63 protein-coding genes and 1 pseudogene (1 of these 64 running past the window's edge) are annotated in these 57,671 nt (G+C 26.7%); 6 read left to right on the forward strand and 58 right to left on the reverse strand.

The features are described from left to right. Positions 1 to 59: 59 nt before the first annotated feature. The 8 genes and pseudogenes from J2Z71_RS02440 to J2Z71_RS02480 form a co-directional block, all read right to left on the reverse strand. A pseudogene (locus J2Z71_RS02440) lies at positions 60 to 596 on the reverse strand (dihydrofolate reductase family protein). Positions 597 to 613: 17 nt separating this feature from the next. Next, positions 614 to 1,642, reverse strand: coding sequence for a pirin family protein (locus J2Z71_RS02450; protein WP_210060271.1), 1,029 nt, complete (start codon positions 1,640 to 1,642; stop codon positions 614 to 616). A 97-nt stretch (positions 1,643 to 1,739) separates the two neighbouring features. Continuing rightward, a complete protein-coding gene (locus J2Z71_RS02455; RefSeq protein ID WP_210060272.1) occupies positions 1,740 to 1,976 on the reverse strand; it encodes a DUF1653 domain-containing protein in 237 nt (78 codons plus the stop codon). Between the two features lie 49 nt (positions 1,977 to 2,025). Continuing rightward, positions 2,026 to 2,979 (reverse strand): ABC transporter ATP-binding protein, encoded by a 954-nt coding sequence (locus J2Z71_RS02460; protein ID WP_210060273.1) that lies wholly within the window; start codon positions 2,977 to 2,979, stop codon positions 2,026 to 2,028. Beyond that, a complete protein-coding gene (locus tag J2Z71_RS02465) occupies positions 2,972 to 3,943 on the reverse strand; it encodes an ABC transporter ATP-binding protein (protein WP_210060274.1) in 972 nt (323 codons plus the stop codon). Before J2Z71_RS02465 ends, J2Z71_RS02460 begins: the two co-directional genes overlap by 8 nt. Continuing rightward, positions 3,943 to 4,770: an ABC transporter permease gene (locus tag J2Z71_RS02470; protein ID WP_210060275.1), complete on the reverse strand. Its 828-nt coding sequence runs from the start codon at positions 4,768 to 4,770 to the stop codon at positions 3,943 to 3,945. The genes J2Z71_RS02465 and J2Z71_RS02470 overlap by 1 nt, the downstream gene beginning before the upstream one ends. Continuing rightward, on the reverse strand, positions 4,767 to 5,720 hold the full coding sequence (locus J2Z71_RS02475; protein WP_210060276.1) for an ABC transporter permease: 954 nt from the start codon (positions 5,718 to 5,720) through the stop codon (positions 4,767 to 4,769). Before J2Z71_RS02475 ends, J2Z71_RS02470 begins: the two co-directional genes overlap by 4 nt. Before the next feature lie 5 nt (positions 5,721 to 5,725). After that, positions 5,726 to 7,276, reverse strand: coding sequence for an ABC transporter substrate-binding protein (locus J2Z71_RS02480; protein ID WP_210060277.1), 1,551 nt, complete (start codon positions 7,274 to 7,276; stop codon positions 5,726 to 5,728). A gap of 326 nt (positions 7,277 to 7,602) precedes the next feature. On the opposite strand from J2Z71_RS02480, the gene J2Z71_RS02485 reads away from it, so the two are divergent. Continuing rightward, the gene (locus J2Z71_RS02485) at positions 7,603 to 7,965 is read left to right on the forward strand and encodes a winged helix-turn-helix transcriptional regulator (protein ID WP_210060278.1); all 363 of its coding nucleotides are present in this window, start codon (positions 7,603 to 7,605) and stop codon (positions 7,963 to 7,965) included. Positions 7,966 to 8,000: 35 nt separating this feature from the next. Here J2Z71_RS02485 and J2Z71_RS02490 read toward each other — a convergent pair whose 3' ends face one another. The 36 genes from J2Z71_RS02490 to J2Z71_RS02665 all read right to left on the reverse strand — a co-directional run bounded on the left by J2Z71_RS02490 (position 8,001) and on the right by J2Z71_RS02665 (position 38,916). After that, a complete protein-coding gene (locus J2Z71_RS02490; RefSeq protein ID WP_210060279.1) occupies positions 8,001 to 8,309 on the reverse strand; it encodes a cytochrome C biosynthesis protein in 309 nt (102 codons plus the stop codon). Between the two features lie 10 nt (positions 8,310 to 8,319). Beyond that, positions 8,320 to 9,768 (reverse strand): hypothetical protein, encoded by a 1,449-nt coding sequence (locus J2Z71_RS02495; RefSeq protein ID WP_210060280.1) that lies wholly within the window; start codon positions 9,766 to 9,768, stop codon positions 8,320 to 8,322. Further along, positions 9,765 to 11,174, reverse strand: coding sequence for a sensor histidine kinase (locus J2Z71_RS02500; RefSeq protein WP_210060281.1), 1,410 nt, complete (start codon positions 11,172 to 11,174; stop codon positions 9,765 to 9,767). The genes J2Z71_RS02495 and J2Z71_RS02500 overlap by 4 nt, the downstream gene beginning before the upstream one ends. 3 nt (positions 11,175 to 11,177) lie before the next feature. Then, on the reverse strand, positions 11,178 to 11,870 hold the full coding sequence (locus tag J2Z71_RS02505; protein WP_210060282.1) for a response regulator transcription factor: 693 nt from the start codon (positions 11,868 to 11,870) through the stop codon (positions 11,178 to 11,180). Positions 11,871 to 12,005: 135 nt separating this feature from the next. Next, positions 12,006 to 13,457: an IMP dehydrogenase gene (gene guaB, locus J2Z71_RS02510; protein ID WP_210060283.1), complete on the reverse strand. Its 1,452-nt coding sequence runs from the start codon at positions 13,455 to 13,457 to the stop codon at positions 12,006 to 12,008. A gap of 183 nt (positions 13,458 to 13,640) precedes the next feature. Beyond that, the gene (locus J2Z71_RS02515) at positions 13,641 to 14,879 is read right to left on the reverse strand and encodes a CdaR family protein (protein WP_210060284.1); all 1,239 of its coding nucleotides are present in this window, start codon (positions 14,877 to 14,879) and stop codon (positions 13,641 to 13,643) included. After that, on the reverse strand, positions 14,845 to 15,690 hold the full coding sequence (gene cdaA / locus J2Z71_RS02520; RefSeq protein WP_210060285.1) for a diadenylate cyclase CdaA: 846 nt from the start codon (positions 15,688 to 15,690) through the stop codon (positions 14,845 to 14,847). The genes J2Z71_RS02515 and cdaA overlap by 35 nt, the downstream gene beginning before the upstream one ends. Beyond that, a complete protein-coding gene (locus tag J2Z71_RS02525) occupies positions 15,687 to 16,250 on the reverse strand; it encodes a DUF5317 domain-containing protein (protein WP_210060286.1) in 564 nt (187 codons plus the stop codon). Before J2Z71_RS02525 ends, cdaA begins: the two co-directional genes overlap by 4 nt. Before the next feature lie 145 nt (positions 16,251 to 16,395). Further along, positions 16,396 to 18,435 carry a bifunctional 4-hydroxy-3-methylbut-2-enyl diphosphate reductase/30S ribosomal protein S1 gene (locus J2Z71_RS02530; RefSeq protein WP_210060405.1) on the reverse strand — a complete coding sequence of 680 codons (2,040 nt, stop codon included), beginning with the start codon at positions 18,433 to 18,435 and terminating at the stop codon, positions 16,396 to 16,398. A 1-nt stretch (position 18,436) separates the two neighbouring features. Continuing rightward, positions 18,437 to 19,009, reverse strand: coding sequence for a lysophospholipid acyltransferase family protein (locus J2Z71_RS02535; RefSeq protein ID WP_210060287.1), 573 nt, complete (start codon positions 19,007 to 19,009; stop codon positions 18,437 to 18,439). Beyond that, the gene (gene cmk / locus J2Z71_RS02540) at positions 19,009 to 19,650 is read right to left on the reverse strand and encodes a (d)CMP kinase (protein ID WP_210060288.1); all 642 of its coding nucleotides are present in this window, start codon (positions 19,648 to 19,650) and stop codon (positions 19,009 to 19,011) included. The genes J2Z71_RS02535 and cmk overlap by 1 nt, the downstream gene beginning before the upstream one ends. A gap of 145 nt (positions 19,651 to 19,795) precedes the next feature. Continuing rightward, positions 19,796 to 21,013, reverse strand: a complete 1,218-nt coding sequence (locus J2Z71_RS02545) for a BaiN/RdsA family NAD(P)/FAD-dependent oxidoreductase (RefSeq protein ID WP_210060289.1) — start codon at positions 21,011 to 21,013, stop codon at positions 19,796 to 19,798. Position 21,014: 1 nt separating this feature from the next. After that, on the reverse strand, positions 21,015 to 21,581 hold the full coding sequence (gene mnmM / locus J2Z71_RS02550) for a tRNA 5-(aminomethyl)-2-thiouridylate-methyltransferase MnmM (RefSeq protein WP_210060290.1): 567 nt from the start codon (positions 21,579 to 21,581) through the stop codon (positions 21,015 to 21,017). After that, entirely contained in the window at positions 21,578 to 22,285 is a 708-nt protein-coding gene (locus tag J2Z71_RS02555; protein ID WP_210060291.1) for a pseudouridine synthase, read from the reverse strand. Before J2Z71_RS02555 ends, mnmM begins: the two co-directional genes overlap by 4 nt. Further along, positions 22,282 to 22,827: an SMC-Scp complex subunit ScpB gene (scpB, locus tag J2Z71_RS02560; protein WP_210060292.1), complete on the reverse strand. Its 546-nt coding sequence runs from the start codon at positions 22,825 to 22,827 to the stop codon at positions 22,282 to 22,284. The genes J2Z71_RS02555 and scpB overlap by 4 nt, the downstream gene beginning before the upstream one ends. Then, a complete protein-coding gene (locus tag J2Z71_RS02565; RefSeq protein WP_210060293.1) occupies positions 22,820 to 23,551 on the reverse strand; it encodes a segregation and condensation protein A in 732 nt (243 codons plus the stop codon). The genes scpB and J2Z71_RS02565 overlap by 8 nt, the downstream gene beginning before the upstream one ends. Further along, positions 23,536 to 24,165 carry a site-2 protease family protein gene (locus J2Z71_RS02570; RefSeq protein WP_210060294.1) on the reverse strand — a complete coding sequence of 210 codons (630 nt, stop codon included), beginning with the start codon at positions 24,163 to 24,165 and terminating at the stop codon, positions 23,536 to 23,538. Before J2Z71_RS02570 ends, J2Z71_RS02565 begins: the two co-directional genes overlap by 16 nt. Further along, positions 24,165 to 25,469: a pyrimidine-nucleoside phosphorylase gene (locus J2Z71_RS02575; protein WP_210060295.1), complete on the reverse strand. Its 1,305-nt coding sequence runs from the start codon at positions 25,467 to 25,469 to the stop codon at positions 24,165 to 24,167. The genes J2Z71_RS02570 and J2Z71_RS02575 overlap by 1 nt, the downstream gene beginning before the upstream one ends. Next, entirely contained in the window at positions 25,469 to 26,275 is an 807-nt protein-coding gene (locus J2Z71_RS02580; RefSeq protein ID WP_210060296.1) for a purine-nucleoside phosphorylase, read from the reverse strand. Before J2Z71_RS02580 ends, J2Z71_RS02575 begins: the two co-directional genes overlap by 1 nt. 2 nt (positions 26,276 to 26,277) lie before the next feature. Then, positions 26,278 to 26,817 (reverse strand): NUDIX hydrolase, encoded by a 540-nt coding sequence (locus J2Z71_RS02585; RefSeq protein WP_210060297.1) that lies wholly within the window; start codon positions 26,815 to 26,817, stop codon positions 26,278 to 26,280. Positions 26,818 to 26,827: 10 nt separating this feature from the next. Beyond that, positions 26,828 to 28,489, reverse strand: a complete 1,662-nt coding sequence (recN, locus tag J2Z71_RS02590; protein WP_210060298.1) for a DNA repair protein RecN — start codon at positions 28,487 to 28,489, stop codon at positions 26,828 to 26,830. Between the two features lie 4 nt (positions 28,490 to 28,493). Continuing rightward, on the reverse strand, positions 28,494 to 29,294 hold the full coding sequence (locus tag J2Z71_RS02595; RefSeq protein ID WP_210060299.1) for a TlyA family RNA methyltransferase: 801 nt from the start codon (positions 29,292 to 29,294) through the stop codon (positions 28,494 to 28,496). A gap of 1 nt (position 29,295) precedes the next feature. Beyond that, positions 29,296 to 30,156 carry a polyprenyl synthetase family protein gene (locus tag J2Z71_RS02600; protein ID WP_210060300.1) on the reverse strand — a complete coding sequence of 287 codons (861 nt, stop codon included), beginning with the start codon at positions 30,154 to 30,156 and terminating at the stop codon, positions 29,296 to 29,298. Continuing rightward, positions 30,149 to 30,379 (reverse strand): exodeoxyribonuclease VII small subunit, encoded by a 231-nt coding sequence (gene xseB / locus J2Z71_RS02605; protein WP_210060301.1) that lies wholly within the window; start codon positions 30,377 to 30,379, stop codon positions 30,149 to 30,151. Before xseB ends, J2Z71_RS02600 begins: the two co-directional genes overlap by 8 nt. Then, a complete protein-coding gene (xseA, locus tag J2Z71_RS02610) occupies positions 30,372 to 31,826 on the reverse strand; it encodes an exodeoxyribonuclease VII large subunit (RefSeq protein ID WP_210060302.1) in 1,455 nt (484 codons plus the stop codon). Before xseA ends, xseB begins: the two co-directional genes overlap by 8 nt. 61 nt (positions 31,827 to 31,887) lie before the next feature. After that, positions 31,888 to 32,361 carry a transcription antitermination factor NusB gene (gene nusB / locus J2Z71_RS02615; RefSeq protein WP_210060303.1) on the reverse strand — a complete coding sequence of 158 codons (474 nt, stop codon included), beginning with the start codon at positions 32,359 to 32,361 and terminating at the stop codon, positions 31,888 to 31,890. A gap of 5 nt (positions 32,362 to 32,366) precedes the next feature. Further along, on the reverse strand, positions 32,367 to 32,753 hold the full coding sequence (locus J2Z71_RS02620) for an Asp23/Gls24 family envelope stress response protein (protein ID WP_210060304.1): 387 nt from the start codon (positions 32,751 to 32,753) through the stop codon (positions 32,367 to 32,369). A gap of 94 nt (positions 32,754 to 32,847) precedes the next feature. Beyond that, positions 32,848 to 33,195: a CD1247 N-terminal domain-containing protein gene (locus tag J2Z71_RS02625; protein ID WP_210060305.1), complete on the reverse strand. Its 348-nt coding sequence runs from the start codon at positions 33,193 to 33,195 to the stop codon at positions 32,848 to 32,850. 21 nt (positions 33,196 to 33,216) lie between these two features. Further along, the gene (efp, locus tag J2Z71_RS02630; protein ID WP_210060306.1) at positions 33,217 to 33,774 is read right to left on the reverse strand and encodes an elongation factor P; all 558 of its coding nucleotides are present in this window, start codon (positions 33,772 to 33,774) and stop codon (positions 33,217 to 33,219) included. Between the two features lie 70 nt (positions 33,775 to 33,844). After that, positions 33,845 to 34,798, reverse strand: coding sequence for a hypothetical protein (locus J2Z71_RS02635; protein WP_210060307.1), 954 nt, complete (start codon positions 34,796 to 34,798; stop codon positions 33,845 to 33,847). Continuing rightward, positions 34,795 to 35,310: a hypothetical protein gene (locus J2Z71_RS02640; protein ID WP_210060308.1), complete on the reverse strand. Its 516-nt coding sequence runs from the start codon at positions 35,308 to 35,310 to the stop codon at positions 34,795 to 34,797. The genes J2Z71_RS02635 and J2Z71_RS02640 overlap by 4 nt, the downstream gene beginning before the upstream one ends. Beyond that, entirely contained in the window at positions 35,261 to 35,614 is a 354-nt protein-coding gene (locus J2Z71_RS02645) for a type II secretion system GspH family protein (protein WP_210060309.1), read from the reverse strand. The genes J2Z71_RS02640 and J2Z71_RS02645 overlap by 50 nt, the downstream gene beginning before the upstream one ends. Continuing rightward, positions 35,589 to 36,029 carry a prepilin-type N-terminal cleavage/methylation domain-containing protein gene (locus J2Z71_RS02650; protein WP_210060310.1) on the reverse strand — a complete coding sequence of 147 codons (441 nt, stop codon included), beginning with the start codon at positions 36,027 to 36,029 and terminating at the stop codon, positions 35,589 to 35,591. The genes J2Z71_RS02645 and J2Z71_RS02650 overlap by 26 nt, the downstream gene beginning before the upstream one ends. Beyond that, positions 36,026 to 37,084 (reverse strand): hypothetical protein, encoded by a 1,059-nt coding sequence (locus tag J2Z71_RS02655; RefSeq protein ID WP_210060311.1) that lies wholly within the window; start codon positions 37,082 to 37,084, stop codon positions 36,026 to 36,028. The genes J2Z71_RS02650 and J2Z71_RS02655 overlap by 4 nt, the downstream gene beginning before the upstream one ends. Continuing rightward, a complete protein-coding gene (locus J2Z71_RS02660; protein WP_210060312.1) occupies positions 37,071 to 37,652 on the reverse strand; it encodes an SGNH/GDSL hydrolase family protein in 582 nt (193 codons plus the stop codon). The genes J2Z71_RS02655 and J2Z71_RS02660 overlap by 14 nt, the downstream gene beginning before the upstream one ends. Positions 37,653 to 37,761: 109 nt before the next feature. Next, the gene (locus J2Z71_RS02665; RefSeq protein ID WP_210060313.1) at positions 37,762 to 38,916 is read right to left on the reverse strand and encodes a baeRF3 domain-containing protein; all 1,155 of its coding nucleotides are present in this window, start codon (positions 38,914 to 38,916) and stop codon (positions 37,762 to 37,764) included. A gap of 281 nt (positions 38,917 to 39,197) precedes the next feature. Here J2Z71_RS02665 and J2Z71_RS02670 point away from each other — a divergent pair, with 281 nt between their 5' ends. Genes J2Z71_RS02670 through J2Z71_RS02680 form a run of 3 tightly spaced genes read left to right on the forward strand, consistent with a single transcriptional unit; the run spans position 39,198 to position 41,153 of the window. Continuing rightward, complete coding sequence (locus J2Z71_RS02670) at positions 39,198 to 39,878, forward strand: YjjG family noncanonical pyrimidine nucleotidase (protein WP_210060314.1); 681 nt, start codon at positions 39,198 to 39,200, stop codon at positions 39,876 to 39,878. After that, entirely contained in the window at positions 39,878 to 40,504 is a 627-nt protein-coding gene (locus tag J2Z71_RS02675) for a DUF6198 family protein (RefSeq protein ID WP_210060315.1), read from the forward strand. Before J2Z71_RS02670 ends, J2Z71_RS02675 begins: the two co-directional genes overlap by 1 nt. Before the next feature lie 13 nt (positions 40,505 to 40,517). Beyond that, positions 40,518 to 41,153 (forward strand): DUF6198 family protein, encoded by a 636-nt coding sequence (locus J2Z71_RS02680; RefSeq protein WP_210060316.1) that lies wholly within the window; start codon positions 40,518 to 40,520, stop codon positions 41,151 to 41,153. Positions 41,154 to 41,173: 20 nt separating this feature from the next. On the opposite strand, the gene ppsA is transcribed toward J2Z71_RS02680, so the two are convergent. The 12 genes from ppsA to J2Z71_RS02740 form a co-directional block, all read right to left on the reverse strand. Next, positions 41,174 to 43,516, reverse strand: coding sequence for a phosphoenolpyruvate synthase (gene ppsA / locus J2Z71_RS02685; protein WP_210060317.1), 2,343 nt, complete (start codon positions 43,514 to 43,516; stop codon positions 41,174 to 41,176). Between the two features lie 54 nt (positions 43,517 to 43,570). After that, a complete protein-coding gene (locus J2Z71_RS02690; protein WP_210060318.1) occupies positions 43,571 to 44,113 on the reverse strand; it encodes a class IV adenylate cyclase in 543 nt (180 codons plus the stop codon). Continuing rightward, entirely contained in the window at positions 44,098 to 44,799 is a 702-nt protein-coding gene (locus J2Z71_RS02695; protein WP_210060319.1) for a metallophosphoesterase, read from the reverse strand. Before J2Z71_RS02695 ends, J2Z71_RS02690 begins: the two co-directional genes overlap by 16 nt. Further along, positions 44,796 to 47,099: an ATP-binding protein gene (locus J2Z71_RS02700; protein ID WP_210060320.1), complete on the reverse strand. Its 2,304-nt coding sequence runs from the start codon at positions 47,097 to 47,099 to the stop codon at positions 44,796 to 44,798. Before J2Z71_RS02700 ends, J2Z71_RS02695 begins: the two co-directional genes overlap by 4 nt. Then, a complete protein-coding gene (locus J2Z71_RS02705; RefSeq protein WP_210060321.1) occupies positions 47,089 to 48,120 on the reverse strand; it encodes a metallophosphoesterase family protein in 1,032 nt (343 codons plus the stop codon). The genes J2Z71_RS02700 and J2Z71_RS02705 overlap by 11 nt, the downstream gene beginning before the upstream one ends. Before the next feature lie 81 nt (positions 48,121 to 48,201). Further along, positions 48,202 to 48,753, reverse strand: a complete 552-nt coding sequence (locus tag J2Z71_RS02710; RefSeq protein WP_210060322.1) for an isochorismatase family protein — start codon at positions 48,751 to 48,753, stop codon at positions 48,202 to 48,204. A 9-nt stretch (positions 48,754 to 48,762) separates the two neighbouring features. Next, entirely contained in the window at positions 48,763 to 49,674 is a 912-nt protein-coding gene (locus J2Z71_RS02715) for a PfkB family carbohydrate kinase (protein WP_210060323.1), read from the reverse strand. Between the two features lie 10 nt (positions 49,675 to 49,684). After that, positions 49,685 to 51,370: a phospho-sugar mutase gene (locus J2Z71_RS02720; protein ID WP_210060324.1), complete on the reverse strand. Its 1,686-nt coding sequence runs from the start codon at positions 51,368 to 51,370 to the stop codon at positions 49,685 to 49,687. Positions 51,371 to 51,374: 4 nt separating this feature from the next. Beyond that, a complete protein-coding gene (ybaK, locus tag J2Z71_RS02725) occupies positions 51,375 to 51,845 on the reverse strand; it encodes a Cys-tRNA(Pro) deacylase (protein WP_210060325.1) in 471 nt (156 codons plus the stop codon). Positions 51,846 to 51,919: 74 nt separating this feature from the next. Then, positions 51,920 to 52,726, reverse strand: coding sequence for a metal ABC transporter permease (locus J2Z71_RS02730; protein ID WP_210060326.1), 807 nt, complete (start codon positions 52,724 to 52,726; stop codon positions 51,920 to 51,922). Next, on the reverse strand, positions 52,726 to 53,388 hold the full coding sequence (locus J2Z71_RS02735; protein WP_210060327.1) for a metal ABC transporter ATP-binding protein: 663 nt from the start codon (positions 53,386 to 53,388) through the stop codon (positions 52,726 to 52,728). The genes J2Z71_RS02730 and J2Z71_RS02735 overlap by 1 nt, the downstream gene beginning before the upstream one ends. Then, the gene (locus J2Z71_RS02740; RefSeq protein ID WP_210060328.1) at positions 53,388 to 54,323 is read right to left on the reverse strand and encodes a metal ABC transporter solute-binding protein, Zn/Mn family; all 936 of its coding nucleotides are present in this window, start codon (positions 54,321 to 54,323) and stop codon (positions 53,388 to 53,390) included. The genes J2Z71_RS02735 and J2Z71_RS02740 overlap by 1 nt, the downstream gene beginning before the upstream one ends. A gap of 150 nt (positions 54,324 to 54,473) precedes the next feature. On the opposite strand from J2Z71_RS02740, the gene J2Z71_RS02745 reads away from it, so the two are divergent. Both J2Z71_RS02745 and J2Z71_RS02750 read left to right on the forward strand, forming a co-directional pair. Next, positions 54,474 to 54,887, forward strand: coding sequence for a Fur family transcriptional regulator (locus tag J2Z71_RS02745; RefSeq protein WP_210060329.1), 414 nt, complete (start codon positions 54,474 to 54,476; stop codon positions 54,885 to 54,887). A 2-nt stretch (positions 54,888 to 54,889) separates the two neighbouring features. Beyond that, positions 54,890 to 55,462: a helix-turn-helix domain-containing protein gene (locus J2Z71_RS02750; protein ID WP_210060330.1), complete on the forward strand. Its 573-nt coding sequence runs from the start codon at positions 54,890 to 54,892 to the stop codon at positions 55,460 to 55,462. Positions 55,463 to 55,488: 26 nt separating this feature from the next. Here the strand turns inward: J2Z71_RS02750 and J2Z71_RS02755 are convergent, their stop codons facing one another. Next, positions 55,489 to 56,787 carry a YjiH family protein gene (locus J2Z71_RS02755; protein WP_210060331.1) on the reverse strand — a complete coding sequence of 433 codons (1,299 nt, stop codon included), beginning with the start codon at positions 56,785 to 56,787 and terminating at the stop codon, positions 55,489 to 55,491. Between the two features lie 120 nt (positions 56,788 to 56,907). Beyond that, positions 56,908 to 57,671: the final stretch of an ATP-dependent zinc metalloprotease FtsH gene (gene ftsH, locus J2Z71_RS02760; RefSeq protein WP_245311154.1), read on the reverse strand. The gene runs 1,111 nt beyond the window's last position; only the last 764 of its 1,875 coding nucleotides appear in the window; the start codon falls outside the window, past its right edge; the stop codon is at positions 56,908 to 56,910.

Below are 57,671 nucleotides of genomic sequence, written 5' to 3' on the forward strand. Positions count from 1 at the left end.
TCAAAAAGCCTTAGGATACTTATCTCCCTTAGAATACAAATTAAAATATCTATAATATTTTATTTGATGTGTACTTGACAGGGCATAGTATCTATAGCTCTTTTTTTGTATCTTAATATTGTAATTCCATCTTCTATATTTACATCTGTTAATTGCAAATCTATTTTTTTATTCATTTCATAAAAAAGTTTTCTTCCTTTTCCAAGTATTACTGGAACTATTCCTATTTCATATTCATCTATTAAATCTTCTTCAATAAATGGTTTTATTGTAATTCCTCCACCAAATAAAAATATATTTTCATTTGTATTTTTAGAATAGTTTAATACTTCTTCTGGAGATAAATATATTATATCATCATGATTTTCAATTTCTTTTCTTGTTACAACCACTATTTTTTTATTTTTAAATTGCTCATTCATTTTTTCTTCATAGCAAATATATCACATTATAATAGTATCTATATCTTCAATCATTTTATCAAAATTATTTTTTCTTCCAATAGTTGTATTTATATTACTTCCATCTCCACTAATCCAATTGTATTTTCCATTTGCATCAGTAATATATCCATCTAAACTTATTGCAAGACTCATTATTATATTTGCCAAAATTACTCCTTATTTTCAAGTCCTGGATAAAAGACATTTCCCTCTTCATGTTTTTCAAATCTTTTTTCATTTTTATCATGATAGATTTCTCTTTTGTCAAAAGGCCATCCTCCAAATTGAGTATCCCTAAAATCTTCATAAGCTTTTTCTATTTCTTCCATTGAATTCATTACATAATTTCCATAAGCTACTATTGGTCCATCTATTGGTTCAGCTTCAAGAAGTAATATTTGAGTTTTTTCTTCTCCAATATTTTCTAAACTTATTTCATCTCCTGTTAAAAAAGCATACTCATTATTATATAAAGTTTCACCTTCTACTAAAAGTTTATCTCCCTTTAAAAAATAAATAGATCTATTTAATGTATCACTTACATAGGGTGTTTTATATTTTGCCTTAGGCTCCATTTCTATTATTTGTATTGAAAGTTTACTCTCTTCTTTTGATGCATAGGAGTTTTTAGCAGGTTTTGGAGGTTTTTCCCCCTTTAATTTTCCTGCAATTAATCTAATATTTGTCAATTTATTATTTTCATCTTTTATGTTTAATATTGGAATATCTTCATTCCAAAGCATTTTATAATCAGGATCTACCATTCTATCCATATAATCTAAACTAAGCCATATTTGGAAAAGTTCTAATGTATTTTCTTTATCTTCATAGATAAGTGGAAACATCTCTGCATGTTGAAGACCTGATCCTGCCGTCATCCATTGAACATCACCATTTCCATATCTTCCAGATGATCCAAGTCCATCTGTATGATCTACAAATCCTTTTAATACAATTGTTATAGTTTCAAATCCTCTATGTGGATGTGCTGGAAATCCAGGGACTTTTTTGCCATAATACATTTTCCATCTATCATTAAAATTAAAATCCCCACCATAATTATCTCTTTTAATTTGTTTCATCTCAATTGGTCCAAGCTCTGCATTTCCTTTTGGATAATAATCTATATGATGCATAGTAACTACAAAAGGATTTTGACACTTAAGTTGAAAGCTATTTTTTCCCTTTTCAATAATCATAAAACTCTCCTTTATTATATAAATATATTTTTATACTTATACCCTATTTATTTTTTTAATATTTGAATATAGATAAAGTAAAATTTTATATTAAATTCTAGCCTTTATATAACTCAAATCTATATTTTTGTTTTGTTATATTATCTTCTCTATTAGGATCTATTTCTTCTAAAAACATTTCAAGACTTCTTGCAAACATTCCATAAGGTTCATAAAGGCATTGGTAAGATACTATTTTCTCTCTAGTTTCTGAATCTATTAAAATATCATGTACATAATAAAGTTTCCCTTTAAAATGTCTATACGGTCTTTTTATTTCTATTTCTCTATTCATATTTTCTCCTTAAAAAAAGACTATCTATATTTAGATAGCCCATTTAAATTTATTTACTTTCATATAAAAAACATCTAACTTTAGAACCATCTTTAGTTTCATATTCTTTTGGCTCTTCAATTTTACATCTATTAGTCTTATAAGGACAGTTTGGAGCATATTCACATCCACCATGTCCACAAGTAAACTTCTCTATTAAATTTGTTTTAAAATCTGTCATCTTTGAATGTATTGTAAGTATTGATTGAAATAATTCCTGAGTATAGGGATGCTTTGGATTTTCGTATATTGTATTTGCATCTCCTATTTCAACAATTCTTCCTGAATACATTACAGCTATTCTATCAGACATATAATGACATACACTTAAATCATGTGTAATAAAAATCATCGTTAAATTCATTTCTTCTTTTAAACATTGTAAAAAATTAAGTATTTGAGCTTGAATTGAAACATCAAGAGCACTTACCGCCTCATCTGCTATTACAAAGCTTGGATTATTTATAAGAGCGCAGAGTATTGCTATTCTTTGAGCTTGGCCTCCTGAAAGACCATAGGGATGTCTGTCTATATAGTCATGAGAAAGCCCAACTAAATCTAGCATTTCTTTAACTCTTTTAAGTCTTTGTTTTTTATTGAGTTTTGTGTGAACTTTTAATGGTTCTTCTAAAAGCCAACCTACTTTTTTTCTATAATTTAGTGCAGCTTTTGGATCTTGAAAAACATATTGCATATCTTTTTTAAGTTTTCTCTTCTCTTCTGATTTCATTCCTACAATATTTTTTCCCTTGTAGATAATTTCTCCTGAATCAGGCTCTATAAGCTGCATTATAGTTTTTGCAAGTGTAGATTTTCCACATCCACTTTCTCCAACAAGACCTAATATTTCATCTTCATATACTTCTAAATTTATATCTTTTAAAGCTTTTAAATTTTTCTTTTTATTTTTTTTAGCAAATTCTTTATTTAAATTTGTGCATTTTAATATAATATCTTTACTCATTAAATTCACCTGCAAATAGACAATATGCCCAATGGTTTTCTCCAACTGATACTGCCTTTAAAGGTTCTTTCAAACAGATATCTTTTCCATATTTACATCTTGGATAAAATGGACAATTAGCTTTTTTCTCTTTAATAGAAGGTACTCTGCCCTTTATTGCATGAATTTCTTCTCCCTTTATTGCATTTTCAGGAAGTGATGACAATAATTCCTTAGTATAAGGGTGAGATGGACTTTCTATAATATCATCAATAAGACCATCTTCTACAATTCTTCCAGAATACATTACTATTACTTCTCTACTCATATATTTTATTAATCCCAAATTATGTGAAATTACAATTAAAGTAGTTCCATATTTTGAGCAAAGAGATTTTAAAAGTCTAAGTATTTTATACTGTACTGTTACATCAAGAGCTGTTGTAGCTTCATCTGCTATTAAAAGTTTTGGATGATTTATTATAGCCATAGCTATTAAAATTCTTTGTCTTTGTCCTCCTGAAAATTCATGAGGATATTTATACATATCTTTTTCAGGATTTGGAAGCTGTACTTCCTCTAAAGAATTTATAACTCTTTTTTCCACTTCTTTTTTAGAAAGTTTTTTATTATGAATTAAAAGCATTTCAGCCATTTGTTCATAAATTGTAAGAAGTGGATTTAGTGCATTTAAAGGATTTTGAAATATCATTGCTATTTCACAGCCTAGCATCTTTCTTCTAGTTATACTATCTAATTTTAATAAGTCTCTTTCATTTATTAAAATTTCACCTTTTTTAATACTAAATCTTTCATTTAATAGCCCCATTATTGTAAGAGCTGTAATAGATTTTCCTGATCCTGATTCACCTACGAAACCAAGTACAGTACCCTCTTCTATACTAAAGGAGACATCTGTAATAACTGGATATTTTTTTCCACTTAATTCTATATCTACTGATAGATCTTTTACATCTAATAACATTATGACGCCTCCCTTACCTTTAATGCTTTTCTAAGACCATCTGATAATAGGTTAAACCCTATTACAAATAAAGTTATCATTAGCCCTGGAATTACTGCAGTAAAAGGACTTGATATTATTGATGACTGTGCACGAGTTAACATATTTCCCCAACTAGGTTCTGGTGGTTGAATTCCAAGTCCTAAATAGCTAAGACCAGCTTCAGCCATTACTGAGGATGAAAATTTCATAGCACTTACAACTAAAAGTGTTGGCACTAAATCAGGTAAAATATGTCTAAATATTATTCTAGTTTCTTTTACTCCAACAGCTTTTGCCCACAATATATGTTCTTGCTTTTTTAAGTACAAAACTTGAGACCTTGTCATTTTTGCAAAGGTTGTAAAATTCATTATAGAAATTGCAATTACAGTTTGTTTTGTTCCTCTTCCAAAGATTGTAACAAATAATAATAATAAAACCGTTCCAGGAATTGTCATAAAAACATCTACTATTCTCATTAAAATATTATCTATTATTCCGCCTACATAACCAGAAACAAGTCCTATTAAAGTCCCTAGACTTCCAGCTACAAGTAGTGTTGTAATTCCTATAAAAAAGGCTTTTTGTGAAGCTATCATTATTCTTGATAATATATCTCTACCTAGGTGATCTGTTCCAAATAAATGTGCTTTTGATGGACCTTGTAATTGATCTAATATATTTGATGATGTCTCATAGGGATCATAGGGTGTCCAGAAAAATGAGACAATACAAATTAAAAGTAATATAGTTATAATAGATAGTCCTATTTGTAAGTCTTTATTTTTCTTTAATATTCTTTTCATTTTCTCCTCCTAAGATCAATTCTTGGATCAATTATCATATATAAAATATCTACTAATAAATTTATAAATACGACAAGTATTGAATAAAATAAAATAATCCCTTGAGAAACTGGATAATCACTTTCTTTTATTGCAACTATTAAAAGAGAACCTAATCCTTGAATATTAAATACATTTTCAATTATTATACTTCCCATAGCAAGATTAATTAAAACCATTGAAAGTATTGTTATAAGTGGTATCAAAGCATTTTTAAATATATGTTTTGACAGTACTTTATCATCAAGCAAACCCTTTGCCTTAGCAAGTAATACATAGTCCTTATTTTTTTCTTCATTTACAGCATTTACTAAATATCTTATTACTATACTTATATTTCCTATGCTTAATACTAATACTGGCATAAAAATTGATTTTAATGTTCTTATTGGATCATTTAAAGATATATAACTTCTAGTTGGAAATAAATTTAACTTTAAAGAAAAAATCCACATAAATAAAATAGCTAACCAGAAACTAGGAATAGCAAGTCCTAGTTGTGACAAAATATTATATGCTATTCCCATTCCTGATTCTTCTTTTTTAGATATATAAAGCCCCAAAGGTATTGATATAATAATTGTTAAAATCATAGATAAAAAAGTTATTGTAAGAGTAGGACCTAGTCTTTTATTAATTAATTCACTAACTGGTTTTTTATATTTAAAACTATTTCCCAAATCTCCTTTTACTGCACCATTTATCCAATTTACATATCTTTTATGAACTGGTTCATCTAAATTAAATTCTTCCCTAAATTTAGCGGCAAGTTTTGGATTATTATCAATCTCTTCTGCTCCAAGTTGAGATAATACAGGATCTCCTGGTATTATTTGGAACATAAAAAACACTACAACTGAAATTACAAATACAGTTAATACTCCACTAAATATCCTTTTTATTATTGACATTGGTTTTATTTCCTCTCAATTAAAGAAATATCAACAAAAGCAAATGGATAACTTTCATATCCTGTGTATTTTTTTGATGTTGCAGTAGAAATTCCTGGATCTATTGTAAATACACCTACTGCTTCTTCTGTTAATATCTTTTGTAATTCTTTATATTTTAAAGCAGCTTCATTTTGATCTACCGTTTCTTGAGCTTCTTTTAAAATTCTATCAAACTCTTCACTTTTTAATCCTGGCATATTACCCTTAGCAGTTGATTCATATCTAGATAATACTCTAGATGGATCAGGATATCCCACTACATTTAATATAGCCATATCATAATTAAAACCTTTATAAACTTCTTCATAATAAGTATTCCATGGAATAGGATCATTTTTAGCATTTATTCCAACTTTAGCTAAATCTTCAATCATAAGTGCTACCATATCTTGTTCCATTTCATTTTCTGCAACAGTTTTTATTACTACATCAAGTCCATTTTCATATCCAGCTTTAGCTAAATATTCCTTTGATTTTTCTATATCATATGTGAAGAAATCTTTTAAATCTCCATTATAATAATCTTTTAAAACTGGTGTTAAATGAGAATATAAAATAGCTCCTCTGCCATTAGAAATAGAATTTAACATTTTTTCTTTATCAATTGCATAATTAACAGCATATCTTAAATCCTTATTGCTAAATAATTCTCCTTCTCTTTGATTCATATATAATACACGAACATCATTAGAAAGTCCTTCTGAAATTTCATATCCCTCTTCTTTTATTCTGTCATAATTTTCATTATTTAAAGAAATAGAATCAATTTCGCCATTTTCAAAAGCTATTGGAAGAGTTGATGCATCTGCATATTTTCTAAACTCCATATTTTTTACATTTGGAACATTGCCATAATAATCTTCAAAAGCCTGCATTGTAATATGATCACCTTCATCATATTCAATAAATTCATAAGGACCTACACCTACTGGATGAGTAGATTGCTCATCTTCACTATAATCAGATGGAACTAAGAGCCCATCAGCTAAAGTGTGCATTGTAGTTAAAACACCATAACTATTGTCACAGTATACCTTTAGATGAGTATCGTCTATTATTTCAATTTTGCCCTTGTTAAAGCCCTCATCTTCACCATTTAAAATTTGATGAAAATATCCAGATCCTGCTACCATTTCTGGTGTAATACCATCAATCATTCCTGCAAGTCTTTCATAAGAATATTTAACATCTTCACTTGTTAAATCTTTACCATTGTGAAATTTAACGTTATCCTTTAATACAATATCAAAAACTATAAAAGGATCTTCTGAAGTAATGTCAATTTTTTCTGCAACGCCAGGCTCTAAGGAACCATCAGTTTTATACTTATAAATACCTTCATGCATATTTCTAAGTACCATCTTCGTATTAGCAGATACATCTGCAAGTGGTGCGATGCTAATAAAATCTGCTGGATAAGTTCCTACAAATGCTTCTTGCTCATCCTTTGCACCATTTCCACATCCAACAAGTAGTAATGCTAGCATTAGAACGAGACTAATTTTTCTTTTCATTTTGTCCTCCATAATTAATAATTATTTTACAATAAAAAAAGGGTTATTTATCCAAAGGACAAAAAACCCTAAAATGTAAGTTTACTTCTCGGCTTTACCTCTTAGATTAAAGCATGTAAATTCCATTGTAAAAATACTATGTAATAGTTTGCCTCCATTAGCAAACCATTAGAACAATTGTAACACATAAATAAGCATTGTCAACAATTTAATTATAAATGTAAACTTATATTTTTTTGTAACTTTAATACTTGATGAAGGCCGATATATAATTTATACTAAGTATATAATTTAATGTATATATTTTAATAGCTAGGAGATATAAAATGATTGAAAAAATGACTTTTGAAGAATACATAGAAATACTTAAAAATTCAGCTAAGTATGAAAAAGACTGTCCTGTTCGTAAAACCTTAAAACTATTTCATGGAAAATGGAATACTCGTGTTTTATTTGAACTTTCAAAAAAAGAAAGATGTAGATTTTGTGATTTGAAAAAATTAATTCCAGAAATTACAAGTACAATGCTTACATCTACATTAAGAGAACTTGTTTCCTTTGGAGTTGTTGATAGAATACAGTTTAATGAAATTCCACCAAGAGTAGAATACTCTTTAACAGATAGTGGACGAGAACTTATGCCTGTATTTTTTGAAATGGCTAAGTGGGGAGAAAAATACTTACTATAAAAAAAGCTTAAAGGTTTAAACCTTTAAGCTTTTTTTCATCCTAAATCATTACTTAATATTCCTATAATAAGTGCAAACAATAAGGAAATTATTCCAGCTGCAACACATATTACAAATACAATTAAATTATCTAAACTTGATGGATCAAAAAGTTTATTTATAACTGAAAATAAGGAAAACATACCAATGAATACTAAAGTAATGCCTGGAAGATATTTTATAAATTTTAGTTTTTTAGCAGCAAAGTTTACAACAAAAGTTATTACTATTGCAGCAATAATCACATAAATTGCAATCATCATATATTGCGTATGACCACTTATAAGCTCTGTTATCTTAGACATTTTTCACCTCTTAATTTTTTGAAGATATTTTTCTTTGCCATATTTGAGAATATCTTCCTATTGACCACTCACTCATTATAGGGAATGAATCTTGTTTTAATTCTTTTTCATATATTGAATTTTTATCTAATTTACCATTTTTTATATTATATACTTTTAAATAGTTTTCTTCTAATGTTATTAAAAATCTATTATTAGGAGATATAAAAACATCTCTTACAAGAGGTAAATCTTTTTTTATCTCACTCATCGGAATTATTAAATTATCATATTTTACAATTCCCTTTGGAAGAAGGACATTTAATTCAAAATCCTTTTGATAAATTTCTTCACCTTTGATTTTTGCTCTACCAATTAATTTCCAATATCCATTATTTCTAATAAGTCCAATATTTGAATCTTCATAATAAATTTTGTCATTAGTTTTTATATTACTATTTGCAGCATCTTTAAATAATTTTTCACCTTTAGGAATTAAATCTGATAATCGTATTTGTTTTTTATTATCCAAAGAATCTATATAATATAGGTTTAAAGAATCTATTTCATTATTATTTACCTTTAAGTTTTCAATATTAATATAATCAGGAGAAACAAATAAAATATTTTTAATTCCTTCTTCTTCAGCCGAAGCATTTTTTATTTTATCTAGATTCCCAAGTTCTATATCTTTATTAGTTATAAAAATCGAATCTTTTATTTTTGCATTTTCTTCAATTCTATTTACAGAGACCTCTGCAAATTCATTTTGTCTTGGAAGTAATATATTATCTAGTTCATATACATCTTCTATTGTATCATTTAAAAATTTAATATAAATAGTTTTATACATCCACTTTGGAAGCTTTGTATCTTTTTCTTTACTTTTTAAACCAATTAAAAATCCATTTTCACTATGATTTAATTCTTCTATATTTTCACTTTTATTTATTTCACTTTTTTCTTTTTCTAGAATTTTATTAAATTCTTCATCACTTATATCCTTTGATGATTTAGTTATTTGAGCAAAAAAACCTTTCATATAGATATATGCAACTTCATCACTTTTTTTAATAACCTCATAGAAAAACTCATCTTTATCATATATATCAACTACATATATACTGTCATTTGTAATAGATAATTTTTTCTTTAATATATTATATTTTTTAAATAAATAATCTTGAGCATTAACTTTTTTTGCCTTATAAGTAGGGTTTTCTGAATACAGATCTCCAATTATTACACCTTTATTTGTAAATATCATATCTGATCCTATTATTTCTTTATAATTAAAACTCTCTTCATTAATATCATCAGGAAATATACATTTTGTAACTGTCCATTTTCCTTCTATTGGTGGTTTTGAGACTGTTGGAGCTTCAACTCTACTTACTTCTAGATTTATAAAAGAACATCCACTTAATACGCCCAATAATGATATTATTAAAAATATCAATAAATTTCTTTTTAATCTCATAATTCTTCCACCTCTGTTATTACAGGAATAGTAACTTTAACAGTTGTTCCTATATTTTCTTCAGAGAAAATTTCTAAATTACCACCATGAAGTTTTGCAATTTCATCTGATATTGAAAGTCCAAGTCCACTATGTGAATTTGAATGTTTGCCTTTATAGAATTTCTCCTTAACATGAGATAGTTCTTCTTTTGAAATACCTAATCCATTATCTGAAACAAGCATTACAAATTGTCCATCTTCATTATGTGCAGTAAATTTTACCCAACCTTTTTCTGATGTGAATTTTATAGCATTATCAAGTAAATTTATTAGTAATTGTCTAATTCTATTTTCATCTCCAATTATTAATTCCTTTGTATCTTCTATTTCTATATGAAAATCAACTTTATTAGATTCAGCTCTTGGCTTCATTTGCTTTGCAACATCATTACATATATCAACTATATTAAATGTGTCTTTTTCCAGTTGAATCCTTCCTGAAATATATCTTGAAAAATCAAGTAATTCTTCTACCATCTTAGCAAGTCTATCACTTTCATTTTCTATTATTGTAAGTCCATCTTCTAAAAGCTCTTTCTCATCTTCCTTTGCACTTTTTAAAACAACTGCCCAACCTTTTATAGAAGTAAGCGGTGTTCTAAGTTCATGTGATATGGAAGATATAAAATCATTTTTTATCTGTTCTTTTTTAAGTATCTCTTCAGCCATTGTATTTAATGTAGCAGATAATTGACCTAACTCGTCATCTGTATTTACAGTTGATCTAACTTTATACTGTCCATCTGCCATTTTATTTGCAACAGTTGTAAGTTCTTTAATTGGCTTAACTATTGAATTTGCAAGTAGAAAACTCACAAAAGTAGTAACTAAAATAACTAAAAAACTAAGTAATAATATCGTTAAGGATGTTTTTAATATAGCAGAATTTGCCTCATCCATTGAAGATATAAATCTTAAATACCCAATTGTATCTCCTCTATTATTTCTAAGTGGTCCTGTTATTGCCATTATCATTTCATCTGCATATTTACTATTTCCAACCCAAGAAGCTAGACTTCCACTTCTTGCACTAGTTAAATCTGATGTTTCAACTGGTTCATCTGATATAGCACCAATAGTATCCATCAAAACATATCCCTCTGGATCTAAGACTTGAACTTCTGCGCTAATATGTCCCCATAAAAGATCAGTATCTTCTATTAAAAGTTCTTCAATTGTCTTATCAGAATAAAATTTATTATAAGAGTCCATTGATACAATAAGTCTATTTTCCAGTTCATTTTCAATAGTATTATAATAAAATTGTTTAAATCCAAAAACTAAAAAAGCACCAATTATCGTTACAGTAATGATTATTATAAGTAAAAAGCTTTTTACAAGTCTTTTTCCTATGCTCTTTTTCAAATTCTACACCTCAACGTGCCACCTGTATCCAAGGCCCCATACTGTTTCAATATATTTTGGTTTAGCTGCATTTTCTTCTATTTTTGAACGAAGTCTTCTTATATTTACATCTACAATTTTAGAATCTCCAACAAAATCTTCTCCCCAAACTAAATTTAAAATCTCATCTCTTTTTAATGCCTTTCCAGGATTTTCCATGAAATTCTTCATTATTTGGTATTCTGTAGGTGTAAGTTCTAACTCTTCTTCATCTTTATAAAATTTTCTAGAATATGCATCTAATTTAAATGGTGGATAGACTATTAAATTATTATTAGAATGTTCTTCTGGTTCAAGTCTTCTTTCTAATGATTTTATTCTAAGAGTAAGTTCTGTTGGATTAAATGGTTTTGTTAAATAGTCATCAGTTCCATATTGAAGTCCCATTATTTTATCATAATCTTCTGCCTTTGCAGTTAACATTATAATTCCAAGATCTGGAAATTCCTGTCTTAAATTTTTACAAACTTCAAATCCATCAATTCCAGGAAGCATTATATCAAGTACTACAATTTCAGGTTTTTTTACTCTTGCAATTTCTAAACCCTCTTCTCCACTTCCTGCTTCATAAACTTCATATCCTTCTCTTTCTAAATTTATTTTTACAAATTTTCTTATCGCTTCTTCATCTTCGACTAAAAGTATTTTTGTACTCATAGCTAACCTCTTTTCCTTATATCTTTATATAATATTATAGAGAATTTTCTCTAAAAATACAATTAAGGATAGTTTACAATTTGTTTAATATTAAGAAAAGACCAGATTAATCTGGTCTTTTTTATAATATTTATATTATTTACTAATATAGTTAGGAGATTCTCTTGTAATTGTTATATTATGAGGATGATTTTCTTGAAGTGTTGCAGGTGTTATCTTCATATATTTTGTATTTTCTTGAAGGGATTTAATATCTTCTGAACCAGTATATCCCATTCCAGATCTAAGTCCTCCCATTAATTGATAAACTATATCCCCAACTCTTCCCTTATAAGGTACTCTACCTTCAACACCTTCAGGTACATATTTTTTAGTTTCAGATTGGAAGTATCTATCACTTGATCCTGAGTCCATTGCTCCTAGAGAACCCATGCCTCTATAAGATTTAAATCTTCTACCTTCAACAAAAATTTCTTCTCCTGGAGATTCATCTGTTCCTGCAAATAAAGAACCAATCATAACTACATCTGCTCCTGCAGCAATTGCCTTAGTCACATCTCCAGAATATTTAATTCCTCCATCTGCAATAATAGGAACATTATATTCTTTTCCAGCTCTTACAGCTTCAAGTACAGCTGTAACTTGTGGAACACCAATACCTGTTACAACTCTTGTTGTACAAATAGATCCAGGTCCAATACCAACTTTTACACAATCTGCTCCTGCTAGTATTAAATCTCTTGTACCTTCATAAGTTGCAACATTTCCTGCAATTAGTTGAATATCTGGGAATTCTTTTTTAACTTTTTTAATTGTTTCAAGTACTCCTTCAGATTGTCCATGAGCTGTATCTATAACTAAAACATCAACATGAGCCTTAACTAGTGCCTCTACTCTTTCTAAAATATCATTAGTAACTCCTATTGCAGCTCCAGCTAAAAGTCTTCCATTATCATCTCTAGCAGAGTTTGGATATTGTACTTGTTTTTCTATATCCTTAATTGTTATAAGACCTTTTAATTTAAAGGCATCATCAACAAGTGGTAGTTTTTCTATTTTGTATTTTCTTAGGATTTCTAAAGCATCTTCTAATGAAATTCCCTCATGTGCTGTAATTAGATTTTCTGAAGTCATAACTTCTTCAATTTTTCTTCCGTATTCTTTTTCAAATCTAATATCTCTATTTGTAATTATTCCTTCTAAAGTGCCGTCTTCTGTAACAATTGGAACACCACTAATTTTGAATTTTGACATTAAATCATCAGCATCTTGAATAGTGTTTTCCTTTGATAGTGAAAAAGGATCTGTTATAATGCCATGTTCTGATCTTTTAACCTTATCAACTTCTATAGCTTGTTCTTCTATTGACATATTCTTATGAATAATACCAATACCACCTTCACGAGCCATAGCAATAGCCATACTTGCTTCAGTAACCGTATCCATTCCCGCACTCATTAATGGAATATTAAGTTCGATTTTTCTTGTTAGTCTTGTTTTTACATTAGTTTCATTTGGTAATACATTTGATTTACCTGGTAATAATAAAATATCATCAAATGTTAAACCTTCTCCTACAAATTGCAAAATATCTCCTCCTTGGTTTACTTATTTCTATATATTATAGAGTTAATAAAGAAAAATAACAAGTAAATGAAAGAAATTTGGGTATATAAGATAATTATTTTTCACTTTTTATCTAAAATACTTAAATTTAATTGAAATTTTCATATAAAAAAGCCAACTAATTTAATATTAGCTGGCCTTTATCTAAAACATTTTCTTTTTATTTAAAATAACCTTTATAAATTCTGGTTTTATTTCTAAAATTTTAAATTTTTCAGGTATGGAGATATCTAAAACAACTTCATGCTCTCCTTCTGCTAAATTTGTAAGATCAATAGATGCATATACATCTTCTCTACTTAGAGATACATCAGTAAGAGGATCTTTTGGCAAAAATGATATTTCAATAAAACTTTCTTCTTCTAAAAATTCACTTTCATATTTTTCATTTAAATTTTTCTCTTTTATTTCATTTATTGGAATTTTTATAGTTTGCTCATTAAGTTTTATAGGAGCTGTTGATGCTACAAATTTAATATCTTTATCTATAAGTGATACTCCATCTGGAAGAACTATATCTATTTGTTTTTGTTTATCTCTTAATTCTTCTATAGTTACTGGAACTGTTTTAATTTCAGTTATTTTATTTATAACAGCAGAATTTCCCTTTATAGATACACTATTTGGTTCAATAGATAAATCTTTAATATCTATATCTTCAGGAATATCTCCAACTATATCAAGTTTAACTGGAATAGTTTCAGTTTTTAATATTGGAACTTCAATATCTATATTTGCAGGAGTCGTTTCAACTTCTTCTATTATTTCACCCTCTTTATTATAAGCAATAATAGGAGCTGACATAACTGTACTTTCACTTTTATTAGATACATCTATAAGAGCTACTAGTTTATCTATTGAATCAACATAAGTTTTTGGACCTAAAACTTTAACAAATTCCTCTTGTTTAACATTTCCAAGTACAAAGTTTTCTGCAAGATTTCCAATTGTTTTTAAATCCACTTTCATTTTTTTAGATACATTTTCATCAATTTTAAAAGTAATAGTTTCAGGAAGTTTTGAATCAACTATTATATTATTTGCATCTACTTGTATTTTTATAGGTATATTAAACTCTCCAGAATAATATCCAGCAAAATCTACACTTGCAACTACATTTTCTCTTTTCACCTTAGATATATTTGATTGTTTTCCCTTTAAAACTATATCAACTTTTGCTTCTTCTGGTGAAATTATAGTTAAATTATTAGATTTAATCTCTGCTAAGTTCTCATATCTTACTGGAACTGATTTAAAAGTAATTGTCTTTTCTGGATCGACTTCACTTCTAACATAAGACCATAAAAGAATTGCAAAAATGATAGAGAAAATCTTTAGTGCTGTATTTCTATTTCTTAGAGATTTCATCTTGAACTTCTTCATCAAAATTCCTCCATCTGCTAAACATTGAATTACTTCCTTCTGCTTTTGGACTATATATATCTTGAAGTATCTTTTCTAATGTTGGTAAATCAAGATATCTAGAAATAGTTCCATTTTCTGCAATAGAAATAGAACCTGTTTCTTCAGAAACCATAAGCGCAAGAGCATCTGATCTTTCTGTTATTCCAATTCCTGCTCTATGTCTTGTTCCAAGTTCTTTTGATATATTTTCATTATCAGAAAGAGGAAGAAAACAAGCAGCAGCAATTACTCTATCTCCCTTTAAAATAACAGCTCCATCATGAAGAGGAGTATTTGGTATAAATATATTTATTAAAAGTCCACTAGAGACAATACCATCAACTCTTGTACCTGTTTCTACAATTTCATTTAGCCCAGTTTGTTTTTCTATAATAATTAAAGCTCCAATTTTTTGTCTTGAAAGTGAAGCTACTGCATCACATAATTCTGTTACAACTTCTGGAACATCATTTTTTGAAGACATATTATTTCTAATTGAGCTTGTTCTTCCAATAAATTCAAGACCTCTTCGTAATTCTGGCTGAAATACTACTAGAATTGCTACAAAACCCCAGGTCATTAAATTACTTAAAAGCCAGTTTATAGTGTATAGCTTAAACCACTCACTTAATTTTGTAAGTATTAATATAACAAGAATACCTTTAGATAATTGCTCAGCTCTAGTACCCTTTATAAGTTTTAAAACATTATAAGTTATTATTGCTATTATAGTTATATCTATAATATCTCGTATTCCTATTGTATTAAACATCTCTGTTATAATATTCATTTATTTCTCCTTGCTATAAATACAATTGCTATAACAATACCTAAAGTAATTAAAATATCTCCAACACTTATTACCTTAGGATTATAATAAGGTGGAGGTAGAGGAATAATATCAGATAATATTCTAAATTTAGGATTATTAAAAAATCCATGAGATAGACTATATCTATTATTTAAAAGATTTATCATATTATAATCACTTATTTTTGTTAATGCCTCTTTAGATACAGGCATTTTTTTATTTACAACTATTGGAATTAAATTTAAAAAAAATCCAACTGACATTATTAACAATCCTGGATTTTTATAATTTAAAATAAGTCCTATTGCAATAGATAAAATAGACAAAATATGAATATAATAATAATTAATAACACAAAAGTCACTTACACCCTTTATGTAAGTTGCTGTGCAAATATTTGCAATTAGTGTTAAAAACATTCCTATTAATAATATTTTTTTTCCTTTTATATCTGAAATTTCAAAAGTCTTAAGATTTTTGTAATCTCCCTTTGTTAATTTTATAAGTATTAATGATACTATTATTGCTTCTATAATCATGAGATCACCTTATTCATATAATAACATAAATTATTTACTTATTCACTTACAAAACATTTAATAAATGGTTACTATATGTTTACAATTTATTTAATACATTAATTTTATGTAAAATAAAAGAGCTCCTAAGAGCTCTTTAGTTTATTTATTTATTAAGGTCAATATTGAATAGATCTCCTATTGTGTTAAATCCGTCATCTTCATCTTCGATTTCTTCTTCAACAAATACAGGTTTTTTCTTTTCAACTTTAACTTCTTTTTTCTTTTCAACTTTAACTTCTTCTTTAACTTCTTCCTCTTCTTCTGGTTCTAAAAGAGCTTTAATTGAAAGAGAAATTTTCTTTCCTTCTTCGTCAATATCAGTAACTTTAACAGTAACTTTATCTCCAATTGCAAGTCTATCTGCTGGTTTTTCAACATGTTCTTTAGCAATTTGAGATACGTGTAGAAGTCCATCTACTCCTGATTCAAGTCTTACAAATGCACCGAAGTCAAGTAGGTTTACTACTTCTCCATCAACTACATCTCCAACTTTTACTGTGCTTACGAAGATATCCCATGGTTTTTGAGTTGTTTGTTTTAATCCAAGTGCTATTCTATTTTTGCTTTCATCAACATTAAGTACTTGAACTTTTACAGATTGACCTGGTGTAACTACATCAGATGGGTGTTTTACTCTATTCCATGACAATTCTGAAATGTGAATTAGACCATCTACTCCACCAACATCTACAAAAGCACCAAAGTTAGTAAGTCTTTGAACTGTACCTTCAATAATGTCTCCTTCATGTAGTGATTCGTAAACAGCTTTTTTCTTTGAATCTAATTCTTCAGCTTCTACATTCTTTCTTGAAAGAACAATTTTTCTCTTGCTTTTGTCAAAGTCGATGATTTCGCAAAGAAGTTCTTGTCCAACATATTTAGATAAATCTCTTTGGAATCTAACTGATGCATGAGATGCAGGAATAAATGCATTTAATCCTTCTAGATCTGCAGTAAGTCCACCTTTAACAACTGATTTAACTTTTACAGTAACTCTTTCTTTGTTGTTAAATAATTCTTCTACATCATCTAAAACTTTCATGTTTTCTACTCTCTTATAAGAAAGTACTACATTTCCTTCTCCATCATCCATTTTCATAACATAAACTTGGATTTCATCTCCAGGTTGGAAAAGATCAGTTGTTTTTACACTTGGATCACTTGATAGTTCTTCTTTAGCAATAATACCATCAGCTCTATAACCGATATTTACCATTACTTCGCTAGGGTTTACAAAAAGAACCTCACCATTAACAACTTCGCCTCTTCTAACTCTTTTAAAAGATTGCTCAATTGCCTCCATCATCATTTCATTGTTGTCAAAATTTTCCATACTACTAACAGCCTCCTTGATTACCGAACTAGGTGTGGACGCACCTGCGGTAATACCTATTTTATTAAATTTTTTTAAATAGCTATATTCAATGTCTTTTATCGACTCTATTAAATATACATTTTCACAGTGCATTTTAGCAACTTCTGCAAGTTTTTTAGTATTAGAGCTATTTTTTCCTCCAAGTACTATCATTGCCTCAACTTTTTTAGAAAGTTCTTCTGTACTTTGTTGCCTATTTTTAGTTGCACTACATATAGTATTATAAACCAAAACCTCCCCTTTTGGAATGGTTTTTATTAGATTTATTAGCTTTTTATATTTTTTTTGATTATTTGTCGTTTGTGAGACTACAACTATGTTTTCTTTTGGTAAATTTACTAAATCTTCTTCCGTTTCTATAATAGTTGCACTGTCTTCACAGTAAGAATTTATCCCAATAACTTCAGGATGATCTTTATTTCCTAGAATAACTATATTCTTATTGTCTTCATAATGTTTTTTTACAATATCATATATCATTGTAACTTTTGGACAAACACAATCTACAATTTCATTATTATTATCTTTTAATTCCTCTAAAATGCTCTTATGAACTCCATGAGATCTTATTATAACTTTACTGTCTTTAATTCCCTTTATATCATCAATTTTAATGACACCTTTTTCTTTTAGTTCTGATACAACTCTAGGATTATGAACTAAATCTCCAAGACAATAAACTCCCTTATCAGCATTATCAAAAGCAAGTTTAACAGCTCTTTTAACACCACCACAAAATCCCGCATTTTCAGCTAAATAAATTTCTATATTAATCACCTATTTCATAAATAGTTTTTAAAATATTTTGTGAAATCACTTCATATTGTTCTGTACTTTGTTTTGGAAGTTCTTTTAAATCAATTGGATCTCTAAATACAAGTTTCATTTTTCTAAAAATTCTATAGTCCCCATCAATATATACTGGAACTATTGTAGATTTTGTCCTATGAGCAATAAGTGAAACACCAGCTTTTGCATTAGTATAATCAACTTCTTTTACTCGAGTTCCCTCAGGAAAAATCCCAACAATGTTATTTTCTTTTAATAATCTCATTGCTGTTTTCATAGCTTTTATATCTGCAGAATCTCTATCTATAAAAAAAGCACCTAGTCTTTCTAAAAATCCCTTAACTAAAAAGTTTTTTGAAAGTTCCTTTTTTGCCATCCAATGAATTTGTTTTTTAAAATTTGCCGATATGAAAATTGGATCTAGATTTGATTTATGATTAGCACAAATAATAATTCTTTCGTCTTTTGGAACTTTTTCAATTCCAATTACCTCTGTTCTATAAAGAACTTTAAATACTATAAAAAATATACCTTGAAATACCTTGTATAGCATTATTCACCTCTAATATATTTTAACATAAGCTCTATGTTGTCTTCTAAATTCAGATTACTATTATCTATTAAAATAGCATCACTTGCCTTAACTAATGGAGAGTTTTTTCTATGAGTATCATTGTAATCTCTTTTTACAATATCTTCTCTTAATTCTTCAATATCTGATTTTATTCCTCTTTCAAGATTTTGTTTATATCGTCTATTTACACGAGAATCAATAGAAGCAGTTAAAAAGAATTTGTATTTTGCATCTTTTAATACAACAGTACCAATATCTCTACCTTCCATAACTACAGGTTTTTTACTAGCAATATTTTGTTGAATACTTACAAGCATCTCTCTTACAAAATCAAGCTTTGAAATGTCTGATGCAAGTTTTGAAATTTCTTCAGTTCTTATTTTATCAGAAACATCTACATCATCTAAAAATATCCTATCTTCATTAAAATCAATATTTATAGATTTAAGTGCATGTTTTAATTTTTCTTCTGTGTCTAAATTTTCTTCTTTGGCCTTTAAAGCAATGGCTCTATACATAGCACCTGTATCAACATAAGAAATATTAAGTTCCTTAGCTAATAACTTTGCAATTGTACTTTTTCCACTTCCAGCAGGACCATCAATTGCTACTGAATACATTTTTCCTCCACTATAAAAAAAGACCACCAGCCAGTGATCTTAACTCATTTCTATTTTTTAATCATAGTTATAGCCTTCTTTAAGAAACACTCTTACTTCTCATTATTATAACTTAATATACTAAAAAGAACAAGTTTAATCTTAACTATAAAGAAGCACTACTACCTGCAATATAGCCTGTGGAGTTTGCTATTTGAATATTAAAACCTCCTGTAAAGGCATCAATATCTAAAACTTCACCACAAAAATAAAGCCCTTTTACTTTTTTTGATTCCATAGTTGATGGATCTATTTCTCTTACACTTACTCCACCACTTGTTACTATACCTGCATTTATATCTAAAAGACCTGCATAATTTAATGGAAAATCCTTTAAAGTATTTACAAGACTTAGTCTTTCTTCCTTTGTAATTTGATTAACTGCTTTTTTATCATCAATATTTGATAATTCTATTACAATTGGAATTAATTTTTTAGGTAGTAAATCAAATAAAGCATTTTTTATTTCTTTATTTTTATATTTTTCAAAGTCTTTTAAAATTCTATTTTCTAAAGTATCTTTACTTATAGCTGGTTTTAAATCAATAGTAATTTTAATATTTTTCATTCTATTAATAATACTTGATGACCTTAATACAATAGGGCCCGTTATTCCAAAGTGAGAAAATAACATTTCTCCAAATTCTTCATGATATAGCTTTTTATTTCTATATACTTTTAAACTTACATTTTTAAGAGACAAACCTTGAAGTTCTTCTAAAAAATCATCTCTTAATCTAATTGGAACAAGTGCTGGAATTTGATTTTCAACTTTTAAATCAAAATCTTTTGCAAATTTATATCCATCTCCTGTTGATCCTGTTGATGAATAAGATACTCCTCCAGTTGCAACAATTACACTGTCACATTCTATAAAACCCTTAGATGTATCTATTACAAAAAATCCTTCTTTTTTCTTTATACTTTTTACTTCTGTATTTAATTTGATTTTAACATTTTCTTCTTTTAACATTTTTTCATATGTTGCAATTACATCTGATGATTTGTCAGATTTTGGAAAAACTCTATTTCCTCTTTCTTCCTTTAATTTTAGTCCATAGGACTCAAATAACTTCATAGTTTCAACATTAGAAAAAGAATATAAAGCTGAGTAGAGAAACTTTTCATTTCTTGGAATTTCATCAAAAAACTCTGAAATATCCTTAGAATTTGTTAAGTTACATCTACCTTTTCCAGTTATAAAAAGTTTTTTACCTAATTTTTCATTTTTATCAATTAATATTGTTTCTGCACCATTTTTTGAGCTAAAAAAAGCAGCCAACATACCTGCAGGCCCTGCTCCTATAACTGCTACTTTTTTCATATTAGCACCTCTTTGCTACTAAATAAACTATTGGAGGAGTATTCACTTGATTAAAAAATTCTCTTTTTTCAACTAAAAATTTATGTTGATCAATATTTTTCAAAAATTTCTCAAGACTACTTCTCTCTTCAAAAGATCCCTCATGACCTAAATATGAAACTACTATTAATACACCTGTATCTGATAATAGTTCTAAAGATTTTTCTATTGCAGAAATTGTTGAATTTGCCTTAGTTACAATTTTTTTATTTGCTCTTGGTAAATATCCTAAATTAAAAATAACAAGTTCAACTTCATCTTTAATATACTTATCTAAATTATCATGAGAATCTTTAATTAATTTATAATTTGTATAATTATGTTTATTTAGTAATTTCTCACTATTTTCTATTGCAATATCTTGAATGTCAAATCCATATAAAAATCCATCTTCTCCTAAATGAGATAGAAGTTTTAAGCTATCATTTCCATTTCCAAGAGTTGCATCTATACATTTTTTTCCATTTAAATTTGCATTTTCTATAATTTCATTTACTATTTCATAATATTTACTATTTACAAGTCTCATTTTAAACTCTTTAAGTATTTCACTTCTTCCTTATTTAAAAATCTATAATTTCCAATTTCAAGTCCACCAAGTTCAATTTCTCCTACTGAAATTCTCTTTAGTTTTTTAACAGGATGATTTATTCTATCAAACATTATTTTTACTTGATGATTTCTACCTTCATGAATTGTAACTTTTATAATTGAATCATTTTCAAAGTTTTTTAATATACTTACCTCTGCTGGAGCAAAAGTTTCACGTCCTACTTTTATTCCATTTCTCAATATTTGAAGTTCTCTTTTATTTGGAGTTCCATCAACTGTTGCAATATAAGTTTTTTTAATTTCTTTGCTTGGATGCATTAGTTTATTTGTAATATCTCCATCATCTGTAAGCAAAATAAGTCCTGTTGTATCTATATCAAGTCTTCCTACTGGATATATTCTTCTATCTGTTTCAATTAAATCTACTACAGTTTTTCTATCTTTTTCATCACTTACAGTAGATACTATTCCTAGAGGTTTATTAAGCATTACATAGATAGAGTCTTTTACAAGTGTAAGTCTTCTTCCATCAAGATAAACCCTATCTTTATATTCATCTACTTTAAATCCAAGTTCTGTTACTATATTATTATTTACTTTTACTCTACCTTCTAAAATCATCTCTTCAGATTTTCTTCTAGAAGCTGCTCCTGCATGAGCCATATATTTTTGTAATCTCATATTTCCTCCAAAAAAGTCATTTTAATTTGTTTATCTTCTTCAAGTTCTGGCAATTCAGATATTGAAGATAAACCAAATTTTTTTAAAAATTCATCAGTTGTACCATATATATTTGGCCTTCCAATTCGATCTAGTGTACCTGTTATTTCTACTAAATTATAATCTTGAAGTGCTTTTATTGTACCATCACATTTTACACCTCTTATACTTTCAATTTCAATTTTTGTAACAGGTTGTTTGTATGCAATTATTGCAAGTGTTTCAAGAACTGCATTTGAAAGATTCTTTTTATTTTTAGTACTTACAAATTCACTAATATAATTATAATTTTCAGGTTTTGTACTTAGTTGAAATGTATCATTTACCCTTACAAGTCTAAGCCCTCTACTGTCTTTATTATAATCTTCTTCCATTTCAAATAAAATGTCTATAATTTTTTCTTTTGAAACAGAAAATACCTTTATTAAGTCTTTTATATCTACTGGATCTCCCCATGCAAATAAAATCCCTTCAATAATGGATTTAATTTTTAAATCATTCAAAGGAATTCTCCTCTCTTATTAATAATTTTATGTCTTGATAATCATCTTCTTGATATGCCTTAATATATCCAACTTTAACAAGTTCTAATACTGATAAAAAAAATGATATTATTTCTTCAATTATTGGACTCTCACTAAGTAAATCTGTAAATAATATTTTACCAGTTTTCCCAATTTTATTTTTTAAAACTGAGGTTGCTTCTTCTATTGAAAAACTTTCTTGTTTTATTTCTGCTATTATATTTTCACTTTTAAGTTTATTTATTATATTTTTAAAAGATTTAGCAAGACTATTAACATCACAATTTTTTAATAAATCTATATCATCAATATTTGTAAAATCCTCTTGTAATTTGTAAAAAGCCTTAGCTTCATAATTGTGAGATTCTTTTAAAATTTCTGATATATCTTTATATTTTTCATATTCTAGTATTTTTTGAACCAAACTATCTCTTGGATCTTCCTCATCATCTTCTTCCTCTTCACTTATTTTTATTTTTGGAAGAAGCATTTTTGATTTAATCTCTATAAGAGTTGAGGCCATTAAAATAAATTCACTAGTTAATTCTAAATTTATCTTATTAGCCTCTTTAATATACTCTAAAAATTGTTCTGTTATTATATGAATTGGTATATCATAAATATCAATTTCATTTTTTTTAATTAAGTCTATTAATAGATCCATTGGACCTTCATATATTTTTAAATTTACCCTATATTCCATATTACAAATGCTCCAAATGATAAAACTATTTCTCTAATTTTAAGAATAATTGGTGCTATTATCTTATTTATTCCTCCAGAAAAAACTAATAATACTAATACAAAATAAAAGTATTTTTCATATTTATAAAAAATATACTCCACCTTACTTGGAAGTAAACTTGCAATAACTTTAGATCCATCAAGTGGTGGTAGTGGTACAAGGTTAAATACACCTAGCATAATATTATACCAAAGTATTTCATTAAATAAATATACTACTTCATAAGATTTTAAATATGCATACATAAATGGTATTGAAAATATAAAAGCTTGTAAAAAATTAACAAATACCCCTGCAAGAGATACTATAATTGTTCCAACTTTTCTATTTCCCTTAAATTTAGATGGATTTATAGGAACAGCTTTTGCCCAACCTATTCTAAAGACAATCATAGATAAAAGTCCCACAGGATCTATATGATGCAGTGGATTTAAAGAAAGTCTTCCATCTGTTTTTGCAGTATCATCCCCTAAGAGATAAGCCGCATATCCATGGGCTATCTCATGAGGGATAATTGCAACTAAAAGAGCTATTGCTGTATATATATATCCTCTTATTTCTAAAGAGTTCACTAGTCAATCTCCTCTATGATTAGTTTATAAGGCTCTTCATTTTTTTCTCCGATTATATAAGAATTTTGAATCATTTTTTTAACTTTTTCAATTTCTGATTCTTTTTCTGTATAAATAGTTGCAAGTAAATCGCCTTTTTTAACAAAATCATCTATTTTTTTATTTAAAATAATTCCTGCTCCTAAATCAAGAATAGAATCTTTAGTTTCTCTTCCTGCTCCTAAGTCCTTAGAAGCCTCTCCAATTCCTAAAGCATCTATTTTTTGAACATATCCTTCTTCTAAAGAATATACTTCTTCTTTTATTGAAGATAATTTAAATTTAGAAGTATCATCTACATAAGATGTATCTCCACCTTGTAATTTTACAAATTCTTTAAATTTATTTAGAGCTTCTTTATTTTTAATTTTTTCTTCTAATAATTCTCTTGCTTCTTTTTCACTACTTGCTATTTTTCCAAGTACTAATAATTTAGATCCAAGCACTAGACAAAGCTCTGTTAAATCTTCAGGGCCTTCTCCTTTTAAAGTATCTATTGCCTCAATTACTTCAAGAGAATTTCCTACTGCAAATCCAAGTGGTTCATCCATATTTGTAATAAGAGCAACTGTTCTTCTTCCAAATTTATGTCCAAGTTCTACCATCATTTTTGATAATTCTTCTGCTGATTCTACATCTTTCATAAATGCACCAGATCCAACTTTAACATCAAGTATTAAAGCATCTGCTCCAACAGCTATTTTTTTAGACATAATAGAACTAGAAATTAATGATGGATTATTTACTGTTGCTGTTGTATCTCTAAGTGCATAGATTTTTTTATCAGCTGGTGTTACATCGCCAGTTTGTCCAGTAATTGCCATTTTAATTCCATTTGTATTTTTAATAAATTCATCAATTGATAGATTTATATTCATTCCTGGAATTGACTCAAGCTTATCTAATGTGCCTCCAGTATGTCCAAGGCCTCTTCCACTCATTTTCGCAAAAGGAACGCCACAAGCAGCTACTAAAGGTCCTAGTACTAAAGATGTTGTATCTCCTACACCACCTGTTGAGTGCTTATCTACTTTTATTCCATCTATTTTTGACAAATCTATTGTATCTCCTGAATGAAGCATAGCATTTGTCAAATTATAAGTTTCATCAATATTTAATCCTCTAATACAAATTGCCATTAATAGAGCTGACATTTGATAATCTGGAATTATATTTTTTGTATATCCTTCTACTACAAAATCTATTTCCTCTTTAGTAAGTTCTAAAGAGTTTTTCTTTTTTTCAATAATGTCATAAATATTCATTACATCACCTTGATTGTTTCTTTTACATATTTTGCAAAATCATCTTTTATTCTATCTGAAACTGCTATTACTTCCTTATGATCAAGTGGTTGATCTAATATTCCTGAAGCCATATTTGTAATACAAGAAAATCCTAGTACTTTTACTCCTCTATGTCTTGCAATAATTACCTCTGGAACTGTACTCATTCCAACAGAATCTGCTCCAAGAATTCTTGCAAGTTTAACTTCTGATGGTGTTTCATAACATGGTCCTGTAAACCACATATAAACTCCTTCTTTAACATCAAGACCTACTTCTTTTGCAACATTTTTTGCAATTTTTCTTAAATCTTTAGAATATGCTTCAGTCATATCTAAAAATCTTGGTCCCTTATCATCTTCATTAGGTCCTATTAGTGGATTTGTTGAAGCGAAATTTATATGATCATTTATTATCATAATATCTCCTGGAGTAAATTCTTCATTAACTCCGCCAGCAGCATTTGTCACGACTAAAGTTTTAATACCAAGTTCACATAATACCTTTGTAGGATATACAGTTTTATCTATTCCTTGTCCTTCATAAAAGTGAATTCTACCTTTCATAGCAACAACTTTTTTACCTTCAAGATCTCCAAATATTAATTTACCTGAATGTCCTACTACTGTTGATTGTGGAAATCCTGGAATATCTGCATAGTCAATTTCAATACTATTATTAATATTATCTGCAAAATCTCCAAGTCCTGATCCTAAAATAATACCTACTTCTGGTTCATAATTGATTTTTGTTTTTATATATTCTACTGATTGTTTAATATCCATAATTATTTATCTCCTCTTAATCTTTTATACATTAATATACCAACTATAGTTTTGGCATCCATAATCTCGCCTACTTCTATCATCTTAACAGCCTTATCTAAAGGTACTTTTATACATTCTATAAACTCATCTTCATCTAAATCTTGACTACTTTCTTCAATTTCATCTGCAAAAAATATATACATTTTCTCAGTACAAAATCCTGGTGTTGAATAAAACTCAGTAATATATTCTAAATCTTTAGCAATATATCCAGTTTCTTCTTTTAATTCTCTTAAAGCACCTTCTTTAGGATTTTCACCAATCTCTAAGGACCCTGCTGGAATTTCTAATAGACTTTTTTCCACAGGCTTTCTATATTGTTTTACTAATAAAATATTATTATCTTCATCAGCTGCAACAACTGCTACTGCAGGATCATGTTCAACTACTTCTCTTTTAGAATATTTTTTATCAGGTAGCTCAACTGTATCTACCCTTAGTGAAAGTATCTTTCCATCAAATACCTTTTCAGATTTCATAGTTCTTTCTATTTGTTCCATAATTTCTCCTTTATTTTAGTAGCATTTCCCTAGCTGCTTTTAATGCTGTTTCTGTAATGTCATAGCCACCAATTAGCCTTGCAAGTTCTTCAACTTTTCTATTTTCATTTAGCTTTTCAATATTAGATGTTGTATGATTTTCTTTTTCTTCTTTCTCAATTAAATAATGTGCATCTGCTAAAGATACTATTTGAGGAAGATGGGATATTGCTATTATTTGTCTATCTTCAGATAGTTTTTTTATTTTGTTGCCAACAATTTGAGCAGTTTTTCCACTAATTCCTGTGTCAATTTCGTCAAATATAAGTGTTGGTATATTGTCTTTTTTTGCTATAATACTTTTAAAACCTAACATTATCCTACTCATCTCTCCACCTGAGGCAGTTTTTGATAATGGTTTAAAATCTTCTCCTAAGTTTGTAGATATCATAAATTCTATATGATCTATTCCATCAACTGAAAGATTTTTTTCTTTTATTTCAACTTTAAATCTAGCATTTTCTATATTTAACTCTCTAAGTTCATTTTTTACATTTTCCTCTAGATAATCAGATATTTCTCTTCTTTGCTTTTGAATTTTTATAGCTAAATCTAAAGATTCTTTTCTATTTATATTTATTTTGTCTTCTAATTTTTTAAGTTCTTGATCAAAATTTTCTAAAAAATTTAATCTATCTTTTATTTGTAGTAGATATTTTTCAATATCATTAATTGTATTTCCGTATTTTTTCTTTAAATTATTTATTGTATTTACTCTATTTTCTAAAAAAGATAATTTTTCTTCATTATAATCTAGACTATTTATATAGTGCTCAATATTAGATAAAATTGAACTTATAGAATATCTAATATTTTCTAATTCTTCATAATCACTTTTTAAAGTATCATCATATTTTATAGACATAGAAATATTAGAAATAACATTGTCTAAAGCATCTTCTATATTAAATGAATCATAATTACTTCTCATAAGTTCTATAGATTCATATAAATCTTTTGAAATTGATGAAATATTTAATAATTTTTTATATTCTCTTTCAGTTTCACTATCATCTTCTTCAGTAAGAGATGCATTTTCAATTTCTTCTATTTGATACTTTAATAAATCAATTTCTCTTTCTTTATCTTTTTCATGAAGAGACTTTTCATCATATTCCTTCTCTAGCTTATGTAAACAATCAATTGATTCTTTTAATTTTTCTAAATTATTCAAATGATTTTTATCACCAAAGCTATCTATTAAATCCTTTTGATTATTTGAATTCATTAAAGATACATTTTCATGTTGTGCAAATACATCTATTAATTTATTAGTTATTTTAGAAAGAGTATTTGTTGTAATAGTTCTTCCATTTATTTTAGTAATACTAGGTCTATCTTTTTTTATTTCCTTAGATATTACTATTAACTCCTCTAAAACAAGTCCATATTCCTTTAAAATATCTGCAAACTCATTATTATAATTACTAAATACAGCTTCAATATATGCATAATCTTTTCCAGTTTTAATTATATCTTTACTAGCTCTTTGACCAAGCACAATTGATAAAGCATCTATAATTATAGATTTACCAGAACCTGTTTCTCCAGTAATTACATTTAAGCCCTTTTCAAAATCTACCTTTAAATCTTCAATAATTGCAAAATTTTTAATATTTAACTCTAGTAACATTTAATCACCTGTTTTTCATTTCTTGAGAATCTTCAATTACCTTATTTATGTCATAGGGTAAATTTTCTTCCTTTGAATTTTCAAGTAGTATTAAAAACTCTATATTTCCAGTTGCCCCTGTTATTGGTGAGAAAGTAAGCCCTAATATTCTAAGCTCTAATTCACGGGATAAATCAATTATTTTTTCTATGACTTCTCTATGAACATTTGTATCTCTTACAATTCCCTTTTTGCCAACTTTTTCTTTTCCTGCTTCAAATTGCGGCTTTATTAAAGCAACTATTTTTCCATTTTCTTTAATAAGTTCCTTTGCCTTTGGAAGTACTAGGCTTAAAGATATAAAAGAAACATCTATGGAAATAAAATCAATTTTATCTTCTATGATTGAAGTGTCGAAATTTCTAATATTAGTTCTTTCCATTGAAACAACTTTTTCATGAACTCTTAAAGAATAATCTAACTGATTATATCCTACATCTATTGCATATACCTTTTGTGCTCCATTTAATAACATACAATGAGTAAATCCTCCAGTAGAAGCTCCAATGTCTGCACAAATTTTATCTTTTAAGTCTAAACCATAAAGTTCTATTGCCTTTTCTAATTTATACCCACCACGACTTACATATTTTAAAGAATTATCCTTAACAGTTAAGTTTACATCTTCTTTTAAAAGCTCACCTGGTTTTTCTACTCTTTGAGTTCCAATAAAGACACTGCCACTCATTATAAGTCTTTTTGCTTTTTCTCTAGAGCTTACAAGATTTTTTTTAACTAGTAATTGATCTGCTCTAACTTTATTCATCTTAATTTCCCCTATTCATAAGTAGCCAAGCTAATTTTTTTATTTCTGTTGTGTCATAATCACTAAGAGAATCTAATTCATTTTGAGCTCTATTAGTTAAAGATTCTATTCTATTTTCTAATTCTTCAACAGTTTTAAATTTAAGCATTGTATTTCTATCTTCTTCTAAATCCTCTTCTTTATCTAAAATATCATCTCTAATTTGATATGCTATTCCTATACAATTTGAGAATTCTTCTAATATAGCTATCTCATCATCACTTGCACCTGCAACTATTGCAGAAGCTACTATTGAAGCTCTAATAAGTGCTGCTGTTTTAAGTTTATACATAGACTCACAAATATCTAAATTCATATCATTTGTATAAACCATATCTATTACTTGTCCACCAATCATTCCATGAACTCCTGAACATGTGAAAATATATTTTAAAGCCCGAGCTCCTCTTTTCATATCTTCAATATCAGTATAATTTTCAAGTTCTCTTGCTATTACTTCAGTTGCCATATTTAAAAGTCCATCACCTGCAAGAATTGCAATAGCTTCAGAATATACTTTATGATTTGTAGGTTTTCCTCGTCTTATATCATCATTATCCATTGCTGGAAGATCATCATGTATTAATGAGTAAGTGTGTATTAATTCTACAGCAGAAGCATAGGGAAGTACTTTTTCATAGTCTTCAGTTTTACCTATTGACATATAAGATAATATACCAAGTAATGGTCTAATTCTTTTTCCACCTGAAGAAAGAGAATATCTCATTGATTCATAGACTTTTTTTTGATATTCATCTGCTGCTGTGAAATTTTTATAAATGTAGTTATCTATTGCTGAAATAATATCATTGTAATTATCCATCTAGTTCTCCCTCTAAGAAGTCTTTTTGAACTAATTCTTCATCTTGTTCAACTAAGACTTTTACTTTTCCTTCATACTCTTTTAAAATATCATTACAATATTTGTAAAGTTTTATACCCTCTTCATACTTTTCAATTGATTCTTCTAATGAAATATTTTCATCTTCTAAATCACTTATTATATTTTCAAGTTTTTCAAAAGCACTTTCATAGCTTTCACTCATCTGTATCTCTCCTTAAAAAAACCTTATTTACTAAGGTTTCAATGTTACCATCTTCAAATATGATTCTTAAATTATCTTTTTCTTTTAATCCCTTTGCCCTTGATACTATATTATTATTTTCATCTCTTATTAAGACATTACTTTTAACTGGATTAGTTAAATTTTTTCTAGCAGTAGATAAATTCAATTTCTTAGTATTTAACATATACTTCATATTATTATCTAATAAAAACTTTAAATTTTCTAACTGCTCTTTTTCCTTATAAAAATTTTTATAAGGTTTGTTATTCATAAGTCTTTTACCTTGAAATGAAAAATTCAATAATTCATATTTATATTTGTTTTCAAAGGCTTTATTTAAATCATAAAAAGTGTTTTTAAGATTATTATTTTCTGATTTAATCTTATTGTAAAAAGATTTTCTTAAGAGTTTGTCCTTATTTATAAGATCTAATTTATAAGTATTTATAGTTGGTTTATTGTAATCTAAAAGTCTTTTTTGAAGTTTTAATAGTTCTAAATTATCTTTTATTTTTTCTTCAAGAAAATTATCTAAAATAAATTTCTTATTATCAAGTAAACTTCTTTTAGTTTCAATTTTTTTACTAACTTTTTGATTCATTCTATTAACTGACATATTAAGCGAATTAATAAGTTCACTTTTTTCCATAGTTACAATCTCTGCTGCAGCTGATGGAGTTGGCGCTCTTAAATCACTTACAAAATCACTTATTACAAAATCTATTTCATGACCTACTGCAGATATTATTGGTATATTTGATTTATATATCTCTCTTGCAAGTTCTTCATCATTAAATGCAAATAAATCCTCATATCCTCCTCCGCCTCGTCCAAGAATAATTACATCAACTGGGTTTTCATTAAAATATTTTATACCCATTTTTAATTGCTCAGATGCTTTATCACCTTGAACATTTGCAGGATAAATAATTATATTAACAGAATTATTTCTTCTTGTTAATACATTTATAATATCTCTTATTGCAGCTCCTGTCTTTGATGTTATAACTCCAACAGTTCTAGGAAAATATGGAATTTTCTTCTTATTATCTTCATCAAAAAGCCCTTCTTTAAATAAAGACTCTTTAAGCCTTAGAAACTTTTCATGTAAATCTCCAAGTCCCTTTAATTTCATTTCCCTTATATAAATATTTAAAGAAGCATCTCTTTCATATATAGAAACTGTTCCTCTTACAATTACCTTATCTCCATCTTGTGGAGAAAAATCTATATTTTTTGTATCCATATAGTAGATTATCCCATTTACTTTTGCCTTTTCATCTTTTAGAGATAAATACATATTTCCATTAGAATGATGTTTAAAATTTGAGATCTCACCTTCTACTTCTATATCACTTAAAATATAGTCCATAGAGAGATATTTCTTTATATATTTATTTAGTTCTTGAACTTTTATTGCACCCATATAACCACCATTAAACAAGAACCGAGAGCATGGTTCTTAGTATCGAATCACTATGCTCTCGTCATTTTTCTAACTGTAATGTTCTGTAAATACTTCCTAAAATTCCATTTACAAACTTAGAAGAATTGTTTCCTCCAAAATTTTTAGCTATTTCAACAGCTTCATTAATTGAAACTTCCATTGGTATATCTTTTCTAAAAAGAAATTCATATACTGCAACTCTTAAAATTTCCTTATCAACTTTTGATAATCTATTTATTGTCCATCCTTCTAAATGATCATCTATTAAAGTATCAATTTTTTCTAAACTTTCAATTAATGTTGGAATATTTTCTTTAATATATTCTATTTCATCAGTTTGAAATAATTCCATATCTTCCTGATTTTCTTTAATCTTTTCTTCACCATTATCTTCGATTTCTATATTACCAAAATTCTCAAGAAATATATCTAAATTCTCTAAAGAATAATCATTTGTAATATCCATTTGATAAAGAATTTGCATTTGTCCTTCTCTAGCTTTTTTCCTACTCATAAAAATTAAGCCCTAACCTTTTCCTTATCAACCATTGCTATTCCACTTACATGAATATTTACTTCTATAACATTTAAACTTGTCATTGTTTCAATTGCTTCTTTTACTTTTTCTTGAACTTCCTTTGAAACACTTACAATATTTTTTCCATATTCAACAGTTAAAAATAGATCTATAATAGCTTCATTTTCTCCAACACTAACCTTAACTCCCTTAGCAAGGTTCTTTACTCCAAGCATGTCAGTTACGCTTGCTTTAAGTGTTGATTGTAACTCAACAACTCCATCAATACTTTCTGCTGCTACAGCAGCTATTGTTGCAATTACATCATCAGCAATTTTTACATTTCCTTCGCCTTCTGTTATGGCATCTACTAAATATTTTTCAGACATTTCTACACCTCCGTAGTGTAACTATTATAACAAATTATGCTTTTTTATTCAATTTTATAAAAGAAAAAGCCCCTTTTAAAAGAGGCTAAATCATTTATTCTTCGTCACTATCTTCCTCACAACAGTCACACTCGCCGTCGCAATCATCATCTAGGTCATCATAGAAAAGTTCATCTTCAAAATCAAAATCATCATAATCATCGTATAAGTCAAAATCATCATATTCATCTTCATAAACATAATCTTCTAAAGAAGAAAGATCTTCTTCAATTATATCTACATATTCTTCTAAGTCTTCTTGACTTTCTTTAACTTCATCTACAAGTTCATATATTACATCTATAAGTCCTAATAAAAGTTTACCTTCCTTAGATTCTTTATCAATTTCGTATCCCTCTGCTAAACCTTGTAAATATGCTATTCTTTTAATTAAATTTTCCATGGTTACCCTCCTAATCAAGAATTAAGCTCTAGACATGTATTCTCCAGTTCTAGTATCTATTCTAATAACATCTCCAATATTTATAAATAATGGTACATTTAGTGAATATCCAGTTTCAACCTTTGCAGGTTTTGATCCACCTGATGATGTATCTCCCTTTACTCCTGGTTCTGTTTCTGTTACTTCTAATTCAACAAAGTTTTCTGGTTGAACTTTAAATGGTTTGCCTTGATATAGATTAATCATAGCTGTATCATTTTCTCTAACATAATTAAGAGCTTCTTCTACCATATCTTTTTCCATTGGAATTTGTTCATATGTTTCATTGTCCATGAAATAGTATAAAGTACCATCATTATATAAGTATTGCATTTCTTTTGTTTCAATAACTACTTTTTCAAATTTTTCAGATGGGTTGAAAGTAGTATCCTTTATTCCACCAGTAAGTACAGATCTAATTTTAGCTCTTACAAATGCTGCACCTTTACCTGGTTTAACATGTTGAAAGTCTACAACTTCGTACACATCTCCATCACTTTCAAATGTTAGTCCTTTTCTAAAATCCCCTGCTGTAATCATTCATTTACCTCCTAATTATTATATCTTACTTAATTATATCAATATAACAATACTCTATCAAGAAAAAATCTTATTTATAGTCTCTAGTTGAGATATTAAAAATCTTTGGCTTTATATATAAAGGTAAATTTCTCTGAAATAGCGAAATATAATAATCATTATATTCAACAATTATATTATTTTCAGAAGAATTAAATAAATTTACAAATAATCCATTTACTTTTAAATTATTCTTATCACTTATAATATCCCCTTTTAAATTTACTATTCCATTAACAGTAAAATCAGAAAGAAGAACTAATTCATTTATATTTAATATACCCGTCATTTCAACATCATCATCAATAATTAAATCTGAATTATTTTGATTTATTAATATAGCTTCTTGATCTCTAAATCTACAAATTAAATTATTTTCATTATTATCTACCCTATAAAGTTCATTTCTATTGCCATTTTTTTTAATATGATATTCTCCAGATTCTAAATCTATGAAAATATTATTCATATTCCAAAGTTCTTCTAAATTATTATATCCAGCTCTTAACTTTTCAATCTCCTCAGTTTTAACTGTATAATTATTTAATATACCAGACTTTTCTTTATATATATCATTTATTAAAGTTCCATAAGCAAAAACATCTTCTTCTATACTCTTATAAGAAACACTAGATCTAATCTTAAAACCATACTTATCAAACTTATTACTTTTACTAATAGATATATTATAAAAGTCTAGGTCCTTTAATATATCAAAACTTTTAATTTCTATATTTTTCTCTAAATCATCTCTTTTTCCATAATTTTCAAAAAGATATATAGATGCATCATTAAGAGCTTTTTCATCTTCCATTAAAATATTAATTAAAGACTCTGAAAAATATTTAGCCTGTATATAATCTATTTCATTTTCATAAATAAAAGTTTTTGAACTAGTATTATCTACAATACTAAAAACTATAAATATAATTATAGAAATAATTATTATAGTATTTATATAAGTAAAACCTTTAAATTTTTTCATTTTTTCGTCCTAATTGCAAAAATTCTCTTTACATAATTATCTTCATCTAAAACTATCTCAATCTCAATTATCTCCTCCTTTAAAATACATTTAACTTCTTTAATTTCATCTATTAAAATATTATTTCCTGTTTGACCAATTATTTTACTATCCTTTAAATAATCTTTATTTGAATTTTGAGATTTTCTAAACAAATTTTTATTTTCAAAAGTATAAAATGTAGCTCTTCTTTTTTCACTATTTAAATTTGTAATAAGACTAAATCCAAGGGAATTTCTATTTGTATTTTTTATAATAAAATCAGCACTTTCTATATCATCTCTAATATACTCACTTGCCAGATACATTTTATTTAAAGAATCTATTTTATTATTAGAATAATTTAAAGAATCAACACTTATATTAAATATAGATAAAAGCAATGATAATATTAATATAGATATTCCAATACTTACTACAAGTTCAATTAATGTAAAGGCCTTTATTTTTAATGATCTTTTTAAAAACAACATCTTTTCTACCTTTTCTCTTAGTTTTAACTTCAATATATTTTAAATTATTTTCTAAATCTTCAACAATAATATAAGTTTTTAAATCTTTATTATTTATAGTTTCATTTTTCATATCACCTTTATGATAAGCTTTTCCTATTGTATCTTCCATTATATTTCTTGTATAATTAATTACATAATGTTCTTTTTCAACAAACTCATCTTGCTTTAAAGAGGATATAATATTTGGCATTAAAAAAGTAAATACTATAACTATTAAAACAATTGAAAGTAGCGATTCAATTAGAAAGTATCCTTTTTTCATTTCTTAAATTCACCTTTCCCGTAATAGGCTCAATAGTTATCTTATAAAAATCATCTTTTAATATAAATACAATAGTTCCAGATCCATTAAAATCAGGTATTCCCTTCTTTGTGAAAACAACATTATTAATATTGCTCATATTACTTTTTATTAATAAGTTTGAATATTCATATTCCCTGCTAAAATTACCACAATTAATAATATACTTATTTTCATAAAACTTAACACTAGACATCTTTCTTTTAGTAGTGGCCATATTTCTAGAAACCTCTAAATTTCTTTTAATATTAGATAAATCCTTTTTAGCTTTATATACTTCTTTTTTACTAAAGCTCAGACTTAAAGCACTTAAAATAATTGAAATTATAGAAATCACTAAAATTAGCTCAATTAAAGTAAATCCTCTTTTTTTCAAATCTCCACCTTTATATCTCTAATTAACAGTTTATATTCACTTTTACTACAATTTAATGTATTATATACAAAATATATTCCCTGAAAATCTTCTACTTCCCTAAAAATTATTTTATTCCATTTGTTTTCTTCAAGTTTTATTTCAGAATAAATTTTTCTTCCATCATATATTCCAAACTCATATAAATCTTTGTCCTCTACAAATAAATCAAAGGACAACTCTTTAAAGTTTAAAATATCAGGGATTTCTAATAAAAATATATTTTCTATCTCAGAATCTAATTGTAAAAATAAATAATACATATACATATCTTCAATATAAGATATCTCACTTTTTTCTAAATTTGAAGAATATAAATCAATATCTAAAATCTTATCTTCCTCTTCTTCTACTAAATTCAAATCATTCTTTTCATTTTTTACTTTTTCATTTTTCTTTAAATTTGTACTATCTTTAATTATATTTTTAGTATCTTTAACTATTTCTTTATCTTTTATATTATTTTTCTTTTCTTTATAAAAATGATATTTTTCTAAATTCTTTTTGTCTTTATCATCTATTTTATGTATATCTAAAGAATTTTTAATCTCTTTTAAATCTATTTTACCTACAAAAAGATTTTGCTCTTTTTTCTCTAAAATCATATTATTAAATATATTTTTATTTGAAATATTTTTTATATTACTTATACTATTAGTATCTATTTCAAAAGTTAAATTTTTAAAATTAGATGGATTATCTTCTATAATATAAGGGAATTCTTCATGTAGATTTTTTAAATTATTATTATATGTATTTAAATCTAAATTTAAACTTCTTAATTTACTATTTATATTCTTTATTTTTTTAATTTTTAAAACTTTCTCTTCTACCTCTTTATTTTCTTCAGAGAGTTTAATAATTTGATTTTCAAGTTCTAAATTTTTACTTTTATTAACTTTAAATCCAAAAGAATATATAAATAATTCAAGTAATAATAATATAAATATTATTAACAATATTTTTTCTCTTTTTGTAAAACTATAATTATTAATTAAATTTTTAAAGTAATCCATTTTCATATCCTATATTAAATAAAATTTCACTAAAATAATCTCTCATTAAATTATGCATATATCTATTTGGATGTATTCCATCAAAAAATAAATCACTATAATTATTTAGTTTTTTAAATTTATTATAAAAATCTATATAGTAGAAATTTTCTTGAAAGGATTTTTCCATTATATATTTTCTATAATCAATTAATTTATTTTTAGTAGATATATAATTTAAACTACTACACCATCCATCTTGAGAACCTTCTGTAATATCTAATGGAATAGAAATTAACAAAATCAAATTATTTCTTTTAGCAAATTCTATTATTCTTTCAATATTTTTAGTTACACTTTCTAAGCTATATCCTGATAGAAAATCATTTATTCCAACATATATAAATAAAAGATTAAACCCACTTATATTTTTTAATTTTTTTATTTTTTCTAATGTTAGAAGTGATGTGTATCCATTTTCTCCAATATTTAATATTTCAATATTATTATCTTTTATATTTATAAAGGAATTTTCTCTTCCAACTCCAAATCCATTTACAATAGAATCTCCAGCTGCACATATTTTCATAAAATCACCTACTTCAAAAATATCATATAAATCTTATTTTTTCAATATTTTTAGGTATTATTAATTATTTTACTCATAAAAAAAGGGCCTATCTCAGGCCCTTATAAAATCAAAATCTATAAATCGCTACTACTCCAGTGTCTGAAGGCATTTTTTCCTTTGGAAGCATAATAACTTCTCCATTATTAGAAAAAACTATTTCTGCTAAATTATTTAAAATATCATTAGCTCCAACTTTTTCTTCTTCAACTTCTAAATCACCAGTTCCTAAATTAATAAATCCTGGTATAACCTTATCTGATTCAATTAAAATAGTTTCAACTTTTCCATTTACTGCTGCTTTTGAAATATCTTCTAATTTATCGCTTGAAAGTCCTGTTCCTAATGAATTATTATATCTATCTACGACTTCTTTTGTCTTTGCTAGATAATATTCTTCCATTATCTCCCAAGATTTTTTATTTAATTCTTTTACATCTAAAGCTTCATAATCAATTTTGACTCCCTTTTTAAGTAAGTTATCATTATGAGTTAATTTTCTAAATACACCTTGATTTTCATCAAGTGCAACTAATATAAGAGGAAATCCTGTTGGTTTTGTATAATTATTAATTACAAATCTATCTACATATTTAAAGAATTTTTCAGTATATTTTAATACTTCGTCTTTCTTTCCACCTTGTCCATAATATATTGCATTTCCAGTTGATCCTGCAAATGATCCAAAAGACAATGATCCATCTTCATAAGCATCTCCAAGTTCATCTAAAACACCTTCAATTGTAGTAGGTATGTTTTCATCAAATAAAACTTCTTCAAGACCATATCTATTTCCAATGTATAGATTATATTTTTTCATACTAATTCCTAAGACATAATAACTGTCTGCAGATTGAAAAACTCTAATTAGAGGTTTAATATGAAAAGAATCTGAAACAATTGCAACTTCTTTTAATGTTCTATTTAAGTTATATATAATACATTTGTTTTTATTTAAAAATATTGCTATTCCATCTTTTGTATTATTCCAAAATTCATAGTCTTTTTGTAAATCATATAGTGGTTTTAAAATTTTCTCCATTTCAGATCTTGAGATTTCTTCTGACAGAGCTTTTTCTACAATTGTTAAAAGTTGTTTAAATCTCACTGGATCTTGTTGGTTTTCAGGTAAATGCCTATGTGTTGGTTGATATATGGAAATACACGGACCTTCTCTTTCAAAAATAATATCATTCGGAAATTCTTTAACTATTTCATATTTCATTTAATCACATCCTTTTAGATAATTACATAAGCGTCTATTATAGACATACCTTAATTTCAAGCTTTCTAAACATTAAGGGCATTTATAATAGTTGAATATTCTTTATTACAAATTAGATTATTGTATTATAATGTACTCATTTATTCACCAATCTAATTTACATACAGATACCCTCACTTATTATTTTTAAAACTAGATGAATTTATACTTTTTTTATAAATCTACTTAGTTTTTTTATATTTTAGTGTATAATCATATTTAATAATAAAAAGGGGTGTTTTATGAAATACAAAAATATTATATTTGACCTAGACAATACACTGCTTGATTTTTCCTATGCTGAAGACATGGCTTTTAGAAATTTATTTAATATTTATAATATAAATTACAAAGAAGAATATTTAAATCTTTACAGATCTATTAATGAGCCTCTTTGGAGAAAGTTAGAAAAAGGAGAAATTTCAAAAGATTATGTTTTTAAAAATAGATTTTCACTATTTTTTAATGAAATTGGTATTACAGTTGATGGCGAAGAAACAGAAAGTTTATATAGACAAAATTTAACACTTTCAGAAAAAACTATTCCTCATGCAAAAGATGTATTAAATAGTTTAAAAAAAGAAGACTATAATTTATATATTGCTACAAATGGATTTTCAATAACTCAAAGAAAAAGGCTTGAAAAAACTAATCTAATGCCAATGTTTAATGATGTTTTTATTTCTGAAGAAGTGGGATTTGATAAGCCAAATGTGAAATTTTTTGATTTTTTATTTGAACATATTAAAGAAAAAGATAAATCTAAACTCTTAATGATTGGAGATAATGAAACATCAGATATTGATGGAGCTAATAACTTTCAAATAGACAGTGTTTTGTTTTCAGAAAAGAAAAATATAAATACTAATGCAACTTATTTAGTAAATGATTTAAGAGATATATTGACTATCGTGGAGGATTAATGATGAAAATTTTATTATCTTTATTTTTTTATCTTTTAGGAGGTATTGGCGTTAGTTTAACTCTTAAACCTGCTATTGGTGTAAGCCCTTTTAACTCCGTATGTCTTGCTTTTTCTCAGGCTTTTTATATTAAAGTAGGAACTATAACTTTTTTATTAAATATGATTTATTTATCATTATTCATATATTTTACAAAGGGAAAACTAAAGCGCAAATATCCAATTATGATGATTTCTGTGCTTTTTTATGGAGTCATCATAAATTTATTTACCTATAATGTCTTTGCAAATTTAATACCAAAAAGCTATATTTCTAAAGTTTTAATTTTTATCTTTGGAACTATTCTAACAAGTTTTTCTTGTTCTGTAGTATTATTCTTTAATATTATTCCATTTCCTGTTGAAAGTTTATGTGTTGCACTTTCTAATATTACATATAAATCAGTAGGAGTCTTTAGATATAGCCTTGATATTATTTCCATTAGTACTGCTCTACTACTTGCTTTTTTATTTAAAAATCCAATTACAGTTAGAGAGGGAACTATTATAAGTTTTATATTATTTCCTGGAATATTCTCATTTTTTTATAATTATTTTAACAAAAACTTTAAAGAAAAATTAAATTAATATGGAGGTTTTAATGAAAAAAATTATTACATCACTTTTATTTTACATCTTGGGCGGTATTGGAGTTAGTTTAACTATAAAACCTGCCATTGGCATTAGTCCCTTTGATTCGCTTTGTCTTTCTTTATCTCAAGCTACTAGTATCAAAGTTGGAACGATTAATTTCTTTGCAAATATTGCATTTTTAACTTTATTTATTATTTTATCTAAGGGAAAATATAAAAAGAAATATATACTTATGATCTTATCTATTTTATCCTTTGGATTTGTTATTAATTTATTTACTTATGGAGTTTTTAAAAATTTAATTATTGAAACTTATCCTATGAAAATATTAATATTTACACTTGGAATTTTAATATCAAGTATATCTGTATCAATTGTTCTTTATTTAGATGTGATTCCTTTTTCAATAGAGAGTTCTTGTATTGAACTTGCAAGAGTTACTAATAAATCTTTTACAATATTTAGATATGGTGTAGATATTACTTCTGTTTTAGTATCTCTTTTTATATCTTTTGCATTTAATATGCCTATTAATGTAAGAGAGGGAACTATTATTGCACTCATTATATTTCCAGGTGTTATATCTTTTTGTTTTTCATATTTAAATAAACATTTTAAGACATTAAAAAAGAGTGAAGATTAATCTTCACTCTTTTTATTTATTTAAATTTCTCTTAATTTTTTAAGAATCATTTTTTGTTCTACACTTGCTACAAGTCTTCTAGTATAGTCTACAGTATCTGGGTTTACACTCATTGATGTTACACCACATTCAACTAAGAACTCTGCAAGTTCAGGGTATTGACTTGGTCCTTGACCACAAATAGAACAAGTTTTTCCTTTTTTATTACATGCATCTATTAAGATTTTTAAAGCTCTTTTAACAGGTTCATTTCTCTCATCAAAATATCCCATATTATTTAGAATACCTGAGTCTCTATCTGCACCCATTACAAGTTGTGTTAAGTCATTTGATCCAATTGAGAATCCATCTACAAGCTCTGCAAATTCTTCTGCTTGGAATACTACTGATGGAACTTCTGCCATAATCCAAATTTTAAAGTTTTTAGATTGCTTTAATCCCTCTTCAGCCATAATTTCTTTTACAACTTTAAGTTCTTCAACTGTTCTTACAAAAGGAAGCATTGCTATAATATTTGTAAGACCATATTCTTCACGAGCTTTTTTCATAGCTCTACATTCTAGTCTAAATCCTTCTTCATATTCTGGAGAAATATATCTTGAAACTCCTCTCCAACCAATCATTGGATTAGATTCAATAGGTTCAACTTCTTCTCCACCCTTTAGACCTCTAAATTCATTTGTTCTAAAGTCACTCATTCTAACTACAAGGTTTCTTGGATATATTGCACTTGCAACTTTTGAAATTCCCTCAGCAAGTTTATCAATCATAAAGTCTCCTTGATTTGTTTTTACAAGATACATTGGATGAGCTCCAATCATATTTGTAAATATAAACTCAGTTCTCATAAGTCCTATTCCATCAAAGGGAAGATCCTTATATTTGTCAATAAGTTCTGGTTCACCAAGGTTCATATATATTTTTGTAGCAGTTATTGGAGCCATTAAAGATCTTATGCTATCATCTAAATTAACACTACCTGATTGTCTATTTTCTTTATTTTCTTCTTTTTTAGATTCATTTAGAACATTACCTTCATATACAACACCTCTTGTTGCATCTACAGTAACTTCCATTCCCGTATCTAGAACTTTAGTTGCATTAGTAGCACCAACTATACAAGGTATTTGAAGTTCTCTTGAAACAATTGCAGCATGGCAAGTTCTTCCACCTTCATCAGTTACTACACCTGCAGCTTTTCTCATAGCAGGAACCATATCTGGATTTGTCATTTCAGTTACAAGAATATCTCCTTCTTGAACTAAATTTATTTCCGTAATATCTTTAATTCTTCTTACTTTTCCTCTACCAATACCTGGTGATGCAGGAAGTCCCTTAGCAAGCATTTTTAATACTTCTTTTTTGTCTTCTTCAAGAGTTGTAATAGGTCTTGATTGTAAGAAATAAAATTCTTTAGTATCTTTATCAAATCCCCATTCTGTATCTTGAACACTTCCATAAAGTTCTTCAACTTTAAGTCCTCTTTCAATTAATGTTTGAAGTTCTCTATCATTTAGACATTCACCTTTTACAGCTTCTTCTCCAAGAACATCTTTAACATTTACTTGAACAGTTCCCACACCATCTTCTTTTTTTACTACCATATAATTTTTAGTTGCAATATTTTTTTCTATAACTTTTTTAGTATTTTTATCTATTATATATTCATCTGGAGTAACAATTCCTGATACTACTGCTTCACCAAGTCCCCAGCTAGCATTAATCATCATTTCATTTTTGCTATTATTAATAGGATTTGCTGTAAACATAACTCCTGATTTTTCAGAATTTACCATTTTTTGAATTACTACAGATAACGAAACATCAAAATGATCAAAATTTTGTTTTTCTCTATAATATATTGCACGTGAAGTCCAAAGTGATGCCCAACATGCTCTAACATGTTTAATTAATTCTTCTTCTCCTCTAATGTGAAGATAAGTATCTTGTTGACCTGCAAAAGAAGCATCTGGTAAATCTTCTGCAGTTGCTGAAGAACGAACTGCAACCTCTGGATCTTTAACTCCGATTTTTTCAGAAAATTCTCTATATGCACTTATTATTTCATCTTCAAGTTCAGAATAAATTTCACCTTGATTTATTTTATTTTGAATTGCTGTTCCAACTTCTTGAAGAGCATCAACATTATCAACATCAAGTGGTTCCATTAAAAATTTAACAACCTCATCAAGTTCTGCATAATCTATGAATTTATCATATCCTGATGCTGTAATACAGAATCCTGGAGGTACTGGAAGACCCATGCTTGTTAGTTCACCTAAATTCGCACCTTTTCCACCTACTACTGGAATATCATCTTTCCCAATTTCATCGAACCATTTTATATAAGAATAATTTGACATCGTCATCCCCCTTTAATATAAATCTATTATAGCACAATTATTATATATGTTACACTACTTTTTTAAAGATTTTTTAAGTTCTGCAATAGACATCGTAGAAATGGCTTTAGAATCAATGTTTAACTCATTTATTATTTTTTCTAATGCATCTCTATTTTCAACTTCTATTTCAATATATGGAAATGGATAAGTCTTTTCGTCCCAAGTATCTATATCAAAACGAGCCTTTTTATAGATATATGATACTCTACTTTTATATCCGGCATCATATATATCATAACCTAAACAATTTAATATGTTTAAAAGTTCTTCTTCACTATTAAATTCTATTGTATGTTCTAAATTTTCTCTTATACCTTTATTCGTAATTTGTTCCTTAAATGTAAAATAATAGTATTCTTCATCATTTATGAGATCTTTAGTATGTCTTATTCTAAGATATCCCTTGTTTTTATTATCTATTGGATGAAGTGTTGAATTTATTGTAATGTTTTTTTGATATTCCCTTGCAATTAATTCTGCACCTAAATCAATTAATTTTTCTTCAAATTCTTTTACATCTAAACCTAAAAGTTTTACTTCTAATTCTCTTTCCATAAATAACTATTTAACTCCTGTACTTTAAAATCTACAAAATCACTAGCTACACATTTATATTCCACAGAATCTATTAATCCCTCTACTATATATTTATGTCCATCTCCATGCAAATGCCCATATATACATAAATCAACATTATATTCTGTTAAAAGTTTCGAAAAATCATTTACAGTAAAATCTTGATTAAAGGGAGGATAATGTATCATTGCAATTTTGTACTTAGCATCCTTATTATCTTCTAAAGACATTTTTAGTCTATTAACTTCTCTTAAATATATTTTTTCATCATTTTCATTAAATCCATAAGCATCTCTAGGTATCCAGCCCCTTGTTCCTGATATTGAAATATCTCCATACCTATAAGAATTATTATTTATAAATTTAATACTATTAAAACCTAGAGAATTCATTTTATTTAAAGAACTCCACCAATAATCGTGATTTCCCTTAGATATTATTTTTATCCCTGGAAGCTTGTCTATTTTTTCTAAATCTACAATAGCTTCATCTAATCTAAGCCCCCAAGATATATCTCCAGGAAGCAAAACTATATCATCATCTTTTACTACACTTTCCCAATAAGAAATTATTTTTTCTTCATGTTCAAGCCAATTTTTACCAAAAATATCCATTGGCTTATCTCCTATTGGATCAAAGTGTAAATCTCCTAATCCAAAGATCATATACACCTCATATCTATAAAATTATAATTTATATTTAAATCATCTAATATATTCTTCTCTCTAAAAGTTGCACTAAATATTATAATTTGTTTTTCCTTAGACAAATCATTTAAATATTTCAAAGTGCTTTTAAGCCTTAAATCATCATATTGTAAGAAATGATCATCTAAAACTATTGGAGCATCTTTTATAAAAGTATTTAAAACAGACATCCTAAAAGCTAAATAAACTTGATCAATTGTTCCACTACTTAAACTTGATAACTCCACATAAGAATTTATATTATTATCTTTAACTTTTATGTTAAATTCATCATCAATAATTAGACTATTATATTTATCATTTGTTATTTTAGATATGATTTCATTCATATTACTTACTAAAGTAGGAAGAATATTATCTCTATTTTTAGATTGTAATTTCAATATTGAATTTAGTGCTTTATTTGTATTTTCTTTTTTAATTATTAATTTATCTAAATTTTTATTTTTATATATTAATAATTCTTTTAATTCCTCTAATAGTTTTATATCTTTTTCTAGAATATTTATTTTTTCTTCAATTTTTGCTTTTTCTAATTCTTTCTCATGTAATGTTTCCTTGTTTTTACTACTATCTAAATCTAAAACTTCAATATTGTGATTTAAACTTTCTAAATCTCTTTTCTTTAAAAGCATTTTAATATAATTATTATTTGACTTAATCTTTTCTTTTTTAGAATTTGAAATATTTTCTACAAAATATTCTTTTAACTCTTCTACATCTGATACATTATATTCTTCTAAAAGTTCTGATAATTTAAATCTTAAATCATCTCTTATTACTGTAATTTCATTTATTCTATCTTTTATTTCAGAACTTTCTTTTTTATTTAAATCAACTTTATAATTATTAAGAGTTTGAACTTTTGTCTCTTCTCTTAAATATTTTTCAAGTTCTAATTTATCTTCTACATTATATTTTAAAAATAAATCTTCTAAAACCAAATCCATCTTTTTCTTTTCACTTGTTTTTTCAAAAGACTTTTGCTTTAGACTATTCATTCTATTTTCAAGCCTTTCAATAAGTTCACGACTTACCTTATAAGTATTTATCTTAAGCAAAAAATATACTAAAGGTATAATCAATAAAAAATTCAAAAGATAAAACTTAAAATAAAAAGATAAAAAAACTATTACTACACAGCTTAAAATAGCAGTAGCCATTATAGAAATAACTTTATTTGATTTATTTTTACTTTCTTTTATATCTACTAATAAAAACTCCATTTCCTTAGAATAATTAATAGAATCAAGTATTCTTAGTTCTTCATTTATTTCATGGATTTTTTCATAATCCTCTTCTAAAATATATATATTTTCATAATAGTTTAAATTATTAATATTAATTAATTTATTATTCAATACTTTTATTTCTTCTTCTAAGTTATTAATTTCTTCTTCAGTTTTTATAATATTTTCATAGTCATCTTTATTTATATTATTTAAACCATCTTCTAATCTCTCATTTTCTTTTTTCTTTTTTATAACTTCATTATAAATTTTCTGCTCTTCATTTAATTTAAAATTTTCTTTATTTATATTTAAAATATCTATATCTTTATTTATTTTTGATAGTTCTTCTAAGGCATTACTATAATCTAAAAATACCCCTTCTAGAGAATATATTTTTTCATTAATTTCATCTATTTTATTTTGTTCAATTCCAATTTGGCTTTTTGTCCAAGTTTTCTTTCCAAGTTCTTTTAGAGAATTTTCAAGAATTGTAATCGCTTTTTGTGTATTTATATTTTCAGATTTATTTTTAGTTATATTTGAAACCTTACTTCTAAAGGAATCATAAGTACTTTCATCGACTCTTGTCTCTAATTGAGCTACAAAAAAAGTATTTAAAAATATATCTTTATTTATATTAAATAAATAAGCACCTGGTTGTTTTACTCTTGAATATTTATTTAATTCCCTTATATTTGATAGATCTTTTCCATTTGTAAGATTTATAAATTTTAAATCATCACTATTAAAATCTCTTTCTATTCTATAATCATCTCTATTTGAAAGCTCTAAATATCCTCTATAGTCTTCACCTATCCAAGGCTTGTATTTTTCTTTATCATTATCATATAGTCTTCTTTTTTTAGAATCTCTTGCAAAACCATATAATATTCCAGATAAAAATGAAAAAGTTGTGGATTTTCCACTTTCATTAGTTCCAAAGACTAAATTAATATTAGGCTTTAATTCTAAACTTTTATTATGAAATTTTCCAAAATGGACAAGTCCAATTTCTTTAATTTTCATTTTGAGCCTCCATAAGTGCCTCTATTGCAATATTTAGTGCTTCTCTATCTTCTGATAAATCCTCAATTACTTTTCCAATTATGTTTTCTTTATTTTCTAAATATAAATCTTCAATGCTATAACTTTTACTTAATTCATTTATTATTTCAGTATAAAAGTATTCACTATCTAATAAAATACTATTTTCTAAATATTTAGGATTTTCATATTCTCCTACTAATATAATTCTATTTAAATCCTTTTTATAAGATGACAATATATCTTTTATCTTATTATTTATCTCTAATATGCTTTCTTTTTTATTAATTTCAATATTGAAAACATTATATTTTCGAATTTGATTATTTGTAAATTTAACATCTAATTTATCTTTAAGATGAATTTCTAAAAATCCTCTTTCTCCAACTTCTTTAAAGTTTAACCCCTCAGGTGATCCAGGATAATAAGCATTTTCCTTTACTTTTTCTCTTAAGTGAATATGTCCTAAGGCAATATAATCAAAATTTTTAATTTTATCTAAATCTATTGGAAAATAATCCTTACCACTTACACTTCCATGTATTAATAAAATATTTTTATAATCATCTTTTATTTCAAAATCTAAATCTTTTGAAAAATCAATATCTCTATCCCAAGATATTCCATGAACTCTTAATTTTAATTCATCTATATCAAAATATTCCTTCGACTTAAATATATAGATATTTTTATTAAATCTAACTTTATTATATAAAGTATTTTTATCTATATAGTCGTGATTTCCTGCAATAATAAACACCTTTATATCTTCTAAAGTATTTATTATACTTGCAAATCTATTCATATCATCTAATGTAAAATATTCTCTTTCATATATATCTCCAGAAATTAATAAAAAATCCACATTTTTTTCTGATGCATATTTAACTATATTCTCAAAGTTTTTCCACAGTTCTTCACGTCGTATTTTTGCTATTTCTAGTGGCAATTCACCTTTATAAAAACGACCTAAATGAAGATCTGCTGTATGTATAAATTTCATAATATCACCTTGTCAATTATATCATAATAATTTACTTAAATAAAAAATAACCCGACTTACGATTGTAAATCGGGCCTTATATTATTTAATTAAACTTTGTACTTTTTTAAATGTTTCTGTTCCAGCTACTGAATTTAAATCAAACATAACTGATTCTGTATTAGTTATAACACATCCCATTTCATTTAATTGATGAAGTGCATTATTATAGTTAAATTCACTTCTTGATCCTACTGCATCAGATGGAATATAAACTTCAAATCCTGCATCTATTAAGTCTCTTGCTGTAAACATTACACATACATGTGCTTCAATTCCAAGTACTACTATTTGTTTTTTGCCTGTTCCTTTTATAGCTTTTACAAATTCTTCATCAAGCATTGCACTAAAAGCAGTTTTTGCAATTGTATTTACATTTTCTATTGGAGCTTTAACTTCTGCATTCATTTCTCCAAGTCCTTTTGGATATTGAAGTGTTGCTAAAGTTTCTACTCCCATAATTCCTGCTACTTCTGATAGCACTTTTGCATTTTTCATAAATTGCTCTTTATTAAACACACTATTTATTAATTTATCTTGAACATCAATAAATAAAAACACAGTATTATCTTTCTCTAAATGAAAATTCTTCATAATTTCCTCCTAAATTTCTTTGATTTCAATCTGATTCATAATTTGTTTTATCTCTGCCATAGTAATCATTCTGAATTTCATAAAATTTTCTGCAATAGCACTTGCTAGTCCAAATTTTAATAATGTTTCAAAATCATATTTTCTCTCAAATCCAATTCCTATTCCTGCAAGTAAAAGATTTATATTTATTTTTCTTATATAATCTTTAAAATCTTCATAATCGGCATAAAATCTAGAGTCTTTTGTTAAAATAAAAGTTCCCTTTGATGAATTTACAATTACAACTCCTATTCCTCTATCTAGAAATCTATTTGCTAATTTTATTATATCTTGTTTAGTTTCTAATTTTTCATTAAAATAATCTTTTAATTGTTCTTCATCAGTTATAAGCATATATGGCTTTGAATCTTTTAAATAATTTAAGTCTTTTAATGTTACTGCAACTTTTACTCCCTTAGAATAACACATTTTAATTAAAAGTTCATATGTTGAGCTACTTAAATTTTCTTGATCACTTTGTGATAGACAAACTAAATCAACATTATCAATTTCTTCATTAAATACAGAATATAATTTCTGTTCATTTTCTAAAGTTATCCTTGGCGTTTTCGTTCTAATAAAAGTTTTTCCAAAATTTGTTTTTAAAATAACCTCTTCTAAACTTTCATCTTTAATTAAAACTGGTTTATATGATGTATTTAGTTCATCAAGTTTTTCTCTAATAAACTCACCTTTTTCTCCACCAAAAAAACCAACTAATTTAGCATCTACTCCAAGGTGTTTCGAAAACACAAGACAATCTATACCATAACCTGAAATAAAAACTCGTGAATCTTTTCCCTTATTAATATAGTGTTTCTTCAAATCATCTAATTCATATTCCCTAGTTATTCTTGGATTAAAATCGCAATAAAGTATCATATTTCCTCCATTACTCAACACTATATAACTTTTCTAAAACATCCTTTTTAATTTTTTCTACTTTTTCATCAGCTATTTTTTCATCTTTATCATTTGCATAAATATAAAGTTTGATTTTAGGTTCTGTACCAGATGGTCTTACTGCAAACCATGATCCATCTTCTAAATGATATATTAAAACATTTGATGCTCCTATATCTTTATAACCATTTTTAAAATCAATGCTCTCAGTAACTTTTAAATCAGCAAATTCATTAAATTCACTTTCTCTAAAGTACTTCATCATTCTTAATATTCTATTACTTCCTTCTATACCTTCAAGAACAATACTCATTAAATGCTCTTTGTGGAATCCATATTTATTATATATTTCATATAGAACATCTACAAGGGATTTTCCTTGTTTTTTATAAAATGCTGCCATTTCAACAATCATCATTGAAGAAACAACACCATCTTTATCTCTTACATGATCTCCATATACATATCCAATACTCTCTTCATAGCCAAAGATAAAGTTTGCTTCTTTGTTATTGTCCCAAATATTTGGAAGAGAACAGATATTTTTAAATCCTGTTAGAGTTTGGTAACATTTAACATTTAAACTTTCAGCTATTACCTTACCTAAATCTCCTGTTACAATTGATTTTACAATTGCTCCATTTTCAGGAATTTGATTTTTGTCATTTAATCCATTTAAAATATAATATATTAATAAAGCTCCAATTTGATTTCCATTAAATACATAATATTTTCCTTTTTCTTCTCTTGCTAACATTGCAACTCTATCACAATCTGGATCTGTTGCAACTACAAGATCTGCATCTATTTTTTCTGCATATTTTTGTGCATATTCAAAGGCTTCTACAAACTCTGGATTTGGATATCCAACAGTTGCAAAAGTAGGATCTGGATTTTCCTGTTCAGCTACTACATTTATATTTGTAAATCCTCTTTCTTTTAATACATGTCTTACTGGAATATTTCCTGTTCCATTTAATGGTGTATATACTACATTTATATCTTTATCTATATCATCATTAATAGCTTTATTTAAAGTATCTTTATAATAACTTTTATCAAGTTTATCATCTAATATTTCAATAAGGCCTTTTTCAATAGCTTCGTTGTAGTCCATTTTTTTAACATCTTTAAAGTCAAGTTTTGAAATTTCATCTAATATTTCATCTGCAATATTATCAAGTATTTGAGATCCTTCTTCCCAATATACTTTATATCCATTATATTGTTTTGGATTATGACTTGCTGTTACTACTATACCTGATATTGTATTTAAATATCTAACAGCATAAGAAAGCATTGGTGTAGGTCTTATACCATCAAAAAGATAAGTTTTAATTCCATTTGCAGCAAAGACTCTTGCAGATATTTCTGTAAATTCTTTAGACATAAATCTTACATCATGAGCTATTACAATTCCCTTTTCAACAGCTTCTTTTCCATGATTAATAATAGTATTTGCAAATCCTTGTGATGTTTTTGCAATAACATACTCATTCATTCTATTAGTTCCTGCACCTACTATTCCACGAAGTCCTGCTGTACCAAATTCAAGATCTTTATAAAATCTGTCTTTTATTTCCTCTTCATCTTTAATATTTCTAAGTTCTTCTTTAGTTAAATCATCAATTATCGAACTATTTAACCATTCTTCATATCTTTTTTTATAATCCATAAAATTATTCTCCTTTTGTTAAATCTTCAAAACTTGCATCTATTAAATTAACAAGATCTACAGGATTTATTTTTATTTGCATTCCAATTTTGCCACCACTTATATATATATATTCCCTATCCTTAGCACTTTCATCGATAAATGTTCTAAATAGTTTTTTCATACCTATTGGAGAGCATCCTCCATGTATATAACCTGTTTTTTTAAGTAAGTCTTTTTGTGGCAACATTTCTATTTTCTTTTCAGAAGAAGCTTTTGCAGCTTTTTTAAGATCAAGTTCATTTGGTGCTGGTATTACAAAGACATAATTTTCGTCCTTAGATTGAGTTACAAGAGTCTTAAAAACAGTACTTGGATCTTCATTTAATGTATTAGCTACATCAACTCCCGAAATCCCATCATCTTTAGAATATTCTTTTGTCTCATATTTTATATTATCAGCATCTAATAATCTCATTGCATTTGTCTTTTTCAAAATAACATCTCCTTAATACATAAAAAAGTATAGAAACTCTTCTATACTTATTTTACAATACTTAATTAAATTTTTCATCTGTTTTTGTACTTTAAACCCTTTGCAACAAGTATAACAAGCAGTGTAATCACTCCAAAAAGAACTATACTTCCACCTGGTTTTAATCCTAAATAAAAAGATATTATAAGTCCAGATATAGTAAATACAGCTCCAAAAACTGAAGATAATATTGTTGTTTTTATATATCCAAATTCAAATTGCATTGCACAGGCAACTGGAATTACCATAAGAGATGATATTATTAAAACACCAACTGTTCTTGCTGATACTGAAATTGTTATTGCAATTAAAATCATAAATATAGTATTTATTCTATCTACATTTACACCACTAAGTTTTGCACTCATTTCATCAAAGGAAATATACATTAAATCTCTGAAAAAATATAAAAAAGTACATATTACCACTAGACAAACTCCAAGAATTAAATAAAATTCAAAGGGTGTAATTGCTATAATACTTCCAAATAAAAAAGATTCAAAATTGGCAGATTTTTTTACAAAACCTGAAAGTATTGAAGCAATTCCAATTCCTGCAGACATTATTATTGCAGTTGAAATCTCTTGATAACTTGGAAATCTCTTTCTAATAAATTCCAATAATAAACTTGCTATAATACAAGTTAATATAGCTCCAACTATTGGAGAAAATCCTGCTATAAGTCCAATCATAACACCTGATAAAGAAACATGTGAAAGTGCATCTCCAATGACAGATATTTTCTTATTAACTACAACAACTCCCATACATGGAATAATTATTGAAAGTACAAAACCAACTATTAATGCTTTTATCATATAGGAATATTGAAATATCTCCATTATTCAAACCTTTCTATCTTCTTATCACTTAATTTATAAAGTTTGTTAATATATTCTTGTACATCTAATAAATCATGAGTAATCATTAGAATAGTTATATTATGTTCTTTATTTAAATGATTTAACAACTTAAATAAACTTTTTCTCGTCTCTTCATCTATTCCATTTGTAGGCTCATCAAGTATTAAAAAATCAGGTGATGAAACTAAAGCTTTTGCTATTAAAATTCTTTGCCTTTGCCCACCTGATAATTTAGAATATAAAGACTCTATTTTATCTTCCATTCCAACTTGAGAAAGTGCCCCTAGTATTTTTTCCTCATGAGATTTTTTATATTTTCTAAAACCTCTTAGCTCGCTATTTAAAGATAAAGATACCATTTCTCTTACAGTTATTGGAAAGTCATAACTAGAGCCAATTCCAAGTTGAGGGACATATCCTACTTTTTCATAGGGCTTTTCTCCAAGATTAAATAAAACCTCTCCACTATTTGGACTTAATTGTCCTAAAATAAGTTTCATTAAAGTAGATTTCCCAGCACCATTTGGTCCTATTAAACATGCAAAATCTCCCTCTTCTATTATAAAAGATACATCTTCAAATACAGTTTCCTTTGTATATCCATATTTTAAGTTTTTTACATTTAATATATAATCCTTCATTATTTAAGTGCCTCATAAATTTTATTTAAATTAGAAGTCATAATTGAAATATAATCATCATCATTTTCAATTTCATCTTCAGTTAAACTCTCAAGAGGATTTAAAAACTCAGTTTTAATTCTAGCTTCATTTGCAATAGTATCTGCAATTTTTGGATCAACAATATCCTCTGTAAAAATCACCTTAATATTATTTTCACGTACAATCCCTACAATTTTCGCCATTGTTTTAGCATCAGGTTCTGACTCAGCATTTACACCTTCTATGCCAATTTGCTCTAAATTATAAGACTTAGTTAAATATCCATAAGCCATATGTGAAACAACTATTTTATTATCTTTTATATTACTTAGTTTTTCACTAAAATCTTCATTAAGTTTTTCTAATTTCTCCCTATACTCATTAAAATTATCAGTATAAAACTTCTCATTTTTAGAATCAGCTTTTATAAAAGCATCTTTAATATTTTCTGCTTCTATAATTGCATTTTTCGGATCTAACCAAACATGAGGATCTATTTCATCATCACTTTCATGTAAAATCTCAACTCCCTCACTTGCAATAACACTTACTAAATCCTTATTATTTAAAGACTTAAGTACTTTATCACTCCAAGACTCAAGACCTGCTCCATTGTAAATAAATACATCTGCATTTTCTAAAGCTTTAATATCTTTATTGTCAGGCTCAAAATCATGAGGTTCTTGACCATTTGGAACTATAAGATTTAAATCAATTTTATCTTTTCCAATATTTTTAGCAAAATCATATAGTGGATAAATTGATGCATAAACTTTTATTTTTTCATCTTCCTTGGTGTTTTCTATTTTTTTATTTGATATATCACCCTTATTATTATTTTTAGTATTATTGCATCCTGTAAATACTAATATAAGTATTAATAATAACGGAATTAACTTATTTATTTTTTTCATAAATACCTCCTTTAAATGGTAATCATTTCCATTTCACTATAAATATTTTATCAAAAGTATAAGAAATGTAAAGAATTTTATTTGCCAAAAAAACTTTTGCAGTTTATTATTTTTTACTTTTCATATATAATCTACCCAAGAGGTGTTTAAATGAAAGAGATACTAAAAGATAATAATTTGAAAGTTACAAAGGGACGTTTAGAAGTATTACGTCTTTTAGATAAAAGTAGCACTCCTCTTTCTGTAGAAGAAATTTATAAAAATATATCTCGTGAATCTTGTAGAAGTTTGACAACAGCTTATAGAATTGTAAATCAATTAGAAGATGCCCATATAATAAGAAAGGCTCTTTCTCAAAATAGTATTTCCTATTATGAACTTTCTATAAATTCACATAAACACTACATAGTATGTTCTATATGTGGCAAGATAACTCCAATAGATCATTGCCCTATTGAACCTTTAGAAAATTTAGTAGAAAAAGAAACAGGATATAAAATAACAGGTCATATTATAGAATTATCTGGAGTATGCCCTGATTGCAGCAAAAAAGAAGAGGTGTGACAATGAACTTTGGAACTAAACTTAAAATGTTAAGGAATATATCTGGAGTAACACAAAGAGAACTTGCCCTTGCTATTGATGTTGAAAGAGCAACTATTGCAGGATATGAAACTCGTGATTCAGAACCAAATTATGAAAAATTAATTAGAATTTCAAAATTTTTTAATGTAAGTGTTGATTATTTATTGGGAAATGATGAAATTATTAAATCTACATCATATAAACTTCCAATTTTAAAAAATACAAACGAAACTTTTCAACAAACATTAGAATATGTTGTAGTAGATGAAGCTTTAAAAAAAGATAAAGATTTACTTGCAATTAAAATTACTGATGATGCACTTTCTCCAAAATTCAATAAAAATTCAACAGTTATCTTAGAAAATACAAATGATATATCTGATGGAGATCTTGTACTTTGTCTATTAAATGAAGAAGAAACTTGCCTAAGATATATAATAAATGATAAGAAATTAATACTATATGCAGAAAACAGCAATTATAAACCTATAATTATTGAAAAAGAAAATATTAAAATTTTAGGACGAGCTTTAGAAATTAGAGTTAGTCTATAAAAGGGATGCCTAGGCATCCCTTTTTATTATCTAAATAATAAATATGCAATTGGTGATGTAATAAGTATTGAAAGTGCAACTCTTTCAAACCAAATAATTAAATAATCTTTCATTTTTAAGGGTATATTTGTAGACATCATACATGGTATAGATGCACTAAAAAATAAAATTTCTGATACACATGTCACTCCAACTACAAATTTCGTAACCATTGATGCTCCTGCAACAGGCACTACTGGTAAAAACATCTCTGCAATACTCATTGATAAAGCCTTAGCTGCTAAAAGAGGTTCAGGAAGTCTTGCTATTAATGTAAATGGATAAAATATATATCCAACAATATCAAATACTTTTGTGTATTTTGCTACAATTAATCCTAAAGATCCTACTGCCATTAAAGATGGCGCCATATTTATTGCAAGTTTAAATCCATCTATTAAATTCCTCTTAGTGTTTTCTAATATTCCAGGAGCTTCTGTACTTGTTTTTTCTGCAAATTCCAATGCTGTTTTAAATTTATTTTCCTTAACATCTTCTTCTATATCTCCAGTAACTCCCTTATAGTAACTTTCTTTCTTTTTAGAAAGAGGATATATTCTTGCAGTAATTGCTGTAACTAAAAATGTAACAAATACTGTAACCCAAAAATAAATACTCCAATGTGTATCCATAAATCCTAGAGTCTTTGCAACAATTATCATAAATGTAGCAGACACTGTAGAAAATCCCGTCGCTATAATACAAGCTTCTTTTGCATTATATTTTCCCTCTTCATAAACTCTATTTGTTATTAATAAAGCTATTGAATAAGATCCTACAAAAGATGCCACTGCGTCTATTGCCGATCTTCCTGGAGTTTTAAAAATAGGTTTCATAATCGGTCTCATAAAAACCCCTACAAATTCCATTAATCCATAAGAAATAATAAAAGCTAAAAACACTGATCCAACTGGCACTATTGTCGTTACAGGAACTACTACCTTACTATAAATAAATGGAATCATATCATCTTCTAACAAACCCTTTGGTCCAATATTAAAAACAGCCATCACTATAAAAAATAATGCTGATATATTTATAAAAGAAAAAATCATATTGATCTTTGTCTTTTTCCATTTTCCATTTATAAAGGGTAAAAATACACCTATAAATACAAGACCTAGACCATAAACTTCTTTATAATATGGAATTTCTTGAATAAATGTCACTAAATGATCCAATGGTATAGAGCTTTTATCTCCAATTTTTATCGGAACAAAAAACATAAAAATACCAAACAAACTATAAACTATAAATCTAATTAATGCCCTATTATTTTTCTTCATATTTTCATCTCCAAAATTAATAAAAATAATATACAATACCTTATTAATATAGTATCATAGAAAAGTATTTTTTGTTTAAATTTATTACAAATAAAAAAAGGATGCCTAAGCATCCTCTTATTAATCATTGTGTTTATTCAATATTTCCATAAATTCTTCTCCAGTAATAGTTTCTTTTTGTAGAAGATAGTCTGCAATTTCATGTAATGCATCCATATTTTCTTTTAGAATATTAATAGCTTTTTCATGAGCTTCTTCTATTACCTTTTGAACTTCTTTATCTATTAAATATTGTGTTTCAGGTGAAACCATTAAAGTTGAATCTCCACCTAAATATTGATTTGTAACAGCTTCCATTGCAACAAACCCAAATTCATCACTCATACCAAATCTTGTAATCATTGCCTTAGCAAGTTTTGTAGCTTGTTCAATATCATTTGAAGCACCTGATGTTTTAACACCAAATATTAACTCTTCAGCTGATCTTCCACCTGTTAAAGTTACAATTTTATTGAATAATTCTTCCTTACTCATTAAAACTTTTTCTTCTTCATCTACTTGCATAGTATATCCAAGTGCACCTGATGTTCTAGGTATTATAGTAATTTTATGAACTGGAGCTGATTGAGTTTGACGTGCTGCAACAAGAGCATGACCAACTTCATGATAGGCAATAGTTCTTCTTTCATTTGGAGAAATAACTGCATTCTTTCTTTCATATCCTGCAATTACAACTTCAACACTTTCCTCAATATCTCTTTGAGTCATTTCATGTCTGCCTTCACGTACAGCTCTTAAAGCTGCTTCATTTATCATATTTGCAAGATCTGCACCACTTGCTCCAGCTGTTGCACGAGCTATTGCATTATAGTCTATATCTTCAT

The sequence above is a fragment of the Peptoniphilus stercorisuis genome, from assembly GCF_017874395.1.
GTDB classification, from domain to species: Bacteria; Bacillota; Clostridia; order Tissierellales; family Peptoniphilaceae; genus Anaerosphaera; species Anaerosphaera stercorisuis.

Coding starts and splice junctions, on each gene's coding strand:
- J2Z71_RS02755 (WP_210060331.1), bottom strand. CDS start 56,787: ATGAAGAAAAATAATAGGGCATTAATTAGATTTATAGTTTATAGTTTG.
- J2Z71_RS02545 (WP_210060289.1), bottom strand. CDS start 21,013: ATGAAAAAAGTAGCAGTTATAGGAGCAGGGCCTGCAGGTATGTTGGCT.
- mnmM (WP_210060290.1), bottom strand. CDS start 21,581: ATGAGACTTGTAAATAGTAAATATTATGAAATAGTAAATGAAATTATA.
- J2Z71_RS02735 (WP_210060327.1), bottom strand. CDS start 53,388: ATGAAGGATTATATATTAAATGTAAAAAACTTAAAATATGGATATACA.
- cdaA (WP_210060285.1), bottom strand. CDS start 15,690: ATGAATATTATAACAGAGATGTTTAATACAATAGGAATACGAGATATT.
- J2Z71_RS02455 (WP_210060272.1), bottom strand. CDS start 1,976: ATGAATAGAGAAATAGAAATAAAAAGACCGTATAGACATTTTAAAGGG.
- J2Z71_RS02495 (WP_210060280.1), bottom strand. CDS start 9,768: ATGAGATTAAAAAGAAATTTATTGATATTTTTAATAATATCATTATTG.
- J2Z71_RS02515 (WP_210060284.1), bottom strand. CDS start 14,879: ATGAAGAAGTTCAAGATGAAATCTCTAAGAAATAGAAATACAGCACTA.
- J2Z71_RS02660 (WP_210060312.1), bottom strand. CDS start 37,652: ATGAAAATATGTGCAGCTGGAGATTCTATTGTAAATGGATTTGGAGTT.
- J2Z71_RS02625 (WP_210060305.1), bottom strand. CDS start 33,195: ATGGAAAATTTAATTAAAAGAATAGCATATTTACAAGGTTTAGCAGAG.
- J2Z71_RS02745 (WP_210060329.1), top strand. CDS start 54,474: ATGAAAGAGATACTAAAAGATAATAATTTGAAAGTTACAAAGGGACGT.
- J2Z71_RS02585 (WP_210060297.1), bottom strand. CDS start 26,817: ATGGAACAAATAGAAAGAACTATGAAATCTGAAAAGGTATTTGATGGA.
- J2Z71_RS02600 (WP_210060300.1), bottom strand. CDS start 30,156: ATGGATAATTACAATGATATTATTTCAGCAATAGATAACTACATTTAT.
- J2Z71_RS02740 (WP_210060328.1), bottom strand. CDS start 54,323: ATGAAAAAAATAAATAAGTTAATTCCGTTATTATTAATACTTATATTA.
- J2Z71_RS02720 (WP_210060324.1), bottom strand. CDS start 51,370: ATGGATTATAAAAAAAGATATGAAGAATGGTTAAATAGTTCGATAATT.
- J2Z71_RS02730 (WP_210060326.1), bottom strand. CDS start 52,726: ATGGAGATATTTCAATATTCCTATATGATAAAAGCATTAATAGTTGGT.
- J2Z71_RS02750 (WP_210060330.1), top strand. CDS start 54,890: ATGAACTTTGGAACTAAACTTAAAATGTTAAGGAATATATCTGGAGTA.
- J2Z71_RS02655 (WP_210060311.1), bottom strand. CDS start 37,084: ATGGATTACTTTAAAAATTTAATTAATAATTATAGTTTTACAAAAAGA.
- J2Z71_RS02505 (WP_210060282.1), bottom strand. CDS start 11,870: ATGAGTACAAAAATACTTTTAGTCGAAGATGAAGAAGCGATAAGAAAA.
- J2Z71_RS02460 (WP_210060273.1), bottom strand. CDS start 2,979: ATGAGTAAAGATATTATATTAAAATGCACAAATTTAAATAAAGAATTT.
- nusB (WP_210060303.1), bottom strand. CDS start 32,361: ATGAGTAGGAAAAAAGCTAGAGAAGGACAAATGCAAATTCTTTATCAA.
- J2Z71_RS02555 (WP_210060291.1), bottom strand. CDS start 22,285: ATGAGATTACAAAAATATATGGCTCATGCAGGAGCAGCTTCTAGAAGA.
- J2Z71_RS02450 (WP_210060271.1), bottom strand. CDS start 1,642: ATGATTATTGAAAAGGGAAAAAATAGCTTTCAACTTAAGTGTCAAAAT.
- J2Z71_RS02710 (WP_210060322.1), bottom strand. CDS start 48,753: ATGAAGAATTTTCATTTAGAGAAAGATAATACTGTGTTTTTATTTATT.
- J2Z71_RS02580 (WP_210060296.1), bottom strand. CDS start 26,275: ATGGATATTAAACAATCAGTAGAATATATAAAAACAAAAATCAATTAT.
- J2Z71_RS02640 (WP_210060308.1), bottom strand. CDS start 35,310: ATGTTGTTTTTAAAAAGATCATTAAAAATAAAGGCCTTTACATTAATT.
- J2Z71_RS02680 (WP_210060316.1), top strand. CDS start 40,518: ATGAAAAAAATTATTACATCACTTTTATTTTACATCTTGGGCGGTATT.
- ppsA (WP_210060317.1), bottom strand. CDS start 43,516: ATGTCAAATTATTCTTATATAAAATGGTTCGATGAAATTGGGAAAGAT.
- J2Z71_RS02700 (WP_210060320.1), bottom strand. CDS start 47,099: ATGAAAATTAAAGAAATTGGACTTGTCCATTTTGGAAAATTTCATAAT.
- J2Z71_RS02565 (WP_210060293.1), bottom strand. CDS start 23,551: ATGGAATATAGGGTAAATTTAAAAATATATGAAGGTCCAATGGATCTA.
- J2Z71_RS02575 (WP_210060295.1), bottom strand. CDS start 25,469: ATGAATATTTATGACATTATTGAAAAAAAGAAAAACTCTTTAGAACTT.
- J2Z71_RS02715 (WP_210060323.1), bottom strand. CDS start 49,674: ATGATACTTTATTGCGATTTTAATCCAAGAATAACTAGGGAATATGAA.
- J2Z71_RS02535 (WP_210060287.1), bottom strand. CDS start 19,009: ATGCTATACAAGGTATTTCAAGGTATATTTTTTATAGTATTTAAAGTT.
- J2Z71_RS02470 (WP_210060275.1), bottom strand. CDS start 4,770: ATGAAAAGAATATTAAAGAAAAATAAAGACTTACAAATAGGACTATCT.
- J2Z71_RS02620 (WP_210060304.1), bottom strand. CDS start 32,753: ATGTCTGAAAAATATTTAGTAGATGCCATAACAGAAGGCGAAGGAAAT.
- J2Z71_RS02490 (WP_210060279.1), bottom strand. CDS start 8,309: ATGTCTAAGATAACAGAGCTTATAAGTGGTCATACGCAATATATGATG.
- J2Z71_RS02475 (WP_210060276.1), bottom strand. CDS start 5,720: ATGTCAATAATAAAAAGGATATTTAGTGGAGTATTAACTGTATTTGTA.
- efp (WP_210060306.1), bottom strand. CDS start 33,774: ATGATTACAGCAGGGGATTTTAGAAAAGGACTAACATTTGAAAGTGAT.
- J2Z71_RS02480 (WP_210060277.1), bottom strand. CDS start 7,276: ATGAAAAGAAAAATTAGTCTCGTTCTAATGCTAGCATTACTACTTGTT.
- J2Z71_RS02595 (WP_210060299.1), bottom strand. CDS start 29,294: ATGAATAAAGTTAGAGCAGATCAATTACTAGTTAAAAAAAATCTTGTA.
- J2Z71_RS02695 (WP_210060319.1), bottom strand. CDS start 44,799: ATGATCTTTGGATTAGGAGATTTACACTTTGATCCAATAGGAGATAAG.
- J2Z71_RS02485 (WP_210060278.1), top strand. CDS start 7,603: ATGATTGAAAAAATGACTTTTGAAGAATACATAGAAATACTTAAAAAT.
- J2Z71_RS02635 (WP_210060307.1), bottom strand. CDS start 34,798: ATGAAAAAATTTAAAGGTTTTACTTATATAAATACTATAATAATTATT.
- xseA (WP_210060302.1), bottom strand. CDS start 31,826: ATGGGTGCAATAAAAGTTCAAGAACTAAATAAATATATAAAGAAATAT.
- J2Z71_RS02525 (WP_210060286.1), bottom strand. CDS start 16,250: ATGATTATAGAAGCAATAATAGTATCATTAATACTTATAAAATTAACA.
- cmk (WP_210060288.1), bottom strand. CDS start 19,650: ATGTATTCAGTAGCAATTGATGGTCCTGCTGGAAGTGGAAAAAGTACA.
- J2Z71_RS02665 (WP_210060313.1), bottom strand. CDS start 38,916: ATGAAATATGAAATAGTTAAAGAATTTCCGAATGATATTATTTTTGAA.
- xseB (WP_210060301.1), bottom strand. CDS start 30,379: ATGAGTGAAAGCTATGAAAGTGCTTTTGAAAAACTTGAAAATATAATA.
- J2Z71_RS02705 (WP_210060321.1), bottom strand. CDS start 48,120: ATGAAATTTATACATACAGCAGATCTTCATTTAGGTCGTTTTTATAAA.
- J2Z71_RS02670 (WP_210060314.1), top strand. CDS start 39,198: ATGAAATACAAAAATATTATATTTGACCTAGACAATACACTGCTTGAT.
- J2Z71_RS02675 (WP_210060315.1), top strand. CDS start 39,878: ATGATGAAAATTTTATTATCTTTATTTTTTTATCTTTTAGGAGGTATT.
- J2Z71_RS02465 (WP_210060274.1), bottom strand. CDS start 3,943: ATGTTATTAGATGTAAAAGATCTATCAGTAGATATAGAATTAAGTGGA.
- J2Z71_RS02690 (WP_210060318.1), bottom strand. CDS start 44,113: ATGGAAAGAGAATTAGAAGTAAAACTTTTAGGTTTAGATGTAAAAGAA.
- J2Z71_RS02645 (WP_210060309.1), bottom strand. CDS start 35,614: ATGAAAAAAGGATACTTTCTAATTGAATCGCTACTTTCAATTGTTTTA.
- recN (WP_210060298.1), bottom strand. CDS start 28,489: ATGTTACTAGAGTTAAATATTAAAAATTTTGCAATTATTGAAGATTTA.